55 protein-coding genes and 1 pseudogene (1 of these 56 only partly in view) are annotated in these 54,156 nt (G+C 67.4%); 31 read left to right on the top strand and 25 right to left on the bottom strand.

Going from position 1 to position 54,156, the window contains the following annotated elements; genetic code table 11:
- Window positions 1–56, top strand: the end of a protein-coding gene (locus Q8S38_RS21490; protein ID WP_305682384.1) for a hypothetical protein. The gene continues 154 nt to the left of window position 1, outside the view; only the last 56 of its 210 coding nucleotides appear in the window; its start codon lies beyond the left edge, outside the window; it ends in the stop codon at window positions 54–56.
- 7 nt (window positions 57–63) lie between these two features.
- Here the strand turns inward: Q8S38_RS21490 and Q8S38_RS21485 are convergent, their stop codons facing one another.
- Complete coding sequence (locus Q8S38_RS21485) at window positions 64–990, bottom strand: AAA family ATPase (protein ID WP_305682383.1); 927 nt, start codon at window positions 988–990, stop codon at window positions 64–66.
- Window positions 991–1,086: 96 nt separating this feature from the next.
- Here Q8S38_RS21485 and Q8S38_RS21480 point away from each other — a divergent pair, with 96 nt between their 5' ends.
- Complete coding sequence (locus Q8S38_RS21480) at window positions 1,087–1,440, top strand: nuclear transport factor 2 family protein (RefSeq protein ID WP_305682382.1); 354 nt, start codon at window positions 1,087–1,089, stop codon at window positions 1,438–1,440.
- 7 nt (window positions 1,441–1,447) lie between these two features.
- Here Q8S38_RS21480 and Q8S38_RS21475 read toward each other — a convergent pair whose 3' ends face one another.
- The 3 genes from Q8S38_RS21475 to Q8S38_RS21465 all read right to left on the bottom strand — a co-directional run bounded on the left by Q8S38_RS21475 (window position 1,448) and on the right by Q8S38_RS21465 (window position 5,351).
- Window positions 1,448–2,251, bottom strand: coding sequence for an FAD binding domain-containing protein (locus Q8S38_RS21475; RefSeq protein WP_305682381.1), 804 nt, complete (start codon window positions 2,249–2,251; stop codon window positions 1,448–1,450).
- 126 nt (window positions 2,252–2,377) lie between these two features.
- Window positions 2,378–4,741 (bottom strand): xanthine dehydrogenase family protein molybdopterin-binding subunit, encoded by a 2,364-nt coding sequence (locus tag Q8S38_RS21470; RefSeq protein WP_305682380.1) that lies wholly within the window; start codon window positions 4,739–4,741, stop codon window positions 2,378–2,380.
- A 97-nt stretch (window positions 4,742–4,838) separates the two neighbouring features.
- Window positions 4,839–5,351, bottom strand: coding sequence for a (2Fe-2S)-binding protein (locus Q8S38_RS21465; RefSeq protein WP_305682379.1), 513 nt, complete (start codon window positions 5,349–5,351; stop codon window positions 4,839–4,841).
- A 313-nt stretch (window positions 5,352–5,664) separates the two neighbouring features.
- Between Q8S38_RS21465 and Q8S38_RS21460 the strand changes: the two genes are divergently transcribed.
- Complete coding sequence (locus Q8S38_RS21460; protein ID WP_305682378.1) at window positions 5,665–7,023, top strand: methyl-accepting chemotaxis protein; 1,359 nt, start codon at window positions 5,665–5,667, stop codon at window positions 7,021–7,023.
- 19 nt (window positions 7,024–7,042) lie between these two features.
- On the opposite strand, the gene Q8S38_RS21455 is transcribed toward Q8S38_RS21460, so the two are convergent.
- Complete coding sequence (locus Q8S38_RS21455; protein WP_305682377.1) at window positions 7,043–7,513, bottom strand: CoxG family protein; 471 nt, start codon at window positions 7,511–7,513, stop codon at window positions 7,043–7,045.
- Between the two features lie 120 nt (window positions 7,514–7,633).
- Here Q8S38_RS21455 and pcaB point away from each other — a divergent pair, with 120 nt between their 5' ends.
- The 5 genes from pcaB to pcaC all read left to right on the top strand — a co-directional run bounded on the left by pcaB (window position 7,634) and on the right by pcaC (window position 12,092).
- Window positions 7,634–9,058, top strand: a complete 1,425-nt coding sequence (pcaB, locus tag Q8S38_RS21450) for a 3-carboxy-cis,cis-muconate cycloisomerase (RefSeq protein ID WP_305682376.1) — start codon at window positions 7,634–7,636, stop codon at window positions 9,056–9,058.
- Window positions 9,051–10,304: an aconitase X catalytic domain-containing protein gene (locus Q8S38_RS21445; protein WP_305682375.1), complete on the top strand. Its 1,254-nt coding sequence runs from the start codon at window positions 9,051–9,053 to the stop codon at window positions 10,302–10,304. Before pcaB ends, Q8S38_RS21445 begins: the two co-directional genes overlap by 8 nt.
- The gene (locus tag Q8S38_RS21440) at window positions 10,295–10,705 is read left to right on the top strand and encodes an aconitase X swivel domain-containing protein (RefSeq protein WP_305682374.1); all 411 of its coding nucleotides are present in this window, start codon (window positions 10,295–10,297) and stop codon (window positions 10,703–10,705) included. The genes Q8S38_RS21445 and Q8S38_RS21440 overlap by 10 nt, the downstream gene beginning before the upstream one ends.
- 31 nt (window positions 10,706–10,736) lie before the next feature.
- Window positions 10,737–11,516, top strand: a complete 780-nt coding sequence (pcaD, locus tag Q8S38_RS21435) for a 3-oxoadipate enol-lactonase (RefSeq protein ID WP_305682373.1) — start codon at window positions 10,737–10,739, stop codon at window positions 11,514–11,516.
- Between the two features lie 177 nt (window positions 11,517–11,693).
- Window positions 11,694–12,092 (top strand): 4-carboxymuconolactone decarboxylase, encoded by a 399-nt coding sequence (pcaC, locus tag Q8S38_RS21430; protein WP_305682372.1) that lies wholly within the window; start codon window positions 11,694–11,696, stop codon window positions 12,090–12,092.
- 149 nt (window positions 12,093–12,241) lie between these two features.
- Here the strand turns inward: pcaC and Q8S38_RS21425 are convergent, their stop codons facing one another.
- Entirely contained in the window at window positions 12,242–12,760 is a 519-nt protein-coding gene (locus tag Q8S38_RS21425) for a flavin reductase family protein (RefSeq protein WP_305682371.1), read from the bottom strand.
- A gap of 143 nt (window positions 12,761–12,903) precedes the next feature.
- A complete protein-coding gene (locus tag Q8S38_RS21420; protein ID WP_305682370.1) occupies window positions 12,904–13,605 on the bottom strand; it encodes a GntR family transcriptional regulator in 702 nt (233 codons plus the stop codon).
- A 283-nt stretch (window positions 13,606–13,888) separates the two neighbouring features.
- Between Q8S38_RS21420 and Q8S38_RS21415 the strand changes: the two genes are divergently transcribed.
- From Q8S38_RS21415 to Q8S38_RS21375, 9 genes and pseudogenes are all read left to right on the top strand, one after another.
- The gene (locus Q8S38_RS21415) at window positions 13,889–14,212 is read left to right on the top strand and encodes a cupin domain-containing protein (RefSeq protein ID WP_305682369.1); all 324 of its coding nucleotides are present in this window, start codon (window positions 13,889–13,891) and stop codon (window positions 14,210–14,212) included.
- Window positions 14,213–14,228: 16 nt separating this feature from the next.
- The gene (locus Q8S38_RS21410) at window positions 14,229–15,461 is read left to right on the top strand and encodes an NAD(P)/FAD-dependent oxidoreductase (RefSeq protein ID WP_305682368.1); all 1,233 of its coding nucleotides are present in this window, start codon (window positions 14,229–14,231) and stop codon (window positions 15,459–15,461) included.
- A 74-nt stretch (window positions 15,462–15,535) separates the two neighbouring features.
- On the top strand, window positions 15,536–16,546 hold the full coding sequence (locus tag Q8S38_RS21405) for a 4-hydroxyproline epimerase (protein WP_305682367.1): 1,011 nt from the start codon (window positions 15,536–15,538) through the stop codon (window positions 16,544–16,546).
- A gap of 283 nt (window positions 16,547–16,829) precedes the next feature.
- Window positions 16,830–17,747 (top strand): branched-chain amino acid ABC transporter permease, encoded by a 918-nt coding sequence (locus Q8S38_RS21400; protein WP_305682366.1) that lies wholly within the window; start codon window positions 16,830–16,832, stop codon window positions 17,745–17,747.
- 5 nt (window positions 17,748–17,752) lie between these two features.
- Window positions 17,753–19,147 (top strand): high-affinity branched-chain amino acid ABC transporter permease LivM, encoded by a 1,395-nt coding sequence (gene livM, locus Q8S38_RS21395; protein ID WP_305682365.1) that lies wholly within the window; start codon window positions 17,753–17,755, stop codon window positions 19,145–19,147.
- A pseudogene (locus Q8S38_RS21390) lies at window positions 19,147–19,986 on the top strand (ABC transporter ATP-binding protein); the annotation flags it as partial. The gene livM and the pseudogene Q8S38_RS21390, both read left to right, overlap by 1 nt.
- A 56-nt stretch (window positions 19,987–20,042) precedes the next feature.
- The gene (locus Q8S38_RS21385) at window positions 20,043–20,798 is read left to right on the top strand and encodes an ABC transporter ATP-binding protein (RefSeq protein WP_305682508.1); all 756 of its coding nucleotides are present in this window, start codon (window positions 20,043–20,045) and stop codon (window positions 20,796–20,798) included.
- 1 nt (window position 20,799) lies between these two features.
- Window positions 20,800–21,174, top strand: a complete 375-nt coding sequence (locus tag Q8S38_RS21380; RefSeq protein WP_305682363.1) for a DUF6867 family protein — start codon at window positions 20,800–20,802, stop codon at window positions 21,172–21,174.
- Between the two features lie 131 nt (window positions 21,175–21,305).
- Window positions 21,306–22,421, top strand: coding sequence for a branched-chain amino acid ABC transporter substrate-binding protein (locus tag Q8S38_RS21375; protein WP_305682362.1), 1,116 nt, complete (start codon window positions 21,306–21,308; stop codon window positions 22,419–22,421).
- Between the two features lie 228 nt (window positions 22,422–22,649).
- Here Q8S38_RS21375 and Q8S38_RS21370 read toward each other — a convergent pair whose 3' ends face one another.
- From Q8S38_RS21370 to Q8S38_RS21345, 6 genes are all read right to left on the bottom strand, one after another.
- Window positions 22,650–23,228, bottom strand: coding sequence for an RBBP9/YdeN family alpha/beta hydrolase (locus tag Q8S38_RS21370; protein ID WP_305682361.1), 579 nt, complete (start codon window positions 23,226–23,228; stop codon window positions 22,650–22,652).
- A 7-nt stretch (window positions 23,229–23,235) separates the two neighbouring features.
- Window positions 23,236–23,982 (bottom strand): metallophosphoesterase family protein, encoded by a 747-nt coding sequence (locus tag Q8S38_RS21365; RefSeq protein WP_305682360.1) that lies wholly within the window; start codon window positions 23,980–23,982, stop codon window positions 23,236–23,238.
- A gap of 6 nt (window positions 23,983–23,988) precedes the next feature.
- Window positions 23,989–25,296 carry an adenylosuccinate lyase gene (purB, locus tag Q8S38_RS21360; protein WP_305682359.1) on the bottom strand — a complete coding sequence of 436 codons (1,308 nt, stop codon included), beginning with the start codon at window positions 25,294–25,296 and terminating at the stop codon, window positions 23,989–23,991.
- A 78-nt stretch (window positions 25,297–25,374) separates the two neighbouring features.
- Complete coding sequence (rpe, locus tag Q8S38_RS21355) at window positions 25,375–26,058, bottom strand: ribulose-phosphate 3-epimerase (protein WP_305682358.1); 684 nt, start codon at window positions 26,056–26,058, stop codon at window positions 25,375–25,377.
- Between the two features lie 75 nt (window positions 26,059–26,133).
- Entirely contained in the window at window positions 26,134–26,811 is a 678-nt protein-coding gene (locus Q8S38_RS21350; protein ID WP_305682357.1) for a glutathione S-transferase family protein, read from the bottom strand.
- A 44-nt stretch (window positions 26,812–26,855) separates the two neighbouring features.
- Window positions 26,856–27,836, bottom strand: coding sequence for a hypothetical protein (locus tag Q8S38_RS21345; protein ID WP_305682356.1), 981 nt, complete (start codon window positions 27,834–27,836; stop codon window positions 26,856–26,858).
- Between the two features lie 261 nt (window positions 27,837–28,097).
- On the opposite strand from Q8S38_RS21345, the gene Q8S38_RS21340 reads away from it, so the two are divergent.
- Window positions 28,098–29,348, top strand: coding sequence for an NAD(P)/FAD-dependent oxidoreductase (locus Q8S38_RS21340; protein ID WP_305682355.1), 1,251 nt, complete (start codon window positions 28,098–28,100; stop codon window positions 29,346–29,348).
- 3 nt (window positions 29,349–29,351) lie between these two features.
- Here the strand turns inward: Q8S38_RS21340 and murI are convergent, their stop codons facing one another.
- Entirely contained in the window at window positions 29,352–30,221 is an 870-nt protein-coding gene (gene murI, locus Q8S38_RS21335) for a glutamate racemase (protein WP_305682354.1), read from the bottom strand.
- A gap of 145 nt (window positions 30,222–30,366) precedes the next feature.
- Between murI and Q8S38_RS21330 the strand changes: the two genes are divergently transcribed.
- Entirely contained in the window at window positions 30,367–31,293 is a 927-nt protein-coding gene (locus Q8S38_RS21330; RefSeq protein ID WP_305682353.1) for a bifunctional helix-turn-helix transcriptional regulator/GNAT family N-acetyltransferase, read from the top strand.
- A gap of 156 nt (window positions 31,294–31,449) precedes the next feature.
- Here the strand turns inward: Q8S38_RS21330 and Q8S38_RS21325 are convergent, their stop codons facing one another.
- Complete coding sequence (locus tag Q8S38_RS21325; RefSeq protein ID WP_305682352.1) at window positions 31,450–32,724, bottom strand: flavin monoamine oxidase family protein; 1,275 nt, start codon at window positions 32,722–32,724, stop codon at window positions 31,450–31,452.
- Between the two features lie 408 nt (window positions 32,725–33,132).
- Here Q8S38_RS21325 and Q8S38_RS21320 point away from each other — a divergent pair, with 408 nt between their 5' ends.
- On the top strand, window positions 33,133–35,421 hold the full coding sequence (locus tag Q8S38_RS21320; RefSeq protein ID WP_305682351.1) for a TonB-dependent hemoglobin/transferrin/lactoferrin family receptor: 2,289 nt from the start codon (window positions 33,133–33,135) through the stop codon (window positions 35,419–35,421).
- Window positions 35,422–35,493: 72 nt separating this feature from the next.
- Here Q8S38_RS21320 and Q8S38_RS21315 read toward each other — a convergent pair whose 3' ends face one another.
- The 3 genes from Q8S38_RS21315 to Q8S38_RS21305 form a co-directional block, all read right to left on the bottom strand.
- Complete coding sequence (locus Q8S38_RS21315; protein ID WP_305682350.1) at window positions 35,494–35,916, bottom strand: DUF2267 domain-containing protein; 423 nt, start codon at window positions 35,914–35,916, stop codon at window positions 35,494–35,496.
- 26 nt (window positions 35,917–35,942) lie between these two features.
- Window positions 35,943–36,752 carry an RNA methyltransferase gene (locus Q8S38_RS21310; RefSeq protein WP_305682349.1) on the bottom strand — a complete coding sequence of 270 codons (810 nt, stop codon included), beginning with the start codon at window positions 36,750–36,752 and terminating at the stop codon, window positions 35,943–35,945.
- Window positions 36,753–36,934: 182 nt separating this feature from the next.
- Entirely contained in the window at window positions 36,935–38,074 is a 1,140-nt protein-coding gene (locus tag Q8S38_RS21305; RefSeq protein WP_305682348.1) for a dipeptidase, read from the bottom strand.
- Between the two features lie 460 nt (window positions 38,075–38,534).
- Here Q8S38_RS21305 and rpsD point away from each other — a divergent pair, with 460 nt between their 5' ends.
- From rpsD to Q8S38_RS21290, 3 genes are all read left to right on the top strand, one after another.
- Window positions 38,535–39,152 carry a 30S ribosomal protein S4 gene (gene rpsD, locus Q8S38_RS21300; protein WP_305682347.1) on the top strand — a complete coding sequence of 206 codons (618 nt, stop codon included), beginning with the start codon at window positions 38,535–38,537 and terminating at the stop codon, window positions 39,150–39,152.
- A gap of 256 nt (window positions 39,153–39,408) precedes the next feature.
- Complete coding sequence (locus Q8S38_RS21295; protein WP_083247726.1) at window positions 39,409–40,776, top strand: FRG domain-containing protein; 1,368 nt, start codon at window positions 39,409–39,411, stop codon at window positions 40,774–40,776.
- A 158-nt stretch (window positions 40,777–40,934) separates the two neighbouring features.
- Window positions 40,935–41,522 carry an NnrU family protein gene (locus Q8S38_RS21290; RefSeq protein WP_305682346.1) on the top strand — a complete coding sequence of 196 codons (588 nt, stop codon included), beginning with the start codon at window positions 40,935–40,937 and terminating at the stop codon, window positions 41,520–41,522.
- A gap of 28 nt (window positions 41,523–41,550) precedes the next feature.
- Here the strand turns inward: Q8S38_RS21290 and Q8S38_RS21285 are convergent, their stop codons facing one another.
- Complete coding sequence (locus tag Q8S38_RS21285; RefSeq protein ID WP_305682345.1) at window positions 41,551–42,135, bottom strand: threonine transporter RhtB; 585 nt, start codon at window positions 42,133–42,135, stop codon at window positions 41,551–41,553.
- An 80-nt stretch (window positions 42,136–42,215) separates the two neighbouring features.
- Window positions 42,216–42,368, bottom strand: a complete 153-nt coding sequence (locus tag Q8S38_RS21280) for a hypothetical protein (RefSeq protein ID WP_305682344.1) — start codon at window positions 42,366–42,368, stop codon at window positions 42,216–42,218.
- A gap of 245 nt (window positions 42,369–42,613) precedes the next feature.
- Between Q8S38_RS21280 and Q8S38_RS21275 the strand changes: the two genes are divergently transcribed.
- Window positions 42,614–42,856, top strand: a complete 243-nt coding sequence (locus Q8S38_RS21275; RefSeq protein WP_305682343.1) for a hypothetical protein — start codon at window positions 42,614–42,616, stop codon at window positions 42,854–42,856.
- 73 nt (window positions 42,857–42,929) lie between these two features.
- Here Q8S38_RS21275 and Q8S38_RS21270 read toward each other — a convergent pair whose 3' ends face one another.
- Entirely contained in the window at window positions 42,930–43,598 is a 669-nt protein-coding gene (locus tag Q8S38_RS21270) for a Spy/CpxP family protein refolding chaperone (protein WP_305682342.1), read from the bottom strand.
- 184 nt (window positions 43,599–43,782) lie between these two features.
- Between Q8S38_RS21270 and Q8S38_RS21265 the strand changes: the two genes are divergently transcribed.
- Entirely contained in the window at window positions 43,783–44,781 is a 999-nt protein-coding gene (locus Q8S38_RS21265) for a P1 family peptidase (RefSeq protein WP_305682341.1), read from the top strand.
- A 32-nt stretch (window positions 44,782–44,813) separates the two neighbouring features.
- Window positions 44,814–45,602 (top strand): ATP12 family chaperone protein, encoded by a 789-nt coding sequence (locus tag Q8S38_RS21260; RefSeq protein WP_305682340.1) that lies wholly within the window; start codon window positions 44,814–44,816, stop codon window positions 45,600–45,602.
- 27 nt (window positions 45,603–45,629) lie between these two features.
- On the opposite strand, the gene Q8S38_RS21255 is transcribed toward Q8S38_RS21260, so the two are convergent.
- Entirely contained in the window at window positions 45,630–45,929 is a 300-nt protein-coding gene (locus Q8S38_RS21255; RefSeq protein WP_305682339.1) for a type II toxin-antitoxin system RelE/ParE family toxin, read from the bottom strand.
- Window positions 45,930–45,932: 3 nt separating this feature from the next.
- On the bottom strand, window positions 45,933–46,190 hold the full coding sequence (locus Q8S38_RS21250; RefSeq protein ID WP_305682338.1) for a type II toxin-antitoxin system ParD family antitoxin: 258 nt from the start codon (window positions 46,188–46,190) through the stop codon (window positions 45,933–45,935).
- 165 nt (window positions 46,191–46,355) lie between these two features.
- Between Q8S38_RS21250 and Q8S38_RS21245 the strand changes: the two genes are divergently transcribed.
- The 4 genes from Q8S38_RS21245 (at window position 46,356) to dksA (ending at window position 51,003) form a co-directional block, all read left to right on the top strand.
- The gene (locus Q8S38_RS21245) at window positions 46,356–47,885 is read left to right on the top strand and encodes an acyl-CoA carboxylase subunit beta (RefSeq protein WP_305682337.1); all 1,530 of its coding nucleotides are present in this window, start codon (window positions 46,356–46,358) and stop codon (window positions 47,883–47,885) included.
- A gap of 120 nt (window positions 47,886–48,005) precedes the next feature.
- On the top strand, window positions 48,006–49,379 hold the full coding sequence (locus Q8S38_RS21240; RefSeq protein WP_305682336.1) for an MBOAT family O-acyltransferase: 1,374 nt from the start codon (window positions 48,006–48,008) through the stop codon (window positions 49,377–49,379).
- Window positions 49,354–50,391 carry a hypothetical protein gene (locus Q8S38_RS21235; protein WP_305682335.1) on the top strand — a complete coding sequence of 346 codons (1,038 nt, stop codon included), beginning with the start codon at window positions 49,354–49,356 and terminating at the stop codon, window positions 50,389–50,391. Before Q8S38_RS21240 ends, Q8S38_RS21235 begins: the two co-directional genes overlap by 26 nt.
- A gap of 201 nt (window positions 50,392–50,592) precedes the next feature.
- Window positions 50,593–51,003, top strand: a complete 411-nt coding sequence (gene dksA / locus Q8S38_RS21230) for an RNA polymerase-binding protein DksA (protein WP_371125946.1) — start codon at window positions 50,593–50,595, stop codon at window positions 51,001–51,003.
- Window positions 51,004–51,135: 132 nt separating this feature from the next.
- Here dksA and Q8S38_RS21225 read toward each other — a convergent pair whose 3' ends face one another.
- On the bottom strand, window positions 51,136–52,176 hold the full coding sequence (locus tag Q8S38_RS21225; RefSeq protein WP_305682333.1) for an HWE histidine kinase domain-containing protein: 1,041 nt from the start codon (window positions 52,174–52,176) through the stop codon (window positions 51,136–51,138).
- A gap of 142 nt (window positions 52,177–52,318) precedes the next feature.
- Complete coding sequence (locus Q8S38_RS21220; protein WP_305682332.1) at window positions 52,319–52,567, bottom strand: hypothetical protein; 249 nt, start codon at window positions 52,565–52,567, stop codon at window positions 52,319–52,321.
- A gap of 242 nt (window positions 52,568–52,809) precedes the next feature.
- Between Q8S38_RS21220 and Q8S38_RS21215 the strand changes: the two genes are divergently transcribed.
- Window positions 52,810–53,481, top strand: coding sequence for a Crp/Fnr family transcriptional regulator (locus Q8S38_RS21215; RefSeq protein WP_305682331.1), 672 nt, complete (start codon window positions 52,810–52,812; stop codon window positions 53,479–53,481).
- Window positions 53,482–54,156 lie beyond the last annotated feature (675 nt).

Raw genomic sequence — 54,156 nt, 5'->3', positions numbered from 1 at the left:
CGGTCCGCAATCCCTATCTCGACCCGGCCCGCAAGCGCGCGAAGAAGGCCGGCTGACGCCAACCTACCGACCTGACTCGGCCTTCGCCTGGTCCAGCAGCTCCTTCACCTTCGAGCCCTGCATCGCCTGGATGTCGTCCTGATACTTGAGCAGGGCCCCCAGCGTATCCGACACCAGGGCCGGATCGAGCGCCACCGCGTCGAGTTCGACCAGCGCGGTCGCCCAGTCCAGCGTCTCGGCGACGCCGGGCGCCTTGAACAGCTCCTCCTTGCGGATCGCCTGCACGAAACTCACGACCTGCTTCGCCAGCTTGGCCGGGGCGTGCGGGGCGCGCGCCTTGAGGATCGCGAGCTCGCGGGCCGCGTCGGGATAGCCGACCCAGTGGTAGAGGCAGCGCCGCTTCAGCGCGTCGTGGATCTCGCGCGTGCGGTTGGAGGTCAGGATCACGATCGGCGGCTCGGCGGCCTTCACCGTGCCAAGCTCGGGGATCGTCACCTGCGAATCCGCGAGTATCTCGAGCAGGAAGGCCTCGAACGCCTCGTCGGTCCGGTCGAGCTCGTCGATCAGCAGGATCGGCGCGCCGCCCTCCTGCGGCTCGAGCGCCTGCAGCAGCGGCCGCTTGATCAGGTAGCGCTCCGAGAAGATGTCGCCTTCGAGCCGCTCGCGATCGCCACTCGCGCCGCCGGCTTCGGCGAGGCGGATCGCCATCATCTGCCCGGCATAGTTCCATTCATAGACGGCCGAGGCGAGGTCGAGCCCCTCATAGCATTGCAGCCGGATCAGCTTGCGCCCGAGCGCGGCCGAGAGAACCTTGGCGATCTCGGTCTTGCCGGTGCCGGCCTCGCCCTCGAGCAGCAGCGGCCGCTTCATCCGAAGCGCCAGGAACAGCACGGTCGCGAGCGCCCGGTCGGCGACATAGCCGCCGCCCTGCAGCAGCGCGAGGGTTGCGTCGATGGAGGTCGGGAGCGAAGCAGTCCGGCGATCGTTCATGTCAAATCCTGGCGCGCATCTCTGTCATCACCGCGCCGTGGCGGCCGATCCATTCTGGGCCGAGCCTATACCCGAAACCAGACGAGGAGACGATCAATGACGAACGCAGAAGCCATCACCGCCTTTGCCGACCTGCTCAAGCGCGGCGAGCATGAGGCCGCCGCCGAGCGTTTCAACGCCGCCGACATCGTCAGCCTGGAAGCCATGGACGGCCCCATGGCGCGGGTCGAGGGCCGCGCCGCCGTCAAGGCCAAGAGCGACTGGTGGTATTCCGCTCACGAGGTCCATTCGGCCGAGGCCTTCGGCCCCTATCGCAACGGCGACCAGTTCGTCATGCGCTTTTCCATCGACGTGACGGTCAAGGAGACCGGCCAGCGCGTCCAGATGGACGAGGCCGGTCTCTACACGGTGCGCGACGGGCTGATCGTCGAGGAGCGCTTCTTCTACTGATCCGCCCTTACTTGCCCGTCGCCTGCGCCACAGCCTGCTTGGTCATCACCCCGATCAGATGGGCGCGATAATCGGCATCGGCATGCATGTCGGCATTGATGCCATCGGCTGACGCATGCAGGCCGTCGAGCGACTTCGGCGCGAAGCGGGCCTTGAGCGCCGCTTCCGCCTCCGGCCAGCGGAAGACGCCGCCCTCGCCCGCGCCGGTCACCGCGACGCGGATCTCGCTGCCGCGCTTGGCGACGAAGACGCCGACCAGTGCGTAGCGCGAGGCCGGGTTGCGGAACTTGGCATAGCCCGCCTTGGAGACGACCGGGAACACCACCTTGGTGATGATCTCGCCCTCTTCCAGCGCCGTCTCGTAGAGGCCGGTGAAGAAGTCGTCGGCCTCGATCTTGCGCTTGTTGGTCACGATCGTCGCGCCCAGCGCCAGGCAGGCGGCCGGGTAGTCGGCGGCGGGATCATTGTTGGCGACGGAGCCGCCGATCGTGCCGCGATGGCGTACATGCGGGTCGCCGATATGCGAGGCGAGATAGGCGAGCCCCGGGATCGCCTCCTGCACGATCGCCGAATCCGCGACCTCGGCATGGGTCGACATCGCGCCGACATGGACCGTGCGGCCCTTGCGGACGATGCCCTTGAGGTCGCCGCAGGCGCCGAGATCGATCAGCGCGGTGGGCGAGGCCAGACGCTGCTTCATCGTCGGCAGCAGCGTGTGCCCGCCGGCGAGGATCTTGGCGTCCTCCTTCTTGGCGAGCAGGCCGGCGGCCTGGCGGGCCGAGCCGGGGCGGTGATAGGTGAAGGCGTACATGATATTTCTCCGCTCGGTTCGGGGCCGTCATGCTCGGGCTCGACCCGAGCATCTCGTCCAGGAAAGCGCTGCCGCGCCTCACTGGCGAGAGATGGCTGGGTCAAGCCCGGCCATGACGCGTTTCAATTACTCGGCTGCCATTCGCGTGATGCTCTTCTGCGCCGCGCGCCAGACGGCCTGCGGCGTCGCCGGCATGGCGATGTCCTCATGGCCGAGCGCGTCGGTGATGGCGTTGATGACCGCCGGCGGGGCGGCAATCGCGCCGGCCTCGCCGCAGCCCTTGATGCCGAGCGGGTTGGACGGGCAGGCCGTCACCGTCATGCCGACCTCGAAGGAGGGCAGATCGTCGGCGCGCGGCATGCAGTAGTCCATGAAGCTCGCCGTCACGAGCTGGCCGTCGCTGTTGTACTTCGCGCCTTCCAGCAGCGCCTGGCCGACGCCCTGGGCGATGCCGCCATGGACCTGGCCCTCGACGATCATCGGGTTGATGACGTTGCCGAAATCGTCCACCGCCGCCCAGCGCTCGATCTTCGTGACGCCGGTTTGCGGGTCGATCTCGACCTCGCAGATATGGACGCCCGCCGGGAAGGTGAAATTGGTCGGGTCGTAGAACGCCCCCTCCTTCAGCCCGGGCTCGAGATCCTGCCCGTTGAACTTGTGGGCGATATAGGCTTGCAGCGCGCAGGAGCCGAAATCGAGCTTCCGATCGGTGCCCTTGACGCTGAAATGCCCGTCGGCGAAATCGATATCGGCCTCGTCGGCCTCCAGCACATAGGCCGCGACCTTCTTGCCCTTGGCGATGACCTTGTCGACCGCCTTGAAGATCGCGGACATGCCGACCGCACCCGAGCGCGAGCCATAGGTGCCCATGCCCATCTGCACCTTGTCGGTGTCGCCATGGATGATCGAGACGTTCTCGATGGGGATGCCGAGCTTGTCGGAGACGAGCTGGGCGAAGGTCGTCTCATGGCCCTGGCCGTGGCTGTGCGAGCCGGTCAGAACCTCGACGGTGCCGACGGGGTTGACGCGCACCTCCGCCGATTCCCACAGGCCGACGCCGGCGCCGAGCGAGCCGACCGCCGCCGAGGGCGCGATGCCGCAGGCCTCGATATAGGAGGAGAAGCCGATGCCGCGCAGCTTGCCGTTGCGGGCCGATTCCCGCTTGCGCTTGCCGATGCCCTTGTAGTCGATGATCTCGAGCGCCTTCTTCAACGCCGCGCCGTAATTGCCGGCGTCGTACATCATGATGACCGGCGTCTGGTGCGGGAACTTCTTGATGTAGTTCTGCATCCGGAACTTCGCCGGGTCCTTGCCGAGTTCGCGGGCCGCGACCTCGACCAGCCGCTCGACGACGAAGGTCGCCTCCGGCCGCCCCGCGCCGCGATAGGCGTCGACGGGTGCGGTGTTGGTGTAGACCGCGTCGACCTCCGCGTAGATCGCCGGGATATCGTAGGAGCCCGAGAGCAGCGGCGCGTAGAGATAGGTCGGCACCGAGGAGGAGAAGGTCGAGAGATAGGCGCCGAGATTGGCCGTGGTCTTGACCCGCAGCGCCGTGATCTTCCCGTCGGCGTCGGTGGCGAGTTCGGCATGGGTGACGTGGTCGCGCCCATGCGCGTCCGACAGGAAGGCTTCCGTGCGGTCGGAGTTCCACTTCACCGGCCGGCCGACCTTCTTCGCCGCCCAGACGCAGACCGTCTCCTCGGCATAGATGAAGATCTTCGAGCCGAAGCCGCCGCCGACATCGGGCGCCACCACCCGGAGCTTGTTCTCCGGCGCGATGCCGATGAAGGCCGACAGCACGAGCCGCGCCACATGCGGGTTCTGGCTCGTCGTGTAGAGGGTGAAGATGCCCTCGCCCGCCTCGTAGTCGCCGACCGCCGCGCGCGGCTCCATCGGGTTCGGCACGAGGCGGTTGTTGACGATGTCGAGCTTGGTGACATGCTTGGCCGCGCGGAACGCGGCCTCCGTCTCGTCCTTGTTGCCGAGATGCCAGTTGAACACGGTGTTGTCGGGCGCTTCCGCATGGACGACCGTCTTGGCGCCCGCCGCACTGGCGGTGTCGACCACCGCCGGAAGCACCTCGTAATCGACGATGATGGCCTCGGAGGCGTCGCGCGCCTGGGCCAGCGTCTCGGCGACGATCACGCAGACATGGTCGCCGACATAGCGGACCTTGCCCTGGGCGAGCGCGGGATGGGCGCCGGCGCGCATCGGCGAGCCGTCCTTGTTGTGGATCATCCAGCCGCAGATCAGCCCGCCGACCTTGTCGGCGGCGAGATCGTCCCCGGTGAAGATGCCGAGCACGCCCGGCATGCCGGCCGCCGCCTTGGCGTCGATCGACTTGATCCTGGCATGGGCGTGCGGCGAGCGTAGGAAATACGCATGGGCTTGGCCGGGCCGGTTGATGTCGTCGGTATAGCGGCCCTGGCCGGTGATGAAGCGGTGGTCTTCCTTGCGCCGCACCGAGGCGCCGATTCCGGTTGCCGTCATGGTGTTTCCCTCCTCAGCGCGCCTCTGGCGGGCACGTCATGATCTCAAGGCCCGCCCGCGCGGGATAGCGCTGGGCGGCGACGTCACGCGCGGTGTTTCACTCGGCAGCCTGACGCGGCGGCTCTTTCCGGTCCATCGCCTGTCCGCCCATCGCCTCGGCGCCGGCGGCCACCGCCTTGACGATGTTGTGATAGCCCGTGCAGCGGCAGATATTGCCGTCGAGATCCTCGCGGATCGTCTTCTCGTCGAGGTCATGGCCGCGGCGGTTCACGATATCGACGGCGGACATGATCATGCCCGGCGTGCAGAAGCCGCATTGCAGCCCGTGATGCTCGCGGAAGGCCTCCTGCATCGGGTGCAGGGCCCCGTCGCTGGCGAGCCCTTCGATCGTCGTCACGGCGGCGCCTTCCAGCGAAACCGCCAGGACCGTGCAGGCCTTGGCGGCCTTGCCGTCGATATGGACGACACAGGCACCGCACTGGCTGGTGTCGCAGCCGACATGGGTGCCGGTCAGCCGCAGGTTCTCGCGCAGGAACTGGACCAGCAGCGTGCGCGGATCGATCGTCCCGGTGACCGGTTTCCCGTTCACGGTCATGGATACGGTGGCCATTGTCGTCCTCCTTGACCCGGGTCTTGCGCCCGGCTCGTGAAAAGCCTGTCGCTGTGCTGAGAGCCGGAACGCGCCGGTAGGCCCAGCTTTTGTCTGGAACAGCTTTAAACCGAATGTGGACCCGCGTTTTTGCGCGGTCAAGCAGGAGCGAGCACAAGACAAGCGGCGTTTTCGCGATGGAATCGGCCCATTTTTGTCGGGCAGCCCCGCAAGCTCTCCCCAAGCGCACACCATCTGGTCGCAGGCGACGGGCATTACCCGTTTTTTAACGATGACGACGCTAGGTTACCGACCCAGTCCAGGAACGCCATCGGTGAACGACGCCCCGCCTCTCTCGACCTTCGACCAGATGGACAGGCGCCTGCGTTCGATTGGATTTGGCGAGCGCCAGAAGGCCCAGCTTGCAGGCTACGCCGCGGCCGTCGATGGCTTGATCGACGCGATCGTCGATGCGGATTTTGACCGCGCCTTGACGATCCAGCCCGCCCTGACGGAGGCGATGGGATCGGTCGGGGACGTGTTGCGGGCAATGGAGAAGCGCCATTTCCGTCTGCTCTTCGAGGGCCGCTTCGACCAGGCCTACGTCACCTCCGCCGAGGCCCTTTGTCGCCTCGAGCTTCAGGCGGGCGTCGGGCCGCGGCCCCGCATCTCGATCGCGCTGTCTCTGATGCAGCAACTCGGGCAGAGGCTTTGGCGGCCCCGGCTTTTGCATCCGCGCCGGTTCGCCCGCGAGATCTTCCTGGTCGAACGGGTCCTGGCCTTCGACGCCAACACGGCCGTGACGATCGGCTACGAGATCCGCGCCGCCGAGGCGCAGCACCGCGCCGTTGCGCTGGACGCGACGGCCGACACATTGAAATCCCGCATCAGCAGCCTCGACGACAGCATCAGCGGCGCCGTCGACCAATTCGTCGCCACGGCGCAGGAAACCGGCCGGGCCACCCGCTTCATCAAGGACGTCCTCGGCGAGGTCGCCAGCGCCTCGATTCTGGTGCGCGAAAAATCGGTGCAGACCGCCGCCGCGACCGAGGAGATGTCCGCCAACATCGCCGAAATCGGCCAGCGCGCCCATACCAGCCTCGTCATCGCCAATCGCGCGGTCAGCGATGCCAGCCAGATGAACGAGGCCGTGTCGCAACTGCGCGACGTCACGGCCAGCATCGGCACTGTCGTCGGCCTGATCGCCGACATCGCGGCGCAGACCAATCTGCTGGCGCTGAACGCCACCATCGAAGCCGCCCGCGCCGGTGAAGCCGGGCGCGGCTTCGCCGTGGTCGCCTCCGAGGTGAAGTCGCTCGCGACCCAGACGGCGAGCGCCACCAGCGACATCGCCAGCCAGATCGCCAAACTCACCACCAGCGCCGAGGCCTGCAGCACCCATGCCGCCTCGATCGCGGGAACCATTGGTGAAATCCGGCTCGATTCGCAGGCGATCTCCGAATCCGTTTCGCAACAGAGCGCGGTCACGGCCGCCATCGCGCAGGATGCCGCCGCCGTGGCGCAAAGCTCCGACAAGGCGATCGAGCGTGCCAACGCCGTCAACCACAGCCTCGACATGACCGCGCGCGCCCTCGACCGGGCCAACGCTGCCGCCGCCGAGATCGCCCAGCAGATCGGCGATGCGGAGGCCACCGTCGGCGCCGCGCTCGAGGCGCTGCGCCGGGCGTCCTGACCGACGCGTCCCGGCGCACTCAGGCGGCGGGAGCGCCCTCGCCTTCGCTGACCGCCTTGGCGAAATTGGCGAAGAACTCGTCGGCCAGCTTCTTCGAGACCGAATCGATCAGCCGCGAGCCGAGCTGCATCAGCTTGCCGCCGACCTGCGCCTCGACATCGTAGCGCAGCACGGTCTGGCCGTCCTCGGCGTCGCTCAGCGCGACCTTCGCCCCGCCCTTGGCGAAGCCGGCGATGCCGCCCTCGCCCTCGCCCTGGATTCGGTAGCCATTGGGCGGGTCGAGATCGACGAGTTCGACCTTGCCCTTGAAGCTCGCCTTCACCGGCCCGAGCTTGACCTTCACCACCGCCGAGAAATGCGTGTCGTCATCCTTGTTGAGCTGCTCGCAGCCGGGAATGCAGGCCTTCAGCACCTCGGGATCATTGAGCTTCGCCCAGACCACATCCTTGGTTGCGGGCAGCGTCACCTCGCCATTCATCGTCATCGCCATGGCGTTCTCCCCCAGATCGTGCCGCACTCTGCCGGCGGCTGTTGCAGCCGGGCCGGCCTCGGGTCTATCCAAGGCTGACGCGCCTATCCATGAGCGAAAAGCGCCGACCGACACAAGGGGATGACGCGTGACGACCGGACCCGCCCGCCGCATGGCGCCCGCATCTCCATGACCGGAAGCCCCTCGGGCCTCTTCGGCGAACTCTTTGTCGATCGCGAGATGGCGGCGCTCTTCGACGATCGCGCGACGCTGCAGGGCATGCTCGATTTCGAGGCGGCGCTGGCCCGGGCTGAAGCCGAGGTGGGGATCATCCCGCAACAGGCCGCCGGCGCCATCGCCGCGCAATGCGACGCGTCCCTCTACGATCCCACCGAGATCGGCCGCGCGGCGACGCTCGCCGGCAACCCGGCGATCCCCTTGGTGAAGGCCCTGACCGCCCGCGTCGCGGCGCAGGACACCGAAGCCGCCAAATGGGTGCATTACGGGGCCACCAGTCAGGACGTGATCGATTCCGGCGCGGCGCAGCAACAGCGCGCCGCCTACACCCTCCTGCTGGACCGATCCGCCCGCCTCGCCCATGCCCTCGCCCGACTTGCAAGAACCCACCGCCACACGCCGATGATCGGCCGCACCTTCCTGCAGCAGGCCGTGCCGATCCCCTTCGGACTCAAGGCGGCGCAGTGGCTCGATCCGGTCGTCGCGTGGCACGACGACTTCATGCTGTATGGGCAATCCTCCCATCAGCTCGGTGGCGCGGCCGGCACGCTCGCCTCCCTCGGTGACCAGGCTCCGGCCGTACAAGAGGCCTTCGGGCGGATCATGCCCTCGATCGGGGCGGTGATGACGCCGTCGCACACAGCACGTGCGCGACAGGCGCGGATCGCAGCCCAACTCGGCATCCTCACCGGCCATCTCGGCAAGATCGCGCTGGATGTCGCGCTGATGGCGCAGACCGAGATCGCCGAGTTGGCCGAGCCGGAAGCGCCCGGCAAGGGCGGCTCCTCGGCCATGCCGCACAAGCGCAATCCGGTCCTCTGCACGCTGATCCTCTCGGCTGCCAAGCGCACGCCGGGCCTCGTCGCGATGATGCTCGCCGCCATGCCGCAGGAGCATGAGCGTGGCCTCGGCGGCTGGCACGCCGAATGGCCGACGATGCGGGACCTTCATCTCACCGCCGGCGCCGCGCTGAGCCAGACGGTGGCGCTGATCGAGGGGCTGCAGGTCTTCCCCGAGGCCATGCGCCGCAATCTCGACCTCACCAACGGGCTCGTCATGGCCGAGCGCGTCTCGCTGGCGCTGGCCGACAGCCTCGGGCGCGGTGCCGCACATCACCTGCTTGAAGAGGCCAGCCGCGCCTGCGTCGCCTCTGGCCGGCATCTGCGCGACCTGCTGGCCGAGGACGCGACCGTGAGCGCGCGGCTCTCCCCAGCAGACCTCGACGCGCTCTTCGACCCCGTCACCTACCGGGGCGCGAGCGATGCGATCATCGACCGAATCCTCGTCGCCTATGAAGAGGAACGCGAGCATATGACCGGCCATGCTTGAGCTGACCCCGCAGCAACGCGCCATCGCCTTAGGCCAGGACGGCGCCGCCATGGCACTGCGTATCGTCGCGGAGGCCGCCCGGCTGATGGGCGCGCCGCGGCTCATCCCCGTGGCGTCGGCCCATATCGACGGGGCGCTCTATCATGGCGATTCCGGCACGCTCTTCGCCGAAAGGCTGGTCGAGGGCGGCGCCCGCGTCGCCATCCGCGCGACGCTGAATGTCGGCGCGCTGGCGCCCGCCGGCTGTGCCGCGATCCGCTTGCCGCCGCATGAGCGCGACATGGCGGCCCGCATGATGCGCGCCTATGAGGCGATGGGCTGCGAGCCGTCCTGGACCTGCGCGCCCTATCAGGCCGGGCACCGGCCGGCCCAAGGCACGGACGTCGCCTGGGGCGAATCCAATGCGGTGGTCTTCTGCAACTCGGTGCTCGGCGCCCGCACCAACCGCTATGGCGACTTTCTCGACATCGCCTGCGCCATCGCTGGCGTCGCGCCCGATTACGGCCTGCACCGCCCGGAGAACCGCATCGCGACGCTGCTGATCGACGCCACCGGCCTGAGCCGGAGCTTGCGCGCCTCGGACGTGTTCTACCCCGTACTCGGCACCCTGCTCGGCCGCACCGCCGGCACCGCGATCGCCGTCATCGACGGCCTGCAGGGCTGCACCACGGAGGACCGCCTCAAGGCGCTGGGTGCGGCCTCCGCCTCGGCCGGCGGGGTCGGCCTGTTCCATGTCGCGGGTGTCACGCCCGAGGCACCAGACGCCGCGACCGCGCTCGGCGGCCTGCCGCCGCGCGAAACCCTGATCCTGACGCCGGCCATCGTGCAGCAGGCGCTGGCCGGGCTCTCGACAGCCGGAAACACCGACAGGATCGACGCCGTCGCGGTCGGTTCGCCGCATCTGTCGCTGCCGGAGATCGACGAGATCGAGCACAGGCTCGCCGGCCGCCGTCTGGCGGCACCGCTCTACGCCAACACCGGCCGCCATGTGCTGAAGCCGCTGGAGGCGCAAGGCCGCCGCGCCGCGCTGGAGCAGGCCGGCGTGGTCTTCGTCGTCGACACCTGCGTCGTCGTCACGCCGATCCTGCCCGAGATCGCCGGCGCCGTGCTGATGACCAATTCCGGCAAGTTCGCCCATTACGCGCCGGGCACCACCGGCTATGCGGTCACCTATGGCTCGCTCGGGGAATGCGTCGAGAGCGCGGTGGCCGGCCGCCTCGTCAGGGAGGAACGGGCATGGGCCTGACCACGCAAATCCTGCTGCCGGGCCCGGCCACCGCCGGCCCCTGCCTCGCTTTGACCGCGCCGATCAGCTTCTGGGGCGGCGTCGATCCGCGCTCGGGCAGGATCATCGACCAGCGCCATCCCCAATGCGGGCTCAGCGTCGCCGGCACGGTGCTGGCCCTGCCGGGCACGATCGGCTCGTCCTCGGCCTCGGCAGTGCTGCTGGAGCTGGTCCATGCCGGCAAGGCGCCGGCCGCGATCCTGATGGACGCGCCCGACGCCATCCTGCTGCTCGGACTCGTGGTGGCGCGCGAAATGGGCTGGCCGACGCCGCCGGCTTTGCGCCTGGCCGCAACCGAACAGGCGCAACTCTCAGGCCGTCAGCTCGCTGTCGCCGACGACGGCACCATCACGGTCCAATAACCACGCTCACGCCACCAGGGACACCATTCCGATGCCGATCGAAACCATTGCGGGCGAGCCGTTCAATATCCGCTTCGACGGGCCGGCCGATGCGCCCGTGTTGATGCTGTCGAACTCGCTGGGCACCAATCTGTCGATGTGGGACCCGCAGATCCCCGAATGGTCGAAGCGCTTTCGCGTCCTGCGCTACGATTCGCGCGGCCACGGACTCTCGGTCGCGACCGACCGGGCCTTCTCGATCGATACACTCGGCAAGGATGCGCTCGCGATCCTCGATCATTTCGGCATCGCGCAGGCGCATTGGTGCGGCGTCTCCAAGGGCGGCATGGTCGGCCAATGGCTTGCGACGAATGCCCGCGAGCGGATGGGCCGCCTCGTGCTCGCCAACACCGCCGCCCATATGGGCCCGCCCTCGCTCTGGGACGACCGGATCGCAATGGCGCGCAGCAAGGGCATGGACGCCCTGGTCCAGGGCGTGCTCGCACGCTGGTTCAGCCCGCGCTTCCGCGAGGCCGAGCCGGCGACCGTGGCGCGGGTCGGCACGATGCTGACCACGACGCCGGCGATCGGCTACGCCACCTGCTGCGCCGCGATCCGCGACATGGACCAGCGCGAGGCGATCCGCAGCGTCAGCAATCCCGTGCTGGTGATCATCGGTACGGTCGATCCGGCGACGCCGCCGGCCGCCGGCCACCTGATCGCGCAGGCCATTCCCGGCGCCCGCACGGTCGAGCTCGACGCCGCGCATCTCTCCAATCTCGAGCAGCCCGAGGCCTTCACGACGGCCGTGCAGGATTTTCTGAGCGAATGAACGACGCAGCATGTGAGGTTTCGCATTGAAGCGCGCCGTCATCCCGGGCGACCGCAGGGAGACCAGGGATCCATTCCGGAACTTCTCCGTCAAGCGCTCCGGAATGGATCCCGGATCTCCGCTTCGCTGCGTCCGAGATGACGGCGTCTTTGAATCGACCTTTGGCAGGAGCACATAATGGCTGACGACAAGACCCGCTATGCCGACGGCATGACCACCCGCCGCGCCGTGCTCGGCGGCGCTTACGTCGACAAGGCCAGTTCCGGCCTGACCGACTTCAATGCCGAATGGCAGGAGTTCATCACCCGCACCGCCTGGAACGACATCTGGAACCGGCCGGGGCTGGTGCGTCGCGAGCGCTCGATCATCGTGCTGTCGGTCGCCGCCTCGCTCGGCGCCTGGGGCGAGTTCCGCATCCATGTCCGCGGCGCGATCAACAACGGTCTGAGCCGCGACGAGATCAAGGAGGTGCTGATGCAGGTCGCGATCTATGCCGGCGTGCCCGCCGCCAACCACGCCTTCAAGGAGGCCGCCAGCGTCTTCGCGGAACTAGAGGCGGAGGCTGCCAAGGGGTGAGCGGCAGAGGCCACGGAGCCTCCTCGTCATTGCGAGCGCAGCGAAGCAATCCAGGGGGCCCTCGAGCGCTGCCGCCCTGGATTGCTTCGCTGCGCTCGCAATGACGCGAAACAAATCCAGAGGCCCTCGCGGCGCCGTGTCCCTCGGCGCTAAACCGCCTCGAAACCCCGCTGCCGGTAGATCAGGCTGGTTCCGGGGGGCGCCGCCGCGCCGCCGAGCCCGACCACCTCGCCGATCAGAATGCGGTGGGTCGCCACGTCGTGAGCCGCCACCAGTCGGCAGTCGAAAGCCGCGACCGCGCCCGAAAGGGCCGGCGCGCCAGTCGTGAGAGCGCTCCAGTCCCGCGTCGCGAACCGCGCCTCGCCCTCGATGCCGCGACGGCTGGCGAAGATTTCGGCGAGGTCGAGATCGTCGCCCGGCAGGGTATTGACGCAGAACACGCCGCTCGCCTCGATCACCGCCAGCGTCCGGCTCAGCTTGGCGACGCAGACCAGCACGGTCGGCGGCGCATCCGAGACGGAGGCGACAGCCGTCGCCGTCAACCCGACCCGCCCCTGCGGGCCGAGCGTGGTGACGACATGCACAGCGCTGGCGACACGCGCCATCGCGTCGCGAAACAGCGCGGCCTCGGGCATCGCCCGCGACACGGGAAAGACGGGTTCTGTCATGGGTTTCCGGCGGGCCGATCGATCGGGTCAGCGTCCATCTAAGGTCTGCGGCCCCAGAAAGCCAGATTGAGCGGCCTGCGGCCACCGCGCGCGGCCCGCATTGCGACGGGGCAAGCTGGGATATCGCCTCCGCGCCGCCCCTCTCACTCGCGCTCCAGCGTCGCCAGCAGCCCGCTGCGCAGATGCAGCATCAGCGCGTCGCTGGCCGCCATCGCCGCAGCCGGATCGGCCGTCGCCACCGCCTGGGCGAAGGCGACATGGTGGCTGGCGGCCGGCAGCAGATCGTCTTGCCGCTCGAAATGGTACCAGGCCCGCCGGATCAGCGCCTGCAGCGGCTCGACCGCCCGCGTCGCGTAGGGGCTGCGGGCGGCGGCAGCGACCATGGCGTCGAGCTCCTTGTCGAGCCGCATATAGGCGTTGGCGTCGCCATCCTGGGCAGCCGCCCGCATCGCGCGCGCGATCTCGACGATCGCGATGCGCTCGCCCGGGCTCGCGCGCCTCGCCGCGTCACCCGCGATCAGGCGCTCCAGCACCTCGCGCGCATCGAGCGCCGCCATGATGTCGATGGCGTTGATTCCCGCGATCGCGACGCCCTTGCGCGGCAGCACCTCGACCAGCCCCTGCTGCGCCAGGCGAATCAGAGCCTCGCGCACCGGCGTGCGCCCGACACCGACCATGTCGATCATCTGCGCCTCGGTCAGCACCGCGCCAGGCCGCAGCGACAGCGTCACGATCGCCTCCTCGAGCCGCCGATAGGCGATCTCGGTCAGGCTTGGCGCGCCCTGCTGCGGGGCAGCGCCGTCCTCCTCATAGCTGTCGGCGGCGACGGCCGGGCGCAGGCTCATGCGCCCACCCCTCGACGGCTGATCGGCTGCGACGCACGGGCTTTGATTGACGCTCTGGCAGCCATTGATAAATCAATCCTAACGTATCGCGCGCGGACTCGGCTTTTTGCAATCTGCAGGCCAAACAGCCCCGCGCGCAAGACGCATTCTGCCAGGACCACGCCATCGATGCCGCGTGCCCGCGCGGACCTCGACGGGCCGGCTCGGCTGAGCGAGAATGCGAGGCTCAAGGAAGGCGTCCCGCTTCGCCAGGGGCTGGCGGCGTCGGACGCGGAGAGTGACAATGGCCTTCACCTGCACGATCCCCGCCGTCGCCACGGTCCAGCAGGATGACGCGGCCATCCGCATCACCCGCTGGGATTTCGAGCCCGGCGCCGTCACCGGCTGGCACAGCCATGGCTGGCCCTATTTCGTGGTCATGCTGGTCGCCGGCACGCTGCGCATCCATGACGGCACGAAGACGACGGACGTCCCCCTCGCTCAGGGCCAGGCCTATATGCGGCCCGCCGGCATCGAGCACGACGTCATGAACGGCTCCGACCATCCGATCGCCTTCGTCGAGATCGAGGTCAAACGGCCGGACGCCCTGAAGGAACTCTCCCTCTGATGACGGACGCCGCGTCGTGAAAATCGCCATCGTCGGGGCCGGCATCGTCGGCTGCGCCACCGCCCACGCCCTGCTCGACGAGGGCCATGAGGTCCTGATCCTCGACAAGGAGGGCCCGGGCTTCGGCCCCTCGCGCGGCAATGCCGGCTGGATGGCCCATACCGACATCCTGCCGATCGCGAGCCCCAAGATCCTCAGGCAGGTCCCGAAATTTCTGCTCGACCCGCTGGGCCCGCTGGCGATCCGCCCGGCCTATTTTCCGAAACTCCTGCCCTGGCTGCTGCGCTTCGTGCTGGCGGCACGGCCCGAGGCCTATGAACGCTCGATCCAGGGCATCGGCGCCCTGCAGCAGCGCGCTTTACCCGCCTGGCTGGCGCGCGCCAGAAGCGCCGGGCTCGAGAGCCACATCCACCGCAAGGGCGGCCTCTACGCCTTCACCGAGCGCGGCGCCTTCGAGGAGGCGCGCGGCATCGCGAAGCGCCAGGCGGAGTTCGGCATCACCGTCGAGATGATCGGCCCCGAGGAACTGCGACAGTTCGAGCCGGCCCTGAAGGACCGCTTCGTCGGCGCGGCCTTCCACCCCGACACCGCCCATATCAGCGACCCGCTGCAGCTGACGCTGGCCTTGTTCGAGGCGGCGCTGGCGCGCGGCGCGACCTTCGAGAAAGCCGCGATCTCCAACATCTCGACCGGCGAACGCCCCGCCCTGATCGGGGCCGACGGCTTCCAGCGCGTGGTCGATCGCGCGGTGGTCGCGGCCGGCGCCTGGTCAAAGCCGCTCGCGGCGGCGCTCGGCGACACGGTGCCGCTCGACACCGAGCGCGGCTACAATGTCAGCTTCCCCGGCGTGACCGGCCTGACCTCGCGGCCGATCGGCTTCGAAGGCCACGGCTTCGTCATGACGCCGCTGGAGAGCGGCCTGCGCATCGGCGGCGCGGTCGAGTTCGGCGGGCTGGAGGCGCCCCCCAACCATGCCCGCACGAGAATCCTCTACGACAAGGCGAGCCAGTTCGTGGAGGGCTTGCCGGATTTCGACAGCGGCACGCTCTGGATGGGCTTCCGCCCCTCCCTGCCCGACTCGCTGCCGGTGATCGGCAAGGCCAGCCGCAACCCGCACGTCGTCCACGCCTTCGGCCACGGCCATTACGGCATGACGCAGGCGACCGTCACGGCCGACCTCGTGGCGGCGCTGGTCGCGGGCCGCGCGCCCGCCATCGACCTGTCGCCCTTCAGCCCGCAGCGCTTCTGATGCGCGCCGTATTCCCCTCAGCAGATCTGCGTCGCATCGCCTGAATCAATCCGCCAACTGACCGAGCCAAGCCGATGAGCACCCACACCTTTTTCTGCGTCGATGGCCATACCTGCGGCAACCCGGTGCGCATGGTCGCGGGCGGGGCCCCGCCACTCAAGGGCGCCAACATGGTCGAGAAGCGCGCACACTTCCTGGCGGAGTTTGACTGGATTCGCACCGGGCTGATGTTCGAGCCGCGTGGCCACGATGTCATGTCCGGCTCGATCCTCTATCCCCCGACCCGCGACGACGCCGACATCGCCTTCTTGTTCATCGAGACCTCGGGCTGCCTGCCGATGTGCGGCCACGGCACCATCGGCACGGTGACGATGGCGCTGGAGCGTGGCCTCGTCACCCCGCGCGAGGAGGGCGTGCTGCGGATCGACACGCCCGCCGGCCTGGTCACCGCCCGCTACACCCGCAACGGTGACTATGTCGACAATGTCCGCATCACCAACATCGCGTCTTACCTCCATGCGACGGGCCTGACCGCCGAGATCGAGGAGCTCGGCGAGGTGACGGTCGATGTCGCTTATGGCGGCAATTTCTACGCGATCGTCGATCCGCAGGACGCTTTCAGCGACATCGCCGACATCAACCCCTCCGACATTCAGCGCTGGAGCCCGAAGCTGCGCGCGGCGCTCAACGCGAAATACGAGTTCATCCACCCCGAGAACCCGGCGATCAACGGGCTCTCGCACATCCTCTGGACGGGCGCGCCGACCAAGCCCGAGGCCCATGCCCGCAACGCCGTGTTCTATGGCGACAAGGCGATCGACCGCTCGCCCTGCGGCACCGGCACCTCCTCGCGCATGGCGCAATGGGCGGCGCTCGGCAAACTCCAGGTCGGCGACGACTTCGTCCATGAAAGCATCATCGGCACGATGTTCCGCGGCCGGGTGGAGGCCACCGCGCAGGTCGGGCCCTTCGAGGGCATCATCCCCTCGATCGAGGGCTGGGCCCGGATGACTGGCTACAACACGATCTTCATCGACGACCGCGACCCGCTGGCGCATGGTTTCCTTGTGACCGATCGGCCCTGAACGCCGGACCGCCTCAACCCAGCAGCAGGCCCGTCGGCTGCGGACTGCCGCCGACGCCCTGCCCCAAGCACAATCATCTTGCGTGAAATCCCCGCGCTGCCGCACAGGCTGCTGCCCAATTGCGAGGCATTCGGCCGCAGATTGCTTTTGACAGTTTTATGGCCGGGCGCGATTGTCGAAACGGCAAGGCATTGGTAGCTCTGCGTAGCAATCGCATCCCGCATGCGTCGGCGTCATGCCGACACAAGAGAACGGGAGCGGGTTCGAGGGGTCTGCGTCGACGATGGAAGTGTTCCTGCAGCAGCTCATCAACGGGCTGACCCTGGGGTCGATCTACGGCCTCATCGCCATCGGCTATACGATGGTCTTCGGCATCATCGGCATGGTCAACTTCGCCCATGGCGACGTCTTCATGCTGTCGGCCTTCATCGCGCTGATCTTCTTCATGCTGATCGCCTCCTGGTTCGGGGCCGCGCTGATCGTGGTCGCACTGATCCTCGTGCTCGTGCTGGCGATGTTCTTCACCGCGCTCTGGAGCTGGGCGATCGAGCGTGTCGCCTATCGCCCCTTGCGCGGCTCCTTCAGGCTCGCCCCGCTGATCTCGGCGATCGGCATGTCGATCTTCCTGATGAACTTCGTCCAGGTCGTGCAGGGCCCGCGCAACAAGTCGACGCCGCCCATGCTCAACAAGTCGATCACGCTGATCGAGAGCGCGACCTATTCCGTCCAGATTTCCTACAAGCAGATCGCCATCATCGTGACGACCGCGGTGCTGCTGGCGATCTTCTGGTACATCGTCCAGAAGACGCCGCTCGGCCGCGCCCAGCGCGCCTGCGAGCAGGATCGCAAGATGGCCTCGCTGCTCGGCATCGACGTCGACCGCACGATCTCGATCACCTTCATCATGGGCGCCGCCCTCGCCGCCGTGGCCGGCGTGATGTATCTCGTCCTCTACGGCGTGGTCTCCTTCCATGACGGCTTCGTGCCGGGCGTGAAGGCCTTCACCGCAGCCGTGCTCGGCGGCATCGGCTCGCTGCCGGGCGCCGTCATCGGCGGGCTGCTGATCGGCCTGATCGAGGTGATGTGGTCGGCCTATTTCACCATCGACTACAAGGACGTCGCCGCCTTCTGCATCCTGGCGATCGTGCTGGTCTTCATGCCCTCGGGCCTTCTCGGCCGTCCTGAAGTCGAGAAGGTCTGAAAGCCATGGCCAAGCCCGCAACCCCATCCGCAGCGCCTGCCGCCTCCTCGCAGCGCGACTGGCCGGCCGCCTTCAAGGAGGCGGGCTTCGCCGCCTTCGTCACGCTGGGCCTGTGCATCCCGATCATCGCCTGGGGCACGCGCCAGAACATGGACAATGTCCTGGTGCTCGATCCGCGCTGGGATGCGGTCGCCTGGGCGGTCGCCATCGTCTTCGTCGGGCGCCTGATTATCGTCCTGCGCCAGCAGACCAAGTCACAGCGGCAATCGCTTGGGCGCTTCCTGCCCGCCGGCACGCTCTCGTTCTTCCAGCGGCACTCGCGCAAATTCTCGCTGTTCGGGCTCGGCTTCCTCGTCACCTTCCCGATCATAGCGATCAACCTGGCGGGCTGGGGCGGCGCGCTGAAATGGATCGACAATTTCGGCATCCAGATCCTGATCTACGTCATGCTCGGCTGGGGGCTGAACATCGTCGTCGGCCTCGCCGGCCTGCTCGATCTCGGCTATGTCGCCTTCTATGCGGTGGGCGCCTATTCCTACGCGCTGCTGGCCAAGAATTTCGGCCTGTCCTTCTGGATCCTGCTGCCGCTCTCGGGGATTCTGGCGGCCTTCTGGGGCATGCTGCTCGGCTTCCCGGTCTTACGATTGCGCGGCGACTATCTGGCGATCGTGACGCTCGCCTTCGGCGAGATCATCCGCCTCGTCCTGATCAACTGGGTCGATTTCTCCGGCGGCTATGCCGGCATCTCCGGCATCCCGCGGCCGACCTTCTTCGGCATCCCCTTCAACGCCAGCGACACCGGCTTCGCCGCCGTGTTCGGGCTCGAATTCACCCCGCTCTACCGCACGATCTTCCTCTATTACCTGATCCTGGCGCTCGCCCTGCTCACCGCCTTCGTCACCTTGCGCCTGCGCAGGCTGCCCGTCGGCCGGGCCTGGGAGGCGCTGCGCGAGGACGAGATCGCCTGCCGCTCGCTGGGCATCAACACCACCTCGACCAAGCTCACCGCCTTCTCGATCGGTGCCATGTTCGGCGGTTTCGCCGGCGCCTTCTTCTCGGCCCGCCAGGGCTTCATCTCGCCGGAATCCTTCGTCTTCATGGAATCGGCGGTGATCCTGGCGATCGTCGTGCTCGGCGGCATGGGCTCGCTCTGGGGCTGCGCCATCGCCGCGATCGTGATGATCGGCGGCACCGAACTGCTGCGCGAGCTCGACTGGCTGAAGGCGATCTTCGGCAATGATTTCGACCCGACGAAATACCGCATGCTGATCTTCGGCCTCGCCATGGTGCTGATCATGATCTGGAAGCCGCGCGGCCTGATCTCGACGCGCGAACCCACCGCCTTCCTCAAGGAGAAGAAGACGATCTCGGCCGATATGGTCCAGGAGGGGCACGGCTGATGACGAGCCCTCTTCACGCGGCCCATGCCGGCTTCGGCAAGCCCCTGCTCCAGGTCGATCACCTGACCATGCGCTTCGGCGGCCTGACCGCCGTCAACGACCTCTCCTTCGAGGCACGCAAGGGCGACATCACCGCCCTGATCGGCCCCAACGGCGCCGGCAAGACCACGGTCTTCAACTGCATCACCGGCTTCTACAAGCCGACCGAAGGCATGATGACGCTGACGCAGGATTCGGGCGCCGCCTACCTGCTCGAGCGCATGCCGGACTTCCAGATCAGCTGGAAGGCCAAGGTCGCCCGCACCTTCCAGAACATCCGCCTGTTCGGCGGCATGACCGTGCTGGAAAATCTGCTGGTCGCGCAGCACAACCCGCTGATGATCGCCTCGGGCTACACCTTCCTCGGGGTGCTGGGGATCGGCGGCTACAAGGCCCGCGAGAATGAGGCGATCGAGAAGGCCAAGTTCTGGCTCGACAAGATCAACCTGATGGATCGGGCCGACGACCCCGCCGCCGACCTGCCCTATGGCGACCAGCGCCGGCTCGAAATCGCGCGCGCCATGTGCACCGACCCGGTCCTGCTCTGCCTCGACGAGCCCGCCGCCGGCCTCAACCCGCGCGAGAGCCATGATCTGAACGTGCTGCTGCTGTCCATTCGCCAGGAACTCGGCACGGCGCTGCTCCTGATCGAGCACGACATGTCGGTGGTGATGGAGATTTCCGACCATGTCGTGGTGCTCGATTACGGCACCAAGATCGCCGACGGCACGCCGGCCGAAATCCAGGCCGACCCCAAGGTGATCGCAGCCTATCTCGGCGTCGACGACGACGAGGTCGCGGCCGTCGAAGCGGAGGTCGGGATCGCGTGACCCAAACCCATCCGGAGACCCAGACCCTGCCGCAGTCCCAGCCCTCGCCGGCGACGCAGGCGCAGCCGCTGCTCGCGGTCCGTGGCGTCAAGACCTATTACGGCAAGATCATCGCCCTGAAGGGCGTCGACATGGATGTCCGCGAGGGAGAGATCGTCACCATGATCGGCGCCAACGGCGCCGGCAAATCGACGCTGATGATGACGATCTTCGGCAATCCCCAGGCCCGCGAGGGCACGATCACCTATGAGGGGCGCGACATCACGAGGATGCCGAGCCATCTGATCGCACGCCTGGGGATCGCCCAGTCCCCCGAGGGACGGCGCATCTTCCCGCGGATGACCGTGTTCGAGAACCTGCAGATGGGCGCGGCGCTGCGCGACCTCTCCCATTTCGACGAGGACCTGGAAAAGATCTGCACGCTCTTCCCGCGCATTCGGGAGCGCCTGCAGCAGCGCGGCGGCACGCTCTCGGGCGGCGAGCAGCAGATGGTGGCGATCGCGCGCGCGCTGATGGCGCGGCCGAAGCTCCTGCTGCTGGACGAGCCTTCGCTGGGTCTCGCCCCGCTGATCGTGAAGCAGATCTTCGATGCCATCCGCGAACTGAACCGCACTCAGGGCCTCACCGTCTTCCTGGTCGAGCAGAATGCCTTCCATGCGCTCAAGCTCGCCCATCGCGGTTATGTGATGGTCAACGGCGTCGTCACCATGAGCGGCACCGGCCAGGAACTCCTCGCCAACCCGCAGGTCCGCGCCGCCTATCTCGAAGGCGGGAGGCACTGACATGCAGGGCATTCTGTATGAGGAAAAGACCGTCTGGCTCTTCCTGCTGGTCACCGTGGTGATGGGCGGCTGGCTCGCCTGGATGACGGGCCGCGCCATGGCGCTGACCTGGAAGCCGACCGTCCAGCTCGTGGCCTATGTCCTGGTGCTCGGCCTCGTCGTGCGGTTCATCCATTTCGCCCTGTTTGAGGCGACGTTGCTGACGCTGCATTTCTACATCGTCGACACGATCATCCTGATGGGGTTCGGCTTCGCCGGCTGGCGCTACAACCGCGCCGGGCAGATGACGCGGCAGTATCGCTGGCTCTTCGAGCGGACAGGCCCTTTCACCTGGAAACCGCGCGCCGGCGCCCAGATTCCGAAGGAACTCGCCTGAAAAAGGCAACAAGCTTGACGCGTGACAGATTGTGGAAAACACGCAAGACTGCGTTCCACGGTGTCACCACGCGCCGAGACGGGCGGACAATCCAGCCCGTTCATAGTGACAATACAGGGGAGTCGCATCTCATGAAGAAACTGCTGTTGAGCAGCATCGCGCTCGGCGCGGTCCTCGCCTTCTCCGGCGTGGCCAACGCCCAGATCAAGCTCGGCGTCGCCGGCCCGATCACCGGCCCCAACGCCGCCTTCGGCGCCCAGCTCAAGAACGGGACGGAGCAGGCCGTCGAGGACATCAACGCCGCCGGCGGCATCCTCGGTCAGAAGCTCGTGCTCTCGGTCGGCGACGACGTCTCCGATCCCAAGCAGGGCGTCTCGGTCGCCAACAAGTTCGTCGGCGACGGCGTCAAATGGGTCGTCGGGCACTTCAACTCCGGCGTCGTCATGCCGGCCTCGGAAGTCTATGCCGAGAACGGCATCCTGATGATCTCGCCTTCGGCCACCAACCCGAAGATCACCGAGCGCGGCCTCTGGAACGTCTTCCGGACCTGCGGCCGTGACGACCAGCAGGGTGAGGTCGCGGCGGCCTACATCGCCAAGAACTTCAAGGACAAGAAGATCGCGGTCATCCACGACAAGACGACCTATGGCCAGGGCCTCGCCGACGAGACCCGCAAGGGGCTGACCAAGGCCGGCATCAAGGACGTGCTCTATGAAGGCGTCAACGCCGGCGAGAAGGACTTCTCGGCGCTCATCTCGAAGATCAAGGCGGTCGGCGCCGACTACGTCTACTGGGGCGGCCTGCACACCGAAGGCGGCCTGATCGTGCGCCAGATGCGCGACCAGGGCGTCAAGGCCGTGATGATCTCCGGCGACGGCATCACCACCGACGAATTCGCCACGATCGGCGGTCCCGGCGTCGAAGGCACGCTGATGACCTTCCCGCCGGACCCGCAGAAGCGCCCTGAAGCCGCCGCGGTGATCCAGAAGTTCGCCGCCAAGAACTTCAAGCCCGAGGCCTACACCCTGTACAGCTACGCCGCCGTGCAGATCATGGCCGAAGGCGCCAAGCGCGCGAACTCGGTCGATCCCAAGAAGGTCGCCGAGGCGCTCCGCGGCGGCGCCGCCGTGAAGACCGTCATCGGCGACATCGCCTTCGACAAGAAGGGCGACATCACCCGCCCCGACTACACCATGTACACCTGGAAGAAGGGCGCCGACGGCAAGATCACCTATGTCGAGAATTGATCTCGACAGCTGATCACGCCTTCGCGTGAAACGAGACCGCCCCGGTGCAAGCCGGGGCGATTTTGTTTTGGAGGCAGCCCGTATCAGATCTCGGAAACACACCGTCATCCTGGACAAGCGGCGCAGCCGCGCAGATCCGGGATCCATCATAGGGCAACGTCTCGCCCGATGATGGATCCCGGTCTTCGCTTCGCTCCACCCAGGATGACGGAGCGGATTTCGCGGCTGCTACGACTGAATCGGTTGCTGCGGAACCGCCGTCAAGCTCCTGAGAAAGCCCGCGAAACGCAGCAGGCCATCGGGCCAGGGGCCATGCCCGGATTCGCTGTTGAGATGCCCGCTCTCGCCCGCATCGACGAACTCCGAGCCCCAGGCTTCAGCCAGTTCCTTCGCCTCCTCGGGCGAACAATAGGGATCGTCAGTGCTGGCGATCAGCACGCTGCGGAACGGCAGCACCTCGCGCCGGTGCGCGGCGAAGGCCGGCGTCATGCCCGGCAGCTCGCGCTTGGCGCGCTCGGCCGCGGGCGCCACCAGGAAGGCCCCTGTCACCTCGCCGGGGTGGAGATGCGCGGCCGCATGCGCGATCGCGCTGACGCCGCAGGAATGCCCGACCAGCACGACCGGGCGCGTCGCCGCTCGCACCGCCCGCACGATGCGCTCCGCCCAGAGCCGCGACGGCGCGTGCCAGTCCTCCTGCTCGACAACCCGCGCGGTCGAGAGCTTGGCGACCCAGCGGCTCTGCCAGTGATCGGGCCCGGACCCGGACCAGCCGGGAACGATGAGAATGTCGGTGTCGGAGGTTTTCATGGCGGGATCATTCGGGCTTCAGGGCGAGACCGCTCGACAAGGCATGGGCCCAGTCAGTGCGGCCGCGGGCACGGGCGAGGTCAGCCGCCGCCCGCCAATCGTATCGCAGCGCCAGAAAGGCGAACCGCCAGCCGGCCCGATGCCGTTCAGCGATGCCATAACGTGCATGCTGGCTCTCCGCCTGCATGAAGTGCCATGACGGATGATCGTCGTCGTAAGCCGGCAGACCGACGCTGCCGGGATTGAACACGCTGCGCCCATCGGCGAGTTCCATCAGGCGCGGAATATGCGAGTGCCCACACAGGATGAGTTCCGCCGTGACACCTTCCAGCGTCGCCCTCACGCGGTCGTCCGACAGCACCTCATGGCCATGCGGGGTCGGCCGTTCCGTCAGGTACTCGTCGTCTCGCCCGGGCTGAGCGTGGAACATGGTGACGCCAGCCGTCGGTGATGCGGAAAAAGGGAGCGTCCTCAGCCAGTCGAGATGCCGAGTCTCCAACTGCTCGGCAGCGGCCCTGTCGGACGGCCCAAGCTGATCGAGCGGCCGCTCGATCAGGTGGCGGTCGTGATTGCCGCGAACGGTCAGCCAGTCCTTCGACATCAGCAGATCGGCCGTCTCGCGCGCCTTTAGCGGCCCCGAAAGACAATCGCCGAGATTCACGACCAGGTCGGGCCGCGTCCGCTCCAAATCCTCGACGACCGCTTCGAGCGCGTCGAAATTGCCGTGGATATCCGCAAGGACCGCAATCCGCATCGGCGCTCACCCCTCCCCGAACACCCGCGCGAAGATCGTGTCGACATGCTTGAAATGGTAGCCCTCGTCGAACATCGCCTCGAGTTCGGCGGCTGACAGGCGGGCGGTGACCTCGGCGTCCTTCTTGAGATTTGTGAGGAAATCCTCGCCATGCTCCCAGGTCCGCATGGCGTTTCGCTGGACCAGCGAATAGCTCTCCTCGCGGCTGGCGCCGGCCTGCGTCAGGGCGAGCAGCACGCGCTGCGAGTTGTGCAGGCCGCCGAGCTTGTCGAGGTTCTTGCGCATGTTGTCGGGGTAGATCAGCAGCTTGTCGATGACGCCGGTCAGCCGCGCCAGCGCGAAATCGAGCGTCACGGTCGCATCGGGGCCGATCATGCGCTCGACCGAGGAGTGCGAGATGTCGCGCTCATGCCAGAGCGCGACGTTCTCCAGCGCCGGCACGACCATGCCGCGCACGAGCCGGGCAAGGCCCGTCAGGTTCTCGGTCAGCACCGGGTTGCGCTTGTGCGGCATCGCCGAGGAGCCCTTCTGGCCGGCCGAGAAGAACTCCTCCGCCTCATAGACCTCGGTGCGCTGGAGATGCCGGATCTCGGTCGCCAGCCGCTCCACGCTGGAGGCGACGACGCCGAGCGTCGCAAAATACATCGCATGCCGGTCGCGCGGAATGACCTGCGTCGAGACCGGCTCGACGGAAAGACCCATCTTGTCGGCGACATAGGCTTCGACGCTTGGGTCGATATTGGCAAACGTGCCGACCGCGCCCGAAATCGCGCAGGTCGCGATCTCGGCGCGGGCAGCCACCAGCCGGGCCCGGCAGCGGTCGAACTCGGCATAGGCCTGGGCGAGCTTGAGCCCGAACGTCACCGGCTCGGCATGGATGCCGTGCGAGCGACCGATCGTCGGGGTGAATTTGTGCTCGAAGGCGCGGCGCTTGATGGCGGCCAGCAGCGCATCGACATCGGCGATGAGGATGTCGGTGGCACGGGCCAGCTGCACGGAGAGCGTGGTGTCGAGGATGTCCGAGGAGGTCATGCCCTGATGGACGAAGCGCGCCTCGGGGCCGACGATCTCGGCCAGATGCGTCAGGAAGGCGATGACGTCGTGCTTGGTGACGCGCTCGATCTCGTCGATGCGGGCGACGTCGAAGGTAGCGTCCTTCGCCTTGGCCCAAATCGTCGCGGCGGCCTCCTTCGGCACGACGCCGAGCTCGGCCAGCTTGTCGGTCGCATGCGCCTCGATCTCGAACCAGATCTTGAACCGGGTCTGCGGCTCCCAGATGGCAACCATCTCAGGGCGGGAATAGCGCGGGATCATGCTCGACCTTCCATTACATCCTCGACGTCATCCCGGGCGACCGCTGGGAGACCCGGGATGACTCGAACCTTTAAATTCTCAAACCCACTCCCCGCGCGCGGCCTCGGCCGCCCCACGGATCGCGGCAATATTGCCGGCATAGGCGGCCGGACCGCCCTTGAACACGGCGGACCCGGCCACGAACACGTCCGCGCCGGCCTTCGCCGCGAGCGGCGCGGTCTCGACCGTCGCCCCGCCGTCGATCTCCAGCGAAATCGGCCGCTCGCCGATCAGCGCCCGCACCTGCGCGATCTTCGGCAGCACGGAATGGATGAAGCTCTGCCCGCCGAAGCCGGGATTGACCGTCATCAGCAGGATCAAATCGAGATCGTCGAGCAGCGGCTCGACCATGCAGGCCGGCGTACCGGGATTGAGGACGATGCCGGCCTTTTTCCCCTGCGCCCTGATCGCCTGCAGCGTCCGGTGCGGATGCGGGCCGGCCTCGACATGGAAGGAGATCAGGTCGGCGCCGGCCTTGGCGAAGGCTTCGACATAGGGGTCGACCGGCGCGATCATCAGATGCACGTCGAAGAACTTGGTCGTGTGCGGGCGGATCGCCTTCAGCACGTCGGGCCCGAAGGTGATGTTGGGCACGAAATGCCCGTCCATCACGTCGCAATGGATCCAGTCGGCACCGGCCGCATCGATCGCGCGCACCTCCTCGCCGAGCTTCGAGAAGTCGGCCGAGAGGATCGAGGGGGCGATGCGGATGGGGGCGCTCATGCCGCGCGGTTTAAAGCATGGACCCGGCGAAGGGAAATGCGGATTCGAAGCCTCGGACCTGCGACGGTGGAAAGCTCAGCGCAGCGCGACAGGCACGGAGAGCCGCCGGTCGGCTTCCGCGATCTCGGCCACGACCTGCGCGAAGGCCGGCCGCGCGGAGAGCCGCGCAAACCAGCCGGACAGGCCGGGATGCCCGGCGAAGGACGGCCCGCCCAGCCGCCGGCCGAAAAGCAGCCCCATGAACAGCGCGATGTCGGCGGCACACAGCCTTGGCCCGAAGAATTCCCGCCCCGCCAGCCTCTCCTCCAGACGGACGTGATGGCCGGCGAGCGCCTCCTCCGCGATCAGTGCGTCGGCAGCTTGCGCGGCCCGTCGGACCGGATCGGCCGCAACCGGCCCGGTGCGATGCATCAGCGGCTTCAGCGCCTGCAATAGGATCTCGTCGGCGAAGAGTTCGTCCAGCCGGCAGCGGGCCCGCTCGGCCGGTGTGCGCGGATAGAGCGGGATCTCGGGATAGGCCTCGTCGAGATATTCGACGATCACCGTGGAATCGTAGAGCACGAGCCCGGCATCGCTGAGAACCGGAACCTGGCCCTTGGGATTGAGCGCCAGCACCTCCGGATGCTTCGGGTCGTAGCCGGTCGTCTGGTTGAACGGGACCATCACCCGCTTGAAGGGCAGCGCCTTTTCGCGCAGCGCGATCTCGACCTTGCGGGAGAACAGGCTGAGCGGGCCGCTGTAGAGCGTGATCATGGGGCAACTCCGATGGAACGGAGCGACCCTCGCAAGGTCCGCCGTCAGGCCCCGTCAGCAGCCGCCTCCTCGCGGCGGATGCGCCCCGCAAAACCGCTCAGCAGCCAGGGCATCAGATAGATCGGGAACTGCGCCAGCGCGAAGAACAGGAAGGTCGAGGGCGGCACGCCCGCCCCCAGCGCCGCGACGATCATGCCCATGTTGCGCTGGCCTGCGCCGTAGCCGACCATGAAGCGCTCGGAGCGCCGCAGGAAGCGCAAAGCGAGATAGCTCACGACCAGCCCGATGATCGAGACCGCGAAGGCGCAGGCCAGGAAACCGCTGACCCGGGCCGGAGCGGCAATGGCTGCCGACGTCACGCCGTCCATCGCCGCGATCGCAAAGATGAAATACATCAGCACGCCGAAGCCATCGAGATTGGCCTTCATCGCCTTGATGCGGACCATGCCGAGCGCCCATCGCAGGATCGCGGCGGCCGCCATGCCGCCGCCGACGAAAAAGACCAAGCGAAGCGTCAGCGCCCAGCGGTCGAGCGGCACGGCGGCACCCGCCAGCAGCTCCACCAGCATCGGCGCGACGATCGGGCTTGCGACCGTTGTGATGATGACGCCGGCGATGATCAGCGACGGCTCGAAGCCATAGATCAGGGCAACCGCGGGCGAGGACATGATCGGCGGAGCGGCGGCCAGAATGGCGAGCCCCAGCAGCAGGCCGGGGTCGATGGCGTCTCGCCCCACGACCAGGAAGGCCCCGCCGATCACGACGACGGGCGCGGCCACCATCCACAGGCAGGTCAGGGTGAGCTTGCCCGGGCTGCGCAGCAGGCCGGCGATGATCGCCACATCCGCGCGCATGAAGACGATGGTGGTGAAGCAGAAGATCGTCACCGGCAGCAGAGGTCGCGCCGCCGCCGAGAACTGCGGCAGCGCCAGCCCCAGGAAGATAGACAGCGCAAAGCCCTGCGTGCCGTAGCGCCCGAGCCAGGCCAGGCCGGCGGCCAGTGAAGCGGCGATGCGCATGAGCATGACAAGAGCGACTCGACCCTGCAGGGAGGCCGACACTGGCCGATCGGCACCCATCCGTCACCCGCAGCGGCCGCAGCCCCGCCCGGCGTCGGCAGAAAATTGCGCGTCGGCCCGGCTTTGCCGGCTCGGGTCGACGCCGATCCGGGCGATGGCGCAAATCTTGCGAAACTTGCGCCAATACCGCGCAAAAACCCGCCATGCCGCTGACACAGCGTCACAAACGGCTATTTTCAAGCGGATTGAGCGGGGCAGGAGAAGATCATGGCGACGGATACGATCGTTCTCGGCGCAGGCATCGTCGGGATTTCGGTGGCGCTGCACCTGCAGAAGGCGGGCCGTTCGGTCCTGCTCGTCGACAAGCGCGGGCCGGGCGAGGAGACCAGCTACGGCAATGCCGGGCTGATCCAGCGCGAGGGCGTCTACCCCTACGGCTTCCCGCATGATTTCGGGGCGCTGATCCGCTACGCGATGAACAACACCATCGACGCGCATTACCACTGGAGCGCCATTCCCAAGCTCGCGCCCTTCCTCTGGTCCTACTGGATGCATTCGCGCGCCTCCCAGCACGAGGCGATCGCGCGGAAATACGCCACGCTGATCGAGCATTGCGTCAGCGAGCATGATGCGCTCGCGCAGGAGGCCGGCGCCACCGGGCTTTTGCGCCGCAACGGCTGGATGAAGGTCTTTCGCACCGCCGCCCAGCAGGACGAACGCCTGGCCGAGGCTGCGCGCTGGAACCGGGATTTCGGCCTGAACTACAGGCCGCTCGACATGGCGACGCTGAAAGCCGAGGAGCCCCATCTCGATCATGACAGCCTGATCGGCGGCCTGCACTGGACCGATCCGGTCACCGTGATCGACCCGCTCGGCCTCTCCAAGGCCTATGTCGCGCGCTTCGAGGCGCTCGGCGGAAGGCTTGCGCTCGGCGACGCCGGCACGCTGACGCAGCAGGGAACGGAGTGGAGCGTCACGCTCGCCGACGGCACCACCGTCAAGGCCCGCGATGCGGTCGTCGCGCTCGGGCCATGGGCCGACGTGCTCTCGCGCAAGCTCGGCTACAATCTGCCGCTGGCGGTCAAGCGCGGCTACCACATGCACTACAAGGCGCAGGGCAATGCGGTGCTCAACCACCCGGTGCTCGACACCGAGCGCGGCTACTTCCTCGCCCCAATGCAGCAGGGCATCCGCCTGACGACGGGCGCCGAATTCGCCGATCGCGACGCCGCGCCGACCCCGGTTCAGCTCCAGCGCGCCGAGCCGATCGCCCGCACGCTGTTCCCGCTCGGGGAGCGGATCGATCCCGAGCCTTGGCTCGGCCGCCGCCCCTGCACGCCCGACATGATGCCGATCATCGGCCCGGCGCCCAAGCACAAAGGCTTGTGGTTCTCCTTCGGCCACGCCCATCACGGGCTGACGCTGGCCGCCGTCACCGGCCGCATGATCGCGGAGATGGTGACGGGCCAGAAGGTCTTCGTCGACCCGACGCCGTTTGCCCCGGCGCGCTTCGCCTGAGCCTCAGCTGACGAGCGGCATCGGCTCGATCAGGACGTCCGCCAGGCCGCGGCCCGCCAGCGCGATCCGCAGCGGGCCGGTGATGCCGGCGCCGGAGGTGAAGACCGCGACCGCTTCGTGGCCCCCTGCCCGGTCGGCGGCGACCTCGGGCCCGAGCAGTTGCCCGACGCGCCGCGCGATCGCCGGCGCCGGGTCGATCCACTCCACCGGCCAGGGCGCGACGCGGCGCATCGGCTCCAGCAGCAGCGGATAATGCGTGCAGGAGAGCGTCACCACATCGGTGCGCCGCCCGTCCCGCTCGACGAAACAGGGCGCGATCTCGGCGGCGATCATTCCGTCATCGACGCGCTCGCCCTTGAGCGCGGCCTCGGCCAGCGCAGCCAGCCCCGTCGCGCCAACCAGCGTCACGTCGCAACCGGCGGCATAGGTCGCGACCAGCCCGCGCGTGTAGTCGCGCGCCACGGTGCCCGGCGTCGCCAGCACTGAGATCAGGCCAGAGCGCGTCGCCGCGGCGGCCGGCTTGATCGCGGGCACGGTGCCGACGAAGGGAATGGCGAAGCGCGCCCGCAGGGCCGGCAGCACCAGCGTCGAGGCGGTGTTGCAGGCGATGACGACGAGATCGGGATGATGGCGCGCGACCAGCCGCTCCATCACGGCGAGCACGCGGCTGATCAGCGCCCCCTCCGCCAGCCGGCCATAGGGAAAGCCGGCATCGTCGGCGGCGTAGACGATATGGGCGCCGCGGCAGGCCTCCACCACGCGCGACAGCACGGTCAGCCCGCCGAGCCCCGAATCGAAGACGAGAATGGTGGGCATCGGCCGCGCCAGCACGGCGTGGAGATGCGTGGTTCCGGCCAGGAGATCGACCTGCATGGGTGAGGAGTCCGAGAGCGCGACGAAGGCCGCGATTGCGCCAGACCCCGGTTAAGGGATCGTCAAGAAAGCGCGAACGGCCCTCACCCAATTTAGTTGACTCAGTCCATGATTTTCCATGAGATAGGCATCGGAGGCTGCGTCCATGTCCGATCTCGCCGATGCCGTCGCGGCCCTGCGCCGCTTCAACCGCTTCCATACTCGTCTGGTCGGCGCGCTCGGCGGCAGTTTGCTCGGCTCTGGCTTCACACTCACCGAGGCGCGCGTGCTCTACGAGCTCGCCCGGCGCGACGGCTGGCTGGCGGGGGATCTGGCGAAGGAGCTCGGGCTCGACCCCGCCTATCTCTCGCGCATCCTGAAGCGCTTCGCCGCGGAAGCCTGGCTGCTGCGCGCGCGCTCAGCCGCCGATGGGCGCGCCCTGACCTTGCGTCTGAGCGAAGCCGGACACGCCGTCTTCCGCCCCCTCGACGAAGCCTCGCAGGCGGAAGCCGCCGAGCGGCTGCGCGCGCTCGACGAGACGGCGCGCGGCCGGCTGGTGGCAGCGCTCGCAGAGGCCGAGACGCTGCTTTCGGGCGCCGCGCCCGCGCAAGCCTCCGCCCCCATCATCCGCCCTCACCGCCCCGGCGACATCGGCTGGGTGATCTCAACCCATGGCCGGATCTATGCGGAGGACTATGGCTGGGACATCGGCTTCGAGGCCTTCGTCGCCGAGATCGCGGCCGGCTTCCTGCGTTCGTTCCGCCCCGGCCTGGAACAGGGGCTGATCGCCGAGCGCGACGGGCAGATCCTGGGTTCGGCCTTCGTGATGCGCGAGAGCGACGAGACCGCGAAGCTGCGCATGGTCATCGTCGACCGGCCGGGGCGCGGGCTCGGCCTCGGCAAGGCGCTGGTGCGCGAGGCGATCGGCTTCGCCCGGGCGGCCGGATACCGGCGCATGCAGCTCTGGACCAACGACATCCTGCACGCGGCCCGCGCGATCTACGTCGCCGAGGGCTTCCGGTTGATCGCCGAAGAGAAGCACCACTCCTTCGGCCAGGACCTCGTCGGCCAGAACTGGGAACTGGTGCTTTAACGAGCCACAGCCCTCATCCTGAGGAGCGATCGAAGATCGCGTCTCGAAGGATGCTCCAGATGGTTCTGCAGCCGCCTCGACCATCCTTCGAGACGCCGCTACGCGGCTCCTCAGGATGAGGGCTGAGACTCAACACCGCCGGTCAGCCACCCCGCTTCAGGCCTTGATCCGCGCCACCGCCGCCGCCGCCGCGCGGCCCGCCAGCGTCGCGCCGCCGACGGTCATGGCGCCGCCGCCGGCCGTGGCCTCGCCGGCGATGAAGACGCGCCCGCCGATCGGCTCGGCCAGTTGCTCGCGCGCCGCCTCCCGTCCCGGCAGGCAGACGGAATAGGAGCCGCGCGAGAACGGGTCGGTCCACCAGGCCGGGAAGGAGATCCCGGTCACCGCCTTGCGGATGTCGGCGCCGATCATCTTCGACAGCAGGTCGGTGAGGTGATCGCGCGCCGCGTCGGGGCCAGCAAGCGACAATTCGCGGGCATAGTCGCCGCCGCAATAGGCGATGACGATGTCCTTGCCGTCGGGAAACAGATCGACGTTCATCAGGCGGCCGGCCGAGCCCGCTTCGAGGAAACTCATGCCCGGCGAAATGCCGAAGCGGTCGCCCTCGACCTTGAGCGCGATCTTGGTCAGCGCGCCCATGCCGATGCCGCCGAGCGCATCGCGCGTGCGGGCCGGCAGCTCCGGCGTGAAGCGGATCGCGCCCGCCTTCAGCACGCCGACCGGCACCGTGACGATGCAGGCGTTGGCTCGCAGCGTCCCCGAAGGCGTGGCGACGCTCACGCCGGGACCGTCCCAGCGGATCTCGCTCACGGGCTGGTTCAGGCGGATGTCGAGGCCCGCGCCATGGCGCGCGACGAGGTTGCCGTAGCCCGACGGCACCAGGAGATCGTCGCCGGACCAGAGGCGCTGATAGTCGCGCGCCGATATCCGGTCCGATTCCTCGCCAATCGAGAGCAGCAGCCCCGAAGAGGCGATCTGCGACAGGTCGGGGCCGAGATCGCCGAGCAGATCCTTCACAGAGAGGTCGCGCTGCTTCAGATCGACCGTCTCGAGCCGGCGGTCGATCTGGCCGAAGGCCCCGCGGCGCTTCTGGCGGTCGGCATCCGCCATCGGCTTGCCGTCGGCGAAAACCTGAAAACCACCGCCCCAAGACTCGTCGGAGGTCGCGACGCCGAGGTCACGCGCGATCTGGACCCAGGGGTTGCGCTCGGCCCAGTGGATGAACATCGCACCGGCATCATAGGCGGGGCCGAGCGAGCTGTCGGTGAAGGCGCGTCCGCCGACCCGGCCCCGTGCCTCCAGCACGATGGCCTTGCGGCCCGCGGCCTTCAATTGATGGGCGGCGGCGATGCCGGCCGCGCCCGCGCCGATGACGATCACGTCGGCCTCGGCCGCATGCCCGGCGCCCGGCAGCGCCCACGACGCCGTCATCGCAGCAGATCCTGTCAACATCGTCCGGCGGTCGAGCATGGGGGTGAGCGTTTCCATTTCTGACGCTCATGTTGGTCGCCTATCGCTGCGTTGCAACAGGAACGTGTCGCCCGTCGCGGCCGGAGCGTTCACGAGATCGGGAGCCCGCGCGGCCGCCGCGCCGAGGACACCGCCCGTCTCTTTAGAAGAATGTAAAACCAAGTCTTCATTAGAGTGAATTCAGCAGTGTATTCCAATTGCATCGGACATTGTTCTTAATGCGGCCAGATGTTGACAGTCTTCGACTCGATCAATAACGGGTGAGAGCCTTATCGCGAGGATAAGGCCTTGTTTATATTCATTTTAAACTTCTGCGGCGCGGCGGCCTCGGGCTGTCCGCGGCGGCAAGGGCGGGTCAAGGCGATGGGGATGTATTCAGGCAGGCTGCGCGAAGGCGTCGCGCTCGGCACTCTGGCGATGATGATGCTGGCCACGCCGGCCCTGTCGCAACAACAGGCGCGCAGCCGCGCCGTGCCAACCGCCCCGGCGGCGGAGGCGCCCGTGGTGCTCGACCAGATCACCGTCGAGGGCGCGACTGCGCCCGGCCAGGCCCTGGTCGAAGGCCCGACCACGACGCGCACCACGCGCGAACAGCTCGACCGCCAGCAGGTCCAGAGCCTGAGCGACCTGTCGAACCGCGTCGAGGCCGGCATCAGCTTCAACCGCCAGACCAACAGCCTCAACATCCGCGGCCTCGACGGCGCCCGCGTGCTGACGACGGTCGACGGCATCCGCCAGCCCTTCCTGATCGACAGCCGCGTCACCCGTGGCGGCACCACCGCCTTCGACTTCGATGCGCTGTCGACGCTCGACCTGCTGCGCGGCCCCAGCGGCGGCAGCACCCTCGGCAGCGGCGGCCTCGGCGGCGTGCTGGCCGTACGTACGCTCGATCCCGAGGACATCATCCGCGCGGGCCGCACCTACGGCGCGCTGGCCAAGACCGGCTTCGACAGCACCGACCGCGCCGTCTTCGGCAGCGCGGCGGGCGCAGCGCGCTGGAACAACACCTGGGCCCTGGTCCAGGGCGGCTTCCGCAACGGCCACGAGACCGGCAATGGCGGCAACGTCAAGACGATCGGCGCCGCCCGTACCGAGCCCAATCCGCGCGACTTCGACCAGTACAGCTTCCTCGCCAAGCTCTACCAGTACTCGAACGATCAGGCGCATCGCTTCGGCCTCACCGCCGAGACCTTCAAGCGCGCGGACCGCATCGACAACCGCGACAACGCGGTGTCGCTCACCGGCAACTACCGCCCCGGCGCCTATCGCACCGGCGAGGACGTCGAGCGCAACCGCGTTTCGCTGAGCTACGACTACAAGCTGCCGGGCTCGTTCTTTGACGAGGCCCATGCGGTCGCCTACTGGCAGCGCCTGAAGCGCAACGACCTCACCAACGCCTATCGCTACACCAGCATCGTCGGCCTCTACAGCCGCGACAACGAGAACGAGGAAAACGCCTACGGCTTCAACGGCCACGTCATCAAGAGCTTCAACACCGGGATCCTCTCGCACAAGCTCACGGCCGGCACCGAGCTGCGGATTTCGAGCCTGGAGCAGTACAGCGCCGGCTCCGACGCCTGCCCGACCCGGCCTGCGTCGGGCATCTACACGGGCGCTTTCGCGACGTGCAACAACATCCCCACCAACCAGTCCGAGCAGCCCAAGGTCGATGGCCGGCTCGTCGGATTCTACGTCCAGGACGAGATCGGCCTGCTGGACAACCGCCTGCGCCTGACACCGGGCCTGCGCTACGACTGGTATGAGGAGAAGCCGCAATACACGCCGAGCTACACCAACGGCGCCTCGCGGCCGACCGGCCTGCCGGCTTCGTCCAGCGATTCCGCCTGGTCGCCGCGCATCCGGCTGGAATACGAGGTTTTAAAGAACACCCCCTGGTTCAAGGACGTCACCGTCTTCGCGCAATGGGCCAAGACCTTCCGCCCGCCGACCGCCAATGAGCTCTATGGCCGCTTCGGCTCGCCGACGACCTATCTGCGCAGCGGCAACCCGGATCTGCGCCCCGAAACTGGCAACGGCATCGATGTCGGCATCCGCTTCGGCGACAAGGCTTTCGGCGGCTCGCTGACCTATTTCCACACGAACTACCGCAACTTCATCGACACCTATCAGTCCCAAGCGCCCGGCGTCGGCGGGCTCTATCCGCAGGGCGGCATCACCAGCTTCCGCAACGTGGCGCGCGCCGAGATCCAGGGCTTCGAGGCGAACATGCAATACGCCTTCGCCCCGAACTGGCTGGTGCGCGGCTCGTTTGCCTACACCCGCGGCAAGAACAGGGACGACAACACCTATCTGAACTCGATCCCGCCGATGCAGGGCATCGTCGCCATCGCCTATGGCACCGAGCGCTGGGGCGGCGAGGTCTCGACCAAGCTCGCCTCCGCCCGCAACGACGTCGCCGCCACCACCGGCGCGACCCAGGGCTTCAAGGCGCCGGGCTATGCGATCTTCAACGCCACCGCCTGGTGGAAGCCGATGCCCCAGATCGCCGACCTCGAACTCCAGATCGGCGTCTACAACATCTTCGACCGCAAGTACTGGGACGCCGTCAACGTGCCGACCGGCGCGCTCGCCCAGGCCCGCGACTACTACACCGAGCCCGGCCGCACGGTGAAGGCGACGATGAAGTACCAGTTCTGACGCGCCTGCGGATTCGAGACCCGCGACACGTCGCCGGCCGGCCCTTCGGGGCCGGCCGTTGTCGTTGAAACCCTACGCCGCCGACCAGAACGCCCGCGCCTCCGGCGGCAGGGCCGCGAGGCAGCGCGCGAAGGCGGCCGCGTCGACATGGCGGCGCAGAACCCGCGCCACATCCGCGATCGCGCTGTCGGGCGAGAAATTGTGGTCGATGCGCAGCCGCCGAACCTCATCGCTCATCGCGGCGCGATCCCAGCCCGCCATGCGCGGCTCCTGCGGGTCCCAGTCCATCACGAACAGCGCCCGCAGCATCGCCGGCAGCCCCTGTGCGAAGGCGATGGCCTGCGCGAGATCGAGCCGCCGCGGGAAGGCCAGCAGCACGCCCTGCGTCGTCGTATAGGCCTGGTTGCGCGTCGCCAGCCCGGTCGCGTCGGCGACCTCGGCCAGGAAGCGGTCGAAATCCTGCGAGGCGAGGCGGTATTCCATCGGAACAGGCATGTCGTTCTCCTGCGCGCCGCCGCGCGCTACTCCCCCTCGCCCGGCTTCGGCGCGCGCAGCCTCCGAGGCCCCTCGGTCAGCGACTTGAACACGCCGCGAAGCGTGCGCGCCTCCTGCTCGGTCATCGCCAGACGGTGCAGGATGTCGCGCAGATTGGCGGTCATGATCTGCTTCTTGCCGGGCGGGAAGAAGCCGCAGAGGTCGAGTTCGGATTCGAGATAGTCGAACATCGACAAAACCGTCGCCCGCGTCGCCGGCGGGGAATCGGCGTGTTCGCGGAAGGGCGGCTGCCCGTCGGTCGCCTTGAACCACTCATAGCCCGCCAGCAGCACGGCTTGCGCGAGGTTCAGCGACGCGAAGGCGGGATTGACCGGAAAGGTCAGGATCGCGTCGGAAAACGAGATCTCCTCATTGGTCAGGCCGATGCGCTCGCGCCCGAACAGGATGCCGACGCGCTCGCTCTGCGCGATCCGCGTCGCGATCGGCGGCATCGCCTCGGCCGGCGTCACCACGCGCTTCATCTGGCCGCGCTCGCGCGCCGTCGTCGCCAGCACGAAGTTGAGATCGGCGATGGCCTCGGCCGCGCTGGGATAAAGCCGCGCATGCTCCAGGATATGCGTCGCGCCCGAGGCCGCCGCGGTGGCGCCCTTCTTCAGCCCGCCGCCGCTCGGCCAGCCGTCGCGCGGGGCGACCAGCCGCATCTCGGACAGGCCGAAATTCGCCATGGCCCGCGCGCACATGCCGATGTTCTCGGCCATCTGCGGCTCGACCAGGATGATGACGGGCGCGGGCGCCGTCGCAGGCGGGCGGGTATGGTCGGTGCCGGAACCGGGCATGTTTTCAGGTCTCGTCAACCCCGCCGAGCGCGGGAGCGACCGGGGAATCGCCCCAAGGAGGCATGGGGTCAAGCCTCAACCGTCATGCTCGCCCTTGTGGCGAGCATCCACGTCTCGAACATCGCCCTCGCCGCGAGACGACGTGGATGGTCGGGACGAGCCCGACCATGGCGGCTCAGCCCTCAGCCCGCCGCCGCCTCGACCGCCGCCAGCACCCGCAGCGTGTTGCCGCCGGCGAGCTTTTCGAGATCGCTTTCAGACCAGCCGCGCCGGATCAGCTCGGCGATCAGCGCCGGGAAGACGCTCGTATCTTCCAGCCCGTCGGGGTTGATCCAGCCGAAGAAATCCGAGCCGATGCCGACATGGTCGTGGCCGATGCGCTGGCTGAGATAGTCGAGATGGTCGCAATACTGCGCCAGCGTCGCTTTGGGGCGCGGGCCGGCCTTGGCGGCGATCTCGGCCTCGGCCTTCTCGTGGTCGAGCCCGTCCGGCGTCTTGCCGAACTGGTCCTTCGCCGGGCGGTGCCAGTCGCGCGAGGCCTGGCTGATGAAGTCCGGCACGAAGGTCGCCATCACCACGCCGCCATTGCCCGCAACCCGGTCGAGCACGTCGTCGGGGACGTTGCGCGGGTGGTCGCACAGCGAAAACGCGTTGGAATGCGACCAGACCACCGGCGCGCGCGTCACGTCGAGGGTGTCATGCATCACCTTGGGCGAGACATGGGCGAGGTCGACGACCATGCCGAGCTTGTTCATCCGGCCGATCACCGCCTTGCCGAAACCCGTCAGCCCGTTGTGGCGGGGCATGTCGGTGGCGGAATCGCACCAGTCATGGCTGTCATTGTGGCACAGCGTCATCAGCCGGACGCCGAGGTCGTGGTAGGCGTCGAGCGCGTCGAGTTCGCCGTCGAGCGCCGTGCCGTTCTCGATCGTCATGAACAGCGCGATGCGTCCTTCAGCCTTCGCCGCCATCACATCGGCGGCGGAGAGCCCGGGGCGGAACACGTCGGCATGGCGCTTGAGGATGTCGCGCATCAGCGCGATCTGGGCGAGCGCGAAGCCCGCCGGCTTGGGATGCTTGGGCGGGACATAGGCCGCGAAGAACTGCGCTGCGAGCTTGCCGTCCTGCATCCGCGGGATATCGGTGTCGCCCTTCTCATGAACCTTGGTCAGGTCGTAGAGGCCGACATCGCCCTTCGCCATGCGGTCGAGCCGGATGACATAGGGCAGGTCGTTATGCCCGTCGATCATCGGGGCGCGGTCGAGCAGCGCGAGCGCGGCGGCATAGGCATTGTCCTGGACGGGCGGTTTGGCGAGGGCCATGGCTCTACCTTCAGTCGGAATCGGAAGCAGCGGGATCGTGGCAGGTCGCAGCCCGCCGCGCGAGGGCAGCGCGCGCAGGGGCGCCATGTATAGGGATAGACGGGCCCGCTCCCACCCTCCCCGACCCCGCCCCGTCATCCTGGGCGACCGCAGGTCGACCGGGATCCATCGGAGGCCCCGGCGCCCCCCGATGGATCCCGGCCTTCGCTTACGCGAAGTCCAGGATGACGCGCGAGGGAGGCCCGACATGGCGGGAGACAGGCACCGCCCGCCCCCTCCGGGTTTGACAAACCCCGCCCCGCATGGTTCTAAGCCGGCGTCGCGCGGGCCCAAAAGGCCCGCGTGGCTTTTTCCGCACCCGTGATCCGCTTTCTTCGGAAGCCGGATCTGTCGCTCCCGCCCCATGCGGGAGAGCAGGAGGGCGCGGTCCTCAACTCGCGAACTCACGAGGACACGCGATATGTCGAAGCGCCATGAGGCGAAATACAAGATTGACCGCCGCCTCGGTCAGAACATCTGGGGCCGCCCGAAGTCCCCGGTCAACCGCCGCGAATACGGCCCCGGCCAGCACGGCCAGCGCCGCAAGGGCAAGCCGTCCGACTTCGGCACGCAGCTGCGCGCCAAGCAGAAGCTGAAGGGCTATTACGGCTCGATCTCCGAGAAGCAGTTCCGCCGCTACTACGCCGAGGCGATCCGCCTGAAGGGCGACTCGGGCGAGAACCTGATCGGCCTGCTCGAGCGCCGCCTGGACGCCGTGATCTACCGCGCCAAGTTCGTGCCGACGGTCTTCGCCGCCCGTCAGTTCGTCAACCACGGCCACATCACGGTCAACGGCAAGCGGGTCAACATCGCTTCCTACCAGGTCAAGCCGGGTGACGTGATCGCGGTCAAGGAGAGCTCCCGCCAGCTCGCCATCGTCATCGAGTCGGCCGGTCTCGCCGAGCGCGACGTGCCCGATTATCTCGACACCGACCACAACAAGTCGACCGCCACCTTCACCCGCACGCCGACGCTGACGGACGTGCCCTATGCGGTGCAGATGGAACCGAACCTGGTCATCGAGTTCTACTCGCGCTGATCGAACGGAGACGGGCCGCAAGGCCCGTTGGCCGGATTATTCTGGGGGATGGCGAGCAATCGCCGTCCCCTTTTTTGTTACACACTTGGTGTGCGGCTCACGCTCCGTTCAGATGCAACTGTTGTTGCAGCCACCAATGATAATTGGCATGCAGACATTTGTCGCTCTCACGACGTCATCCTCGCTAATGCGAGTTGTTGCAGTATGCTGCTAACCCAGATCTAATGACCCTACGCGCAGGCTGGAACGAGGGCAGATGTCCGAGAATTTCAATTATATCGCCTTTGGCGCACGCGAAATGGTTGAAGACCCGGTTGGCCTAATTGGGATGACACGGGGGCGAATGTTTGAATACACGCCTAGCGATATAGCTAAGCGCCTCGAAAATCTTGAGCCAAGCTCAATCGCCTTCCTTGAAAGCATCCCCACGTTTCTTTGTACGGAAATTGAACGCGCCAAGGGATCCGCCTCCATGCTGATAAAGTATGGGGTAATCGAAAACACCACCGTAAGCCCAAAGGAAGTATCCACGTCGTTCACGACGATAATCGATTTTGGAGATGTGACGTTCTCTGACATAGAGGCGGCACGTGAAGTCTTCGACGCCAGCGGCTTTCAGCTTTATCGCACGCATTGGGCCGTTAGGGTGGGAGATGCAAATCAAATTCTAGCGCGGCTCGGAGAAATCAAGCCAGAACTCAGAGAAGCAGTCCAAGCACAACTGGCCCCCAATGCAGCCGCAATATTGACTGAACCGCCTCCGCGCACCAAGAAAATAATTGGCACGGCTGACAGCGTGGAACAATTCCTGCAAATACTTTATAGTCTAGCAGCCAAAGAGGATACCGAAACATTCTTTCGAGGGCATGAAAATTCGCAATTTGAGCTCACGCCCTCGCTGTTTCGGCGCAGGGCTGATGGAGGATGGCAGTTCCTGCCCAGCGAAGATCGACTCTGCAAAGAACTTCTTATTGCTCATTATGACGATTTTCAATCTGATCAATATTGTTTCGATAGGCTAGTAAGAATGCAACATTACAGACTACCAACTCGACTACTTGATATATCCAGCAACCCCCTTGTTGCGCTGTTTTTTGCGTGCCACAGCGATCCCGAACCACTCGATGTCGATGGTGAAGTCATTATTTTTCATGTAAAAGAAGATAACATGAAATATTATGACTCTGATACAGTAAGTTGTATATCTAATATTTCAAATCTAACATACGATCAAAAGAATTCGCTAGATTTAAATCTCGAAGTAGATATTTTTAATCAGACTCAATCCGCACTCAAATTGCTTCACCATATCAAATCTGAAAAAGGTTTTTTTGAAGCGAGGATCGCACCAGACGACCTCAGATCGATAATTTGCGTAAAGGCCAAACGCAATAATACTAGAATAAAATCTCAGTCGGGCGCATTCTTGTTGTTTGGCCACGAAGCCACACTGCCTGAATACGGACAGGATGGGATTGAAATAAATCGCGTATCCATTCAAAATAAGAGGGAAATTCTCAAACAACTGAACAGCCTAAACATCAATGCGATGAGTGTTTACCCCAGCATCGACCAAACGGCGGTTCATCTTCGAGCGAGGTATTTGGCTTCGCAAGGCAGATGAAGGCATAGCTTGCCTCAAATTTGCACCAACGAGAACATCAGCAGAAGGGTGTCTGCGCCGATCGGCCCGCTCGACCACCGCCGACACTACCACCCCATAGCCAAACCCCACCCCGCCAGTCCATGGTTGGAACAACTCCAACCTGAGGCGGTCCCCGCATGCTCGTCCTGATCCTCGGCCTCGTCCTGTTTCTCGGCATGCACGCCGTCACGATGAAGCGCGATCTGCGCGCAAGGCTGATCGAGCGCTTTGGCGCGGGCGGCTACCGGGGGCTGTATTCGGCCGTCTCGATCATCGGCTTCGGGCTGCTGATCTATGGCTACGGGCTGCAGCGTGCGGCCGGCTACACGGTCGTCTGGGAGCCGCCGGTCTGGACCCGGCATCTGGCGCTCCTGCTCAACCTGCCGATCTTCATTCTGCTCGCCGTCGGCCGGCGGCCCTCCTGGCTTCTGTCGCGCGTCAAGCACCCGATGCTGCTGGCCGTGAAGATCTGGGCCACCGCCCATCTCCTCGCCAATGGCGATCTCGGCAGCCTGCTGCTGTTTGGCGGCTTCCTGGCCTGGGCGGTGATGGCGCGCATTTCGGTCAAGCGCCGGCCGGAGGAGATCGCCCGCGCCGCCGCCATGACGAATGTCGCCTTCGGCCGCCGCGACGTGATCGCGATCGTCGCGGGGCTCGTGCTCTATGTCGTCTTCGCGCTCTGGCTCCACCCGCTGCTGATCGGCGTGTCGGTCACCGGTCGCTGAGGCCAAAGGCCGCCGGGTGCGGGCGCGCTCACCAGCCCGCCAGCGCCCGCCCGGCCAGCACCATCGCGAACAGCCCGAGCAGCACCGCGGACGCGCTCGGGATGGCGCGGCGCAGGCGCGAGCCCGCCGCTCTGGCGAGCCCGCGCCCGCCGAGGAACCAGGCCCCGCCCGCGAGCGGGATCATCAGCGCCATCGCCGCCAGATGGGTGGCGGCGACCGCGCCCTGCCCGCTCCAGCCGGCCGGCATCAGCACCAGCGCAATGATCAGCGTCTTGGGGTTGAGCAGCGTCGTCGCGAGAATCTGCCGGGGCGCGACCGCGGCGCCGGCAGCCACCTCGCCGCGCGCCCGCCACATCCGCACGGCCGCCAGGGCGAGATAGAGCGCAGCCGCCCCCTGCAAGGCCGGGCGGATCGCCTCGATCCCGTCGCCGAGCCACAGGATCAGGGCTCCGAACAGGACGACCGCGGCGAGATAGGCGCAGAGTTCGGCCAGCAGGAGCCCGGCCGCCGCGCGCAAGGGCTGCGTGGCGCCCGCGACCGCCAGCAGCGTGTTGGTCGGCCCCGGCGTGGCGAGCAGGAGCGCGAGACCCAGGAGAAAACCGGTGGAGATCATGCCCGCCGGGCTACCGCAGACCGGCGGGCATGCCCTTGCGCTGGATCAAGCCGAAGGGCCGGAAGCAGACCTCCCGGCGCTCACAGATGCGAGCCGACCTCGTCGCGGAAATAATAGCAGCCCAGCCCCAGGCAGCCGATCAGGATCGACAGCGCATAGGGGCCAAACAGGCTCGCGACGAAGACGAGGCCGATGAAGCCCCGCATTCCCCAGATCAACCATGGTGTCTTCATGGCGTTTCCCTCATCACGGTCATGGTGCGAGTTTGTTTCGCAATCACTTCCGATAGGTAAACAGAAACACATGAATCGAAGTTGAACGCTTAAGGTAAACGGCCGTTTCCGCTTTGTTTTCCAGCGCGTTAGGGGCTGAGGCGAGATTGCGGCGGAGGAGCGTGCAAATGCCGCTTGCCCTCGGCTGCGCGCAGGTCGAGGCTCGACGGGCGACCCTCGCGAATCACCAGCCGGGAACCCCTGCGATGACGAAGACCCTGATAGCGGCTCTGGCCCTGACCTGCCTTTCGACCTTTGCCCAGGCGCAGAGCTGCGCCGTCCAGGCGGGCGACAAGAAGCTCGCCGGGGCGGCCAAGACCAGCTTCCTGACCAAATGCGAGAAGGATGCCGGCGCGGCCTGCGACAAGCAGGCGGCGGACAAGAAGCTGTTCGGCGCCGCCAAGACCAGCTTCACCAAGAAATGCGTCACCGACGCCGTCGGCACCTGACGGGCCTGCGGACTCCGCACGAAAAAGGGCGGCTCTCGCGAGCCGCCCCCTGATCGGTCGAAACGGCTGGCGATCAGCCGCGGCGATCGCCACCCTCTTCACGCCAGCGGCGCGGGCCGTGGTCGCCGTCATGGTGCCCGCGGCCGCCGCGGTTGTCGTCCATCCGGTCGCCCCTGCCGTCGCGCATCTCGTTGTGCATGCGCCGCATCATGCCGCGGCCTTCCGCCATCGCCTCGCGCACGGCGCGGCGGGCCACGGTCTTCTGCGGGTCGCTCAGCGTCGCCCAGAGCGGGCGCACGGCATCGGCGAGTTCCTTGGAGCGCGCGGCGCGCTCGCCCTGGCGGCCCGACATCATGTCGAGCTTTTCCATCAGGTCGGCGTCGCGGAAGCTCTCGCGCTGCTCGCGCATCGCCGACCAACCGGCCTGGCGCTCCTCGGCGCGCTTCTTGATGACGCCTTCGACGGCGTCGAACAGCGGCACCTGCTCGGGCTTCAGTTTCATGTCGGCGCGCAGGCTGGCGAGGCGCTCGTTGAGGCGCTCCTGCATGCGCTCGCCGCGCTGCTCGCGCCGTTCGGCACGGCGCTGCTCTCGGGTCTCGGAGCGGTCCGAACGCTCGGATCGCTCCTGGCGCGGGCCGTCGCGCTCGCCGCCAGCGGGCGGGACGGGCTGGGGCTGCGCGATGGCGAAGCTCGCGGCCAGCGCGGCGATGGAGGTGGCGGCGAACAGGGCGATGGGTTTCATGCGGAATCTCCCGTGGGGTCGGCGGATGGGAACAGTCGCTGAGCGGGTCTTGGAAAGCCGGGCCGCGATGTCGATTACCTTGGGCCTGAGGCTCTGTCCTTGCGGTGGCGCAATCATGAACAGTCGGTAATGTAACGCCCCGAGGCCTGCTGCGTTCCCGACCCTCCCGCCGCTCCCGAGACCGATGCGCAATCTCATCACCGATGTCCGCGGCCTGCGCGTCGGACAGGCCCATGACGCCGCCGCGGCCACCGGCGTCACCGTCGCCCTGTTCGAGCGCCCGACGGTGGCCTCGGTCGCGATCCTCGGCGGCGCGCCCGGCGTGCGCGAGACGGCTTTGCTCGAGCCGGAGATGACGGTCGAGCATGTCGACGCGATCGTGCTCTCGGGCGGCTCGGCCTGGGGGCTGGCGGCGGCCGACGGCGTGATGGCGCATCTGGCGAGCCAGGGCCGCGGCTTCCCGATCGGCCCCCTGCATGTGCCGATCGTCCCGCAGGCGATCCTGTTCGACCTGCTCAATGGCGGCGACAAGCCCTGGGCGAAGGGCGGGCTGGAATCGCCCTATCGCCGGCTGGGCGCGCAGGCTGCCGCCAGCGCCGCCGCCGACTTCGCCCTGGGCACGGCCGGCGCCGGCTACGGCGCCACCACCGCCCATCTCAAGGGCGGTATCGGCTCCGCCAGCGCGCGGGCCGCGACCGGACAGATCGTCGGCGCGCTCGTCGCGGTCAATGCGGTCGGCACGGCGACGATCGGCAACGGGCCGCATTTCTGGGCGGCGCCCTATGAGCGCGACAGTGAGTTCGGCGGGCGCGGCTGGCCGGCCGGCATCTCGGCCGCCGATCTCGCCCTCGCGTTCAAGGGCGGGACGGGCCAGAACACCACGATCGCCCTGGTCGCGACAGACGCGGTGCTGACCAAGGCGCAGTGCAAGCGCCTCGCGCTCGCAGCCCATGACGGGCTGGCGCGCGCCTTGCGCCCCTCCCATGGCGCGCTCGACGGCGACATCGTCTTCGCCGCAGCGACCGGCCACAGCGGCGCCCCCTCGGACGCCTTCGCGCTGACCGAACTCTGCGCCACCGCCGCCGATGTCCTGGCGCGGGCCGTCGCGCGCGGAGTCCATGCCGCCACCGCCCTGCCCTTCGCGGGCGCCCTGCCGGCCTGGCGAGACCGTTTCGGAGGCTGACCGCGCCAGGGAGCCGTGCTAAAGCGCGGCCTATGTCGACCGATGAATTCCTCGCCCGCTTCGGTGCTGCCGGCCAGCGCCAGCCCGATCCCGTCGCCGCCGCGCAAAAGGCAATGCGCAACGCCCTGCCGAGCCGCTTCTACGAGCACGCCGCCGTGCTCGAGCGCGACGGGCTGTTCCATGTCGCGCTCGACGGCCGCACCGCCCGCACCCCGGCGCGCAACGCGCTCGCCGTGACCTCCCGCCCCGTCGCCGAGGCGCTCGCCGCCGAGTGGGACGCGCCGAGCGACAAGATCGATCCCGCCCGCATGCCGCTGACCCGGCTGGTCAATTCGGCGCTGGACGGCGTCGCCGACCAGCACGAGGCCGTGCGCGCCGAAATCGTCCGCTATGCCGGCTCCGACGCGCTCTGCTACCGCGCCGGCGAACCGCAAGAGCTCGTCGCCCTGCAGGAAAAGACCTGGGAGCCGATCCGCCACGAGGTCGAGGCGAAGATCGGCGCGCGCTTCATCCTGGCGCAGGGGATCGTCTTCGCAGAGCAGCCGCCGACCACGCTCCAGGCGGTGGCCCGCCATGTCGCCGCCATCCCCGCCCCCGTCGCCTTGGCGGGCGCCCACAACGTCATGACGCTGACCGGCTCGACCCTGCTGATGCTGGCGCTCCATTTCGGCCTGCGCGACGCCGACGCGATCTGGGCCGCCGCCCATTGCGACGAGGACTACCAGATCGGCATCTGGGGCCAGGACGAGGACGCCGCCGAGCGCCGCGCCATCCGCCGGACGGAATATGACGCGGCGGTGCTGCTGCTCCGGCACGGCTGACGAAGAACCCCACGCCCCGAATGAGCCTCAGCCCGGCATCGGCGGCAACTTGCTGAGATCACGGGCGCCATCGACGATGCGCACGATCTGAACACCATCTGCCGACACGCGGTAGAGGACGAGCCAGCGCTCGGCGACGAGAGCCCGCGCTCCCACACCGATCTCGTCGCGGTTCGGGCCGGCTTCCGGAAACTGTTCGAGGATATCGATCCGTTCGATCATGCGGTCCAGAAACGCCTCGGCCGCACCGACGCTGTCGCGCGCAATCCAGAGCCATATAGACTGGAGATCGTCGTTTGCCTGCTGCGACCACGTGATCGCGCCCATGCGTCACGCCTTTTCCGACAAACGCCGATGCGCCTCCCGGCGAAAATGGTCCCTGTCGAAGGCGCCGATGTCAGGGCTGGCAACGCCCTCACGCCAGGCCTGCTGCAGCCACGCCCGCTTCTCCGCTTCGGTCCGGTCCTGCCGGTCCAGGGACGCGAGCGCATCGCGGACGACCTCGCTCGCCGAGGCATAGTCGCCGGTTTCGACGCGAGCCTCGATCATGCGAACGAGGTCCTCAGGCAAGGACAGGGTCTGGTTCATGGCGCCCTCGCAATGCAGTCGATCACGCTCGTCAGGATATCATGATCAAAGCTCCCGGCGAAGGCCGCCCACGTTCTTGCCCCGACCAACAGATGATGGACTCGTGCTCCGCCGCCGCTTAATCCGGAGGGACAAAGACCTTTCGTCGGCTCCGGGGCGTCCCTCATGAAAGACATTCTCGACCAGCTCGAAACCCGTCGCGAAGGCGCCCGCCAGGGCGGCGGACCCAAGCGTGTCGCGGCGCAGCACGGCAAGGGCAAGCTGACCGCCCGCGAGCGCATCGAACTCCTGCTCGACAAGGACTCCTTCGAGGAGTTCGACATGTTCGTGCAGCATCGCTGCGTCGATTTCGGCATGGAGAAGGCCGAAAAGATCCCCGGCGACGGCGTCGTCACCGGCTGGGGCACCGTGAACGGCCGCACCGTCTTCGTCTTCTCCAAGGACTTCACCGTCTTCGGCGGCTCGCTGTCGGAGACCCACGCGCAGAAGATCGTCAAGATCCAGGACATGGCGCTGAAGATGCGCGCACCCATCGTCGGGCTGTTCGACGCCGGCGGCGCCCGCATCCAGGAGGGCGTGGCGGCGCTCGGCGGTTATGGCGAGGTCTTCAAGCGCAATGTCGCGGCGTCCGGCGTCATCCCGCAGATCTCGGTGATCATGGGGCCCTGCGCCGGCGGCGACGTCTACTCGCCCGCCATGACCGACTTCATCTTCATGGTCCGCGACACCTCCTACATGTTCGTCACAGGCCCCGACGTGGTGAAGACCGTCACCAATGAGACCGTGACCTCGGAGGAACTCGGGGGCGCAAAAGTCCACACCAGCAAATCATCGGTCGCCGACGGCGCCTTCGAGAACGATGTCGAGGCGCTGCTGCAGGTGCGCCGCCTGCTCGATTTCCTCCCCGCCAACAACACGGCGGGCGTGCCGGAATGGCCGAGCTTCGACGTGCCCGACCGCGTCGACATGAGCCTGGACACGCTGGTGCCGGACAATCCGAACAAGCCCTACGACATCAAGGAACTGATCCTGAAGACGCTCGACGAGGGCGATTTCTTCGAGATCCAGGCGGCCTATGCCGGCAACATCGTCACCGGCTTCGGCCGCATCGAGGGCCGCACGGTGGGTGTCGTCGCCAACCAGCCGATGGTGCTGGCCGGCGTGCTCGACTCCGACGCCAGCCGCAAGGCGGCCCGCTTCGTGCGCTATTGCGACGCCTTCGAGATCCCGATCGTCACCTTCGTCGACGTGCCCGGCTTCCTGCCCGGCACGGCGCAGGAATATGGCGGGCTGATCAAGCACGGCGCCAAGCTGCTCTACGCCTACAGCGAATGCACCGTGCCGCTGGTCACCGTGATCACCCGCAAGGCGTTTGGCGGCGCCTATGACGTGATGGCCTCCAAGCATATCGGCGCCGACGTCAACTACGCCTGGCCGACCGCCCAGATCGCGGTGATGGGCGCCAAGGGCGCGGTCGAGATCATCTTCCGCGGCGGCGACGCTGAGACCATCGCGCGCCAGACCAAGGAATATGAGGACCGCTTCATGTCGCCCTTCGTCGCGGCCGAGCGCGGCTATGTCGACGAGGTCATCATGCCGCATTCGACGCGCCGCCGGATCGCGCGGGCGCTGGCCATGCTCAGGACCAAGAGCGTCGAGCGGCCCTGGCGCAAGCACGACAACATTCCGCTGTGAGGGGCGGGCTGGGCCTGACGCCTGGCGGCATGGGCGCCCCGCTCCGGCCCGTGACCGCCACGACATGACAGCCCCTTCATAATCGGTTAACCGGGCGCGTCCCTCCTTGCGCCCGGCCCGATGCTCTTCAACTCCTTCGCCTTCCTCTTCGCCTTCCTGCCGCTGGCGCTCGGTCTGCACTGGCTGGTCGAGCGTTTCGCGCCGGTCTGGCGGCTGCCGCTGCTGCTGGTGCTGTCGCTGGCCTTCTACGCCTATTGGGACTGGCGCTTCCTGCCGCTGCTGATGGCCTCGATCCTGGTCAACTGGCTGGTCGCGGAAGGCTTCCAGAAGACTCGCTCGGGCGCGCTCATCACGGCCGCCATCGTCGCCAACCTGCTGCTGCTGGCGCTGTTCAAGTACTTCAACTTCTTCGGCGATCTCGCAGCGATGATTCCGGGTCTGCCGGCGCCGAAGCTCGATCTGGCGCTGCCGCTGGGCATCTCGTTCTTCACCTTCCACCACGTCATGTATCTGACCGATCTGCGCCGCGGCCAGGCGCCGCGCTATGATCTCGTCCGCTACGGGCTCTACATCGCCTTCTTCCCGCAGGTCCTGGCCGGGCCGCTGGTGCGCTGGCGCGAGATCATGCACCAGTTCGAGGAGCGGCCCTATCAGCGCCCCGACGCCGCCGAGCGGATCGGGCGCGGGCTCCTGCTGCTCACCGCCGGCCTCGCCAAGAAGGTGCTGCTCGGCGATCCGCTGGCCGAATACGCCAACCCGGTCTTCGCCGCGGCGGCCGCCGGCCAGGTCGTGACGGTCGCGGAAGCCTGGCAGGCGACGCTCGCCTTCACCTTCCAGATCTATTTCGACTTCTCCGGCTACACCGACATGGCGCTGGGGCTGGCCCTGCTCTTCGGCGTCGTGCTGCCGCCCAATTTCGAGACGCCCTATCGCGCCGCAAGCATCCAGGATTTCTGGCGCCGCTGGCACATGACGCTCTCGCGCTTCCTGCGCGACTATCTCTACATCGCGCTCGGGGGCTCGCGGCACGGCCTGCCGCGCCAGGTCTGGGCGCTGTTTGCGACGATGGCGCTGGGCGGCCTCTGGCACGGCGCGGGCCTGACCTTCGTCGCCTGGGGCGCGGCGCATGGGCTGGCGCTGATCGTCGCCCTGCTCTGGCGCCGCGCCGGCTGGCCGATGCCTGCCGCGCTGGGCTGGCTCCTGACCTTCGTCTTCGTCGCGCTCTGCTGGGTGCTGTTCCGGGCGACCAGCTTCGAGGCCGCGCTGGCGATCTACAAGGGGCTCTTCGGCCTCGCCCCGCTCGGCACCGGCTTCAAATGGCGGGCGCTGCTGCCAGCGGCCGCCTTCGCGATCGTCGGGCCGACTGCCTGGGCCCTGGTCCACCGGCTCCCGCCGGCACGCTGGCTCGCGCTGGTGGCGGGCCTGCTGTTCGTCCTCATCCTCTTCAAGATCGGCGAAGACGCCAATTATGAGTTCATCTACTTCCAGTTCTGAGGCGGCAGGCCGGACGGAGGGCGCGGAGGCGAACGCGGCACGCTGGGCGCGCTTCGTGCGCGCCTTCGCCGTCACCGCCGCCACGGTGCTGCTCGGCGCGCTGGCCCTCATCTGGCTGATCGACCCCTACGGCACCGGCAACACGCCGCTCTCGCTGCGCGAGGGCGTGCGAGCGCAGGGCCCGCGCACCGCCGCCGCCAGCCGCGGCCGCGACCCGGCGTTCAGCGGCGCGATCGTCGGCAATTCCCATGTCCAGTTGCTCGCGCCCGAACGGCTGCAGGCCGCGACCGGCATCCCCTTCGTCTCGCTGATCGCGCCGGCTTCGGGCCCGAAGGAAGGCCTCGTCCTGATCGACTGGTTCCTGCGCAACCGGCGCGAACCGGCGCGCGCGGTGATCGTCGGCATCGACGCCCTCTGGTGTACCGCCGATCCGGCGATGCCCAACGCCAAGCCCTTCCCCTTCTGGCTCTACAGCCGCGACCCGGCCGAATATCTCGTCGGCCTGATGCGCTTCGACGTGCTGGAGGAGGCCCAGCGACGCCTGGCCTATCTCGTGACCGGCAGGGGCGAGCGCGCCAGGCCCGACGGCTACTGGGACTACGAGCCCAACTATATCGTCCAGGGCTATGATCGCGACCCGGCCAAGCGCGCTGCCCTGGAGGTTGTCGCCGAATCGGGAGGCGGCAACGCCAGCGGCCCCTATCCGGCCGCAGCCGCGCTGGAGGCGATGCTGGCGAAGACGCCCGGTACGGCGCTGATCCTGGTCCGCCCGCCCGCCTACCACACCCTGCTCCCGCGTCCCGGCAGTGCCGACGCCGCCGCCGACACCGGTTGCCGGGACGCCTTTGCCGCGCTCGCCGCCCGGCGTCCGCTGACCGCGCTGGTCGATTGGCGCCGCGACCGGCCGGCGTTGCGCGACCCGAATCAATTCTTCGACCGAACCCATTACCGCCAGCCCCTCGCACGATTGGTCGAGGCGGACATCGCCGCCGCGCTGGCCGGCCTGCGCTGAGATATGGGCCTGAAACCCCGTCCGGGGCGCGTCTGGCGCGCGAAAGGCGGCCGCCAAAACGAGCGTCCGCCGCGGCGTCCAAGCCGATTGTTACTGGCCATGACCCTCGCTATAAGGGCGCCAATTCGGCGGCCCTGCCACGGCAATGTCGGAGGGCGCTGCGGGACGACCAATCGAGAGAGTGCGCCTATGTCGAAGCAGATGATCCTCGACGCGGACTACAAGCCTACCGACGACGAACCGTTCATGAACGAGCGGCAGCGCGAGTATTTTCGCGGCAAGCTGCTGGCCTGGAAGGACGAGATCCTCAAGGAAGCCCGCGAAACGCTGGTCACGCTGCAGAGCGAAAGCGAAAACCACCCCGACATCGCCGACCGCGCCTCCTCCGAGACCGACCGCGCCATCGAGCTGCGCGCCCGCGACCGCCAGCGCAAGCTGATCTCCAAGATCGAATCGGCCATCGCCCGGATCGACGACAACACCTACGGCTATTGCGAGGAGACCGGCGAGCCGATCTCGCTGAAGCGCCTCGAAGCCCGCCCGATCGCGACGCTGTCGCTCGAGGCGCAGGAGCGTCACGAGCGCAACGAGCGCGTCTTCCGCGACGATTGAAACGACCGGCCCCGCACGGCTTTTCGCAAGGCCCCGTTCCGATCAGGATCGGGGCCCTTTTGCCGAGCCCCCGCCGGCCGGGTGGCCGCCACGACGACGCGCCCCTCTCCCGTCGGCAAGGCCTGGCAGGCGTCAAGCAGCCGTGTACAGGGCGGCGTCGGCGCGTTGGGTAACAGGGCTCTCGGCGATGGCGCGCAGATGGTGGGTGTCGCAACGGAGCTGCCAGAACACACCGTCGACGTGAAATTCGTGCGTGACCGTTGCGTGCAGAGCCAGCGCCGTCAGCTTCTGGATGACCTGCAGACCAAAACCGTGATGCGCCGGGGCCGTGACCTTCGGGCCCTGCGTCTCGTGCCAGTTCACGATCAGATCCGTCCTGCCGGCCAGAACCTCGATCCGCCAATCCAGGGTCACGCGCCCCTCGGCCACCGACAGCGCGCCGTACTTGACCGCGTTCGTGGCCAGTTCGTGGAGCGCCATGCCGATGGCATGGGCGGCCGCGGGCTGCAGGCTGACCTCGGGGCCGACAGCCGAGATCTGCTCGCCATCGCCGAGGCCGAAGGGCGCCAGCTGCATCGCGACCAGTTGCGCCATGCCCAGATTCGACCAGTCGCCCGCCACCAGCGCGTCGAGGGACGAGCAGAATGCGCGAAGCCGTGCCGAGAAGACCCTGTCGAACTCGGTCACCGATGTCGCGCTGCGGGCGGTCTGGTGGCTGATCGACTGGATGACGGCGGCAAAGTTCTTCAGCCGGTGGCTGACCTCGCGCATGTCGAGCCGCACGAGGTCCTCCGCCGTCAAGGCGGCGTGCGAGGGCGCCGTCGGCGCGCCGCTCCCCGCGGGTTCGGCGCCGGAGTCCGGCTCACGGATCGCGCAGCGCCCGCACACGGCGGCGTGGATGACATCCGCCTCGGAACGGGCCTCCAGCTGTCGGGCGATGGCGGTGCGGTGGTCGTACACGCTGCGCTGGCTCATCTTCAGCGCGGTGGCGATCTCCTTGGGGGCACGGCCGGCCAGCAGCAGATCGAGAACCCGGCTCTGCAGCGCCGTCAGCCGCTCGACATTGCCGATCGCGGTTTTCCGGAAGAGGCGCGCCTCCGCCTCGGTCGACGCCGATGCGAAAGAGCAGGCGTCGCCGACCGGCGCCCGCAGATCGGCAGGGGTCTCGGCCAACGTCACCGCGTTCTGATGGGCGCAGGATGACGGATCGTGAGATTGAGTTTGCATGGTACGACCCCCGTGACACGCTCGAAACGTTCAGTCGGTGTTCTCAGCGGAATGCGACGCGCGAACGCGGTCCTTGCGCTGCGGCCAGTCAAGGCCTTCTGATCGAGTTCCCACCGGAGATGATCCGGTCGAGGATCGACGCGACCTCGGTATGAAGATCCCGCTCCTCCTCCGTGCCGCCGGCACCGCGATGCGCCTCCGCAGCGTCCTTGATGACGCTGATGGCATCCTTTTCGCCCATGATCTTCAGATCGCCCATCGCGAGGATCAGCGACTCGCAGATCGAGAGGGCTGCGAGGCCGGCTGCACCGCTGCGTGGATTCGCGGATTTTGGCATTCAGGTTCCATTTCGCCGAGGGGGTGACCCAGCCCATTGCGTGACCACAACGTTAAGGCGAATTTTTCGGCCGCGTGCTAATTCAGGTTAGTCCGATCCCATTCATTCTGGGCGATAGACGGTTTGGCCGTTGGACGATTGGCAGCCGCCGCACAGGCTCCGCCCTGCCGCCACGCGGCGCAGGCCCGGCCGCAGACGAACAGGACGACATGCAGCCGGCCCTCAGCCCTCTGGCGACAAAGTTGGCCACGTTCATGCCGCTGACCCGGCGTGAGAACGCCTATCTCGACGATCTGCTGGCGACCCCGATCGCCGTCGAGCGTGGCGCCGAACTCGTCCGCCAGGGCGACAAGGGCCATTTCGCCTATGTCCTGCATTCCGGCTGGGGCTGCAGTTTCAAGATCCTGCTCGATGGCGCCCGCCAGGTCATCACCTTCCCCGTGCCGGGCGACTGCATCGGGATGAGGAGCGTCGTGCTGCGCACCTCCGATCACGCCTTCAGCAGCCTGACCGACGCCGTCGTCAGCCGCATCGATGCCAACCGGATGAGCGATGTCTTCAACACGTTCCCGCGGCTCGGGGCCGCGATCCTGTGGTCGGTCTCCCGCGACGAGGCGATCACCGTCGATCATCTGGCCGGAATCGGGCGCCGCACGGCGCTCGAACGAACCGCCCATTTCTTCCTGGAGCTGACCGAGCGGCTGCGGCTGGTCGGGCTGTTCGCCGACGATGCGTTCGAATGCCCGCTGACCCAGCACGATCTCGCCGATGCGCTGGGCCTGAGTGCGATCCATGTCAATCGCGTCCTGCGCCAGTTGCGCGAGATGGAGCTGATGACCTTTAAGAACAACAGGGTGGTCCTGCTGGACCAGAAGAAGATGCGCGTTCTGGCGGGCTATGAGGACATCCTCTGAGCCGCAGCCGACCGCCCTCCCTGCAGCCCGCGACCAGGCCCAGCGCGCAGCCGCCGCTCGAAGCGCCGGCCAGTCCGGCCAAACCCAAAAAAGCCCGCCTCGGGAGAACGCGGGGCTTCCGGAGCGGCCGCTGGCCGAAACCCGCATCTGACAACACCTGTTCCGCACGGAGCGGGGCCGTTTTGCGGGCCCAGACAAGCCGAAGGCGGCACAGCCCGAAGTCCCGCCGACGTGGCCACGCAGGCGTTATCATGAGGGGCAGCGGAGCGCCGCGAGGCGCGTTGGGTAGCAAGCCGCATCCATTGAGCCAGGATGCGGCGCGGATGGATTGAGCCACCATCCGCACGCCCCGTGGCGCTCCGCTTGTCGGCGATTTGACGACTCCGGGCCGCGCTTATCGGGTCGAAAGCCAGCCTCCGCCGCGAGCCCTTTCGACGCCAGTGCCCCTCAGCGGGTTGTCGCGTCTACTGGGGCATGGGACGAAAGCCTGATGCCAACGACCGGTCCAGCGAGCTCCTCGCACAGGGGCCGTAATACCCCCAGGGCGGTGCCCCGAAGCCTCCCGGGACCGGGGTGCAAACCCGGCCGCAGGCGCCGCGCCCATCCCCACCAACGGCTTGCCTTCCGGATGGCTGCCCCTCAGGGATGAGGTGGGTCGATTATGGGGGTGGTTGG

Source organism: Allobosea sp., from assembly GCF_030695125.1.
Taxonomy (GTDB): Bacteria; Pseudomonadota; Alphaproteobacteria; order Rhizobiales; family Beijerinckiaceae; genus Allobosea.
Note: the sequence above shows the minus strand (reverse complement) of the source record. Positions and strands in the feature narration are given on the sequence as shown.

Coding starts and splice junctions, on each gene's coding strand:
- Q8S38_RS21485 (WP_305682383.1), bottom strand. CDS start 990: ATGAACGATCGCCGGACTGCTTCGCTCCCGACCTCCATCGACGCAACC.
- Q8S38_RS21480 (WP_305682382.1), top strand. CDS start 1,087: ATGACGAACGCAGAAGCCATCACCGCCTTTGCCGACCTGCTCAAGCGC.
- Q8S38_RS21475 (WP_305682381.1), bottom strand. CDS start 2,251: ATGTACGCCTTCACCTATCACCGCCCCGGCTCGGCCCGCCAGGCCGCC.
- Q8S38_RS21470 (WP_305682380.1), bottom strand. CDS start 4,741: ATGACGGCAACCGGAATCGGCGCCTCGGTGCGGCGCAAGGAAGACCAC.
- Q8S38_RS21465 (WP_305682379.1), bottom strand. CDS start 5,351: ATGGCCACCGTATCCATGACCGTGAACGGGAAACCGGTCACCGGGACG.
- Q8S38_RS21455 (WP_305682377.1), bottom strand. CDS start 7,513: ATGGCGATGACGATGAATGGCGAGGTGACGCTGCCCGCAACCAAGGAT.
- pcaB (WP_305682376.1), top strand. CDS start 7,634: ATGACGCGTGACGACCGGACCCGCCCGCCGCATGGCGCCCGCATCTCC.
- Q8S38_RS21445 (WP_305682375.1), top strand. CDS start 9,051: ATGCTTGAGCTGACCCCGCAGCAACGCGCCATCGCCTTAGGCCAGGAC.
- Q8S38_RS21440 (WP_305682374.1), top strand. CDS start 10,295: ATGGGCCTGACCACGCAAATCCTGCTGCCGGGCCCGGCCACCGCCGGC.
- pcaD (WP_305682373.1), top strand. CDS start 10,737: ATGCCGATCGAAACCATTGCGGGCGAGCCGTTCAATATCCGCTTCGAC.
- pcaC (WP_305682372.1), top strand. CDS start 11,694: ATGGCTGACGACAAGACCCGCTATGCCGACGGCATGACCACCCGCCGC.
- Q8S38_RS21425 (WP_305682371.1), bottom strand. CDS start 12,760: ATGACAGAACCCGTCTTTCCCGTGTCGCGGGCGATGCCCGAGGCCGCG.
- Q8S38_RS21420 (WP_305682370.1), bottom strand. CDS start 13,605: ATGAGCCTGCGCCCGGCCGTCGCCGCCGACAGCTATGAGGAGGACGGC.
- Q8S38_RS21415 (WP_305682369.1), top strand. CDS start 13,889: ATGGCCTTCACCTGCACGATCCCCGCCGTCGCCACGGTCCAGCAGGAT.
- Q8S38_RS21405 (WP_305682367.1), top strand. CDS start 15,536: ATGAGCACCCACACCTTTTTCTGCGTCGATGGCCATACCTGCGGCAAC.
- Q8S38_RS21400 (WP_305682366.1), top strand. CDS start 16,830: ATGGAAGTGTTCCTGCAGCAGCTCATCAACGGGCTGACCCTGGGGTCG.
- livM (WP_305682365.1), top strand. CDS start 17,753: ATGGCCAAGCCCGCAACCCCATCCGCAGCGCCTGCCGCCTCCTCGCAG.
- Q8S38_RS21380 (WP_305682363.1), top strand. CDS start 20,800: ATGCAGGGCATTCTGTATGAGGAAAAGACCGTCTGGCTCTTCCTGCTG.
- Q8S38_RS21375 (WP_305682362.1), top strand. CDS start 21,306: ATGAAGAAACTGCTGTTGAGCAGCATCGCGCTCGGCGCGGTCCTCGCC.
- Q8S38_RS21370 (WP_305682361.1), bottom strand. CDS start 23,228: ATGAAAACCTCCGACACCGACATTCTCATCGTTCCCGGCTGGTCCGGG.
- Q8S38_RS21365 (WP_305682360.1), bottom strand. CDS start 23,982: ATGCGGATTGCGGTCCTTGCGGATATCCACGGCAATTTCGACGCGCTC.
- purB (WP_305682359.1), bottom strand. CDS start 25,296: ATGATCCCGCGCTATTCCCGCCCTGAGATGGTTGCCATCTGGGAGCCG.
- rpe (WP_305682358.1), bottom strand. CDS start 26,058: ATGAGCGCCCCCATCCGCATCGCCCCCTCGATCCTCTCGGCCGACTTC.
- Q8S38_RS21350 (WP_305682357.1), bottom strand. CDS start 26,811: ATGATCACGCTCTACAGCGGCCCGCTCAGCCTGTTCTCCCGCAAGGTC.
- Q8S38_RS21345 (WP_305682356.1), bottom strand. CDS start 27,836: ATGCTCATGCGCATCGCCGCTTCACTGGCCGCCGGCCTGGCCTGGCTC.
- Q8S38_RS21340 (WP_305682355.1), top strand. CDS start 28,098: ATGGCGACGGATACGATCGTTCTCGGCGCAGGCATCGTCGGGATTTCG.
- murI (WP_305682354.1), bottom strand. CDS start 30,221: ATGCAGGTCGATCTCCTGGCCGGAACCACGCATCTCCACGCCGTGCTG.
- Q8S38_RS21330 (WP_305682353.1), top strand. CDS start 30,367: ATGTCCGATCTCGCCGATGCCGTCGCGGCCCTGCGCCGCTTCAACCGC.
- Q8S38_RS21325 (WP_305682352.1), bottom strand. CDS start 32,724: ATGACGGCGTCGTGGGCGCTGCCGGGCGCCGGGCATGCGGCCGAGGCC.
- Q8S38_RS21320 (WP_305682351.1), top strand. CDS start 33,133: ATGTATTCAGGCAGGCTGCGCGAAGGCGTCGCGCTCGGCACTCTGGCG.
- Q8S38_RS21315 (WP_305682350.1), bottom strand. CDS start 35,916: ATGCCTGTTCCGATGGAATACCGCCTCGCCTCGCAGGATTTCGACCGC.
- Q8S38_RS21310 (WP_305682349.1), bottom strand. CDS start 36,752: ATGCCCGGTTCCGGCACCGACCATACCCGCCCGCCTGCGACGGCGCCC.
- Q8S38_RS21305 (WP_305682348.1), bottom strand. CDS start 38,074: ATGGCCCTCGCCAAACCGCCCGTCCAGGACAATGCCTATGCCGCCGCG.
- rpsD (WP_305682347.1), top strand. CDS start 38,535: ATGTCGAAGCGCCATGAGGCGAAATACAAGATTGACCGCCGCCTCGGT.
- Q8S38_RS21295 (WP_083247726.1), top strand. CDS start 39,409: ATGTCCGAGAATTTCAATTATATCGCCTTTGGCGCACGCGAAATGGTT.
- Q8S38_RS21290 (WP_305682346.1), top strand. CDS start 40,935: ATGCTCGTCCTGATCCTCGGCCTCGTCCTGTTTCTCGGCATGCACGCC.
- Q8S38_RS21285 (WP_305682345.1), bottom strand. CDS start 42,135: ATGATCTCCACCGGTTTTCTCCTGGGTCTCGCGCTCCTGCTCGCCACG.
- Q8S38_RS21280 (WP_305682344.1), bottom strand. CDS start 42,368: ATGAAGACACCATGGTTGATCTGGGGAATGCGGGGCTTCATCGGCCTC.
- Q8S38_RS21275 (WP_305682343.1), top strand. CDS start 42,614: ATGACGAAGACCCTGATAGCGGCTCTGGCCCTGACCTGCCTTTCGACC.
- Q8S38_RS21270 (WP_305682342.1), bottom strand. CDS start 43,598: ATGAAACCCATCGCCCTGTTCGCCGCCACCTCCATCGCCGCGCTGGCC.
- Q8S38_RS21265 (WP_305682341.1), top strand. CDS start 43,783: ATGCGCAATCTCATCACCGATGTCCGCGGCCTGCGCGTCGGACAGGCC.
- Q8S38_RS21260 (WP_305682340.1), top strand. CDS start 44,814: ATGTCGACCGATGAATTCCTCGCCCGCTTCGGTGCTGCCGGCCAGCGC.
- Q8S38_RS21255 (WP_305682339.1), bottom strand. CDS start 45,929: ATGGGCGCGATCACGTGGTCGCAGCAGGCAAACGACGATCTCCAGTCT.
- Q8S38_RS21250 (WP_305682338.1), bottom strand. CDS start 46,190: ATGAACCAGACCCTGTCCTTGCCTGAGGACCTCGTTCGCATGATCGAG.
- Q8S38_RS21245 (WP_305682337.1), top strand. CDS start 46,356: ATGAAAGACATTCTCGACCAGCTCGAAACCCGTCGCGAAGGCGCCCGC.
- Q8S38_RS21240 (WP_305682336.1), top strand. CDS start 48,006: ATGCTCTTCAACTCCTTCGCCTTCCTCTTCGCCTTCCTGCCGCTGGCG.
- Q8S38_RS21235 (WP_305682335.1), top strand. CDS start 49,354: ATGAGTTCATCTACTTCCAGTTCTGAGGCGGCAGGCCGGACGGAGGGC.
- dksA (WP_371125946.1), top strand. CDS start 50,593: ATGATCCTCGACGCGGACTACAAGCCTACCGACGACGAACCGTTCATG.
- Q8S38_RS21220 (WP_305682332.1), bottom strand. CDS start 52,567: ATGCCAAAATCCGCGAATCCACGCAGCGGTGCAGCCGGCCTCGCAGCC.